The sequence below is a fragment of the Delftia sp. RIT313 genome, assembly GCF_000632165.1.
GTDB classification, from domain to species: domain Bacteria; phylum Pseudomonadota; class Gammaproteobacteria; order Burkholderiales; family Burkholderiaceae_C; genus Comamonas; species Comamonas acidovorans.
Genome location: NZ_JFYT01000029.1, coordinates 1 through 57,671, shown reverse-complemented (window position 1 = coordinate 57,671; position 57,671 = coordinate 1). Strand labels below are relative to the sequence as shown.

Annotated in this window: 41 protein-coding genes and 1 riboswitch (1 of these 42 running past the window's edge); of the genes, 20 read left to right on the top strand and 21 right to left on the bottom strand. The window is 64.7% G+C overall.

The genetic code is table 11. The features are described from left to right. From BW39_RS04810 to BW39_RS04730, 17 genes are all read right to left on the bottom strand, one after another. Positions 1-442, bottom strand: partial view of a TRAP transporter substrate-binding protein gene (locus BW39_RS04810; protein ID WP_016450058.1) — the beginning only. 545 nt of this gene lie to the left of the window's left edge; only the first 442 of its 987 coding nucleotides appear in the window; the start codon lies at positions 440-442; the stop codon falls past the left edge of the window. Between the two features lie 297 nt (positions 443-739). Continuing rightward, entirely contained in the window at positions 740-2,242 is a 1,503-nt protein-coding gene (gene putP, locus BW39_RS04805) for a sodium/proline symporter PutP (protein ID WP_012207739.1), read from the bottom strand. A gap of 78 nt (positions 2,243-2,320) precedes the next feature. Then, entirely contained in the window at positions 2,321-6,361 is a 4,041-nt protein-coding gene (gene putA / locus BW39_RS04800) for a trifunctional transcriptional regulator/proline dehydrogenase/L-glutamate gamma-semialdehyde dehydrogenase (protein ID WP_442854778.1), read from the bottom strand. Positions 6,362-6,558: 197 nt separating this feature from the next. Then, positions 6,559-7,581, bottom strand: a complete 1,023-nt coding sequence (locus BW39_RS04795; protein WP_235264151.1) for a fimbrial protein — start codon at positions 7,579-7,581, stop codon at positions 6,559-6,561. A gap of 645 nt (positions 7,582-8,226) precedes the next feature. Next, the gene (locus tag BW39_RS04785; RefSeq protein WP_043820229.1) at positions 8,227-11,319 is read right to left on the bottom strand and encodes a fimbria/pilus outer membrane usher protein; all 3,093 of its coding nucleotides are present in this window, start codon (positions 11,317-11,319) and stop codon (positions 8,227-8,229) included. Positions 11,320-11,593: 274 nt separating this feature from the next. After that, positions 11,594-12,355: a fimbrial biogenesis chaperone gene (locus BW39_RS04780; RefSeq protein WP_043820226.1), complete on the bottom strand. Its 762-nt coding sequence runs from the start codon at positions 12,353-12,355 to the stop codon at positions 11,594-11,596. 113 nt (positions 12,356-12,468) lie between these two features. Continuing rightward, positions 12,469-13,056 carry a fimbrial protein gene (locus BW39_RS04775; RefSeq protein ID WP_013800427.1) on the bottom strand — a complete coding sequence of 196 codons (588 nt, stop codon included), beginning with the start codon at positions 13,054-13,056 and terminating at the stop codon, positions 12,469-12,471. A 635-nt stretch (positions 13,057-13,691) separates the two neighbouring features. Then, positions 13,692-14,489, bottom strand: a complete 798-nt coding sequence (locus BW39_RS04770) for an HAD-IIB family hydrolase (protein ID WP_043820300.1) — start codon at positions 14,487-14,489, stop codon at positions 13,692-13,694. A gap of 86 nt (positions 14,490-14,575) precedes the next feature. Continuing rightward, positions 14,576-16,414, bottom strand: a complete 1,839-nt coding sequence (locus BW39_RS04765) for a hypothetical protein (protein ID WP_235264150.1) — start codon at positions 16,412-16,414, stop codon at positions 14,576-14,578. 48 nt (positions 16,415-16,462) lie between these two features. Further along, positions 16,463-17,422 (bottom strand): glycosyltransferase family 2 protein, encoded by a 960-nt coding sequence (locus BW39_RS04760; protein ID WP_043820224.1) that lies wholly within the window; start codon positions 17,420-17,422, stop codon positions 16,463-16,465. A gap of 74 nt (positions 17,423-17,496) precedes the next feature. Next, positions 17,497-18,576 (bottom strand): acyltransferase family protein, encoded by a 1,080-nt coding sequence (locus BW39_RS04755; protein ID WP_043820221.1) that lies wholly within the window; start codon positions 18,574-18,576, stop codon positions 17,497-17,499. A gap of 75 nt (positions 18,577-18,651) precedes the next feature. After that, positions 18,652-19,002 carry an undecaprenyl phosphate-alpha-L-ara4N flippase subunit ArnE gene (locus BW39_RS04750; protein WP_043820219.1) on the bottom strand — a complete coding sequence of 117 codons (351 nt, stop codon included), beginning with the start codon at positions 19,000-19,002 and terminating at the stop codon, positions 18,652-18,654. A gap of 22 nt (positions 19,003-19,024) precedes the next feature. Beyond that, positions 19,025-20,797, bottom strand: coding sequence for a glycosyltransferase family 39 protein (locus BW39_RS30080; RefSeq protein ID WP_081816126.1), 1,773 nt, complete (start codon positions 20,795-20,797; stop codon positions 19,025-19,027). An 18-nt stretch (positions 20,798-20,815) separates the two neighbouring features. Beyond that, positions 20,816-22,072 carry an acyltransferase family protein gene (locus tag BW39_RS30075; RefSeq protein ID WP_081816125.1) on the bottom strand — a complete coding sequence of 419 codons (1,257 nt, stop codon included), beginning with the start codon at positions 22,070-22,072 and terminating at the stop codon, positions 20,816-20,818. A gap of 97 nt (positions 22,073-22,169) precedes the next feature. Beyond that, entirely contained in the window at positions 22,170-23,228 is a 1,059-nt protein-coding gene (locus BW39_RS04740) for an acyltransferase family protein (protein ID WP_043820214.1), read from the bottom strand. Positions 23,229-23,241: 13 nt separating this feature from the next. Next, positions 23,242-24,867, bottom strand: a complete 1,626-nt coding sequence (locus tag BW39_RS04735) for a peptide chain release factor 3 (protein ID WP_043820211.1) — start codon at positions 24,865-24,867, stop codon at positions 23,242-23,244. A gap of 71 nt (positions 24,868-24,938) precedes the next feature. Next, positions 24,939-26,456 (bottom strand): hypothetical protein, encoded by a 1,518-nt coding sequence (locus BW39_RS04730; RefSeq protein ID WP_043820209.1) that lies wholly within the window; start codon positions 26,454-26,456, stop codon positions 24,939-24,941. Between the two features lie 189 nt (positions 26,457-26,645). Between BW39_RS04730 and kdpF the strand changes: the two genes are divergently transcribed. The 11 genes from kdpF (at position 26,646) to BW39_RS04675 (ending at position 40,701) form a co-directional block, all read left to right on the top strand. Continuing rightward, the gene (gene kdpF, locus BW39_RS04725) at positions 26,646-26,744 is read left to right on the top strand and encodes a K(+)-transporting ATPase subunit F (protein WP_034397326.1); all 99 of its coding nucleotides are present in this window, start codon (positions 26,646-26,648) and stop codon (positions 26,742-26,744) included. A gap of 114 nt (positions 26,745-26,858) precedes the next feature. After that, a complete protein-coding gene (gene kdpA, locus BW39_RS04720) occupies positions 26,859-28,565 on the top strand; it encodes a potassium-transporting ATPase subunit KdpA (RefSeq protein ID WP_043820208.1) in 1,707 nt (568 codons plus the stop codon). 78 nt (positions 28,566-28,643) lie between these two features. Beyond that, on the top strand, positions 28,644-29,378 hold the full coding sequence (gene kdpC / locus BW39_RS04715) for a K(+)-transporting ATPase subunit C (protein WP_043820205.1): 735 nt from the start codon (positions 28,644-28,646) through the stop codon (positions 29,376-29,378). A 3-nt stretch (positions 29,379-29,381) separates the two neighbouring features. Beyond that, positions 29,382-31,466 carry a potassium-transporting ATPase subunit KdpB gene (gene kdpB, locus BW39_RS04710; RefSeq protein WP_043820203.1) on the top strand — a complete coding sequence of 695 codons (2,085 nt, stop codon included), beginning with the start codon at positions 29,382-29,384 and terminating at the stop codon, positions 31,464-31,466. Positions 31,467-31,549: 83 nt separating this feature from the next. Further along, the gene (locus BW39_RS04705; RefSeq protein WP_043820201.1) at positions 31,550-32,413 is read left to right on the top strand and encodes a TorF family putative porin; all 864 of its coding nucleotides are present in this window, start codon (positions 31,550-31,552) and stop codon (positions 32,411-32,413) included. A gap of 34 nt (positions 32,414-32,447) precedes the next feature. After that, a complete protein-coding gene (locus BW39_RS04700) occupies positions 32,448-35,153 on the top strand; it encodes a sensor histidine kinase (protein ID WP_043820198.1) in 2,706 nt (901 codons plus the stop codon). A gap of 26 nt (positions 35,154-35,179) precedes the next feature. Continuing rightward, positions 35,180-35,923, top strand: a complete 744-nt coding sequence (locus tag BW39_RS04695) for a response regulator (RefSeq protein ID WP_034397322.1) — start codon at positions 35,180-35,182, stop codon at positions 35,921-35,923. 7 nt (positions 35,924-35,930) lie between these two features. Then, positions 35,931-36,015: riboswitch (S-adenosyl-L-homocysteine riboswitch) on the top strand. 70 nt (positions 36,016-36,085) lie between these two features. Beyond that, positions 36,086-37,516 carry an adenosylhomocysteinase gene (gene ahcY, locus BW39_RS04690; protein ID WP_013800445.1) on the top strand — a complete coding sequence of 477 codons (1,431 nt, stop codon included), beginning with the start codon at positions 36,086-36,088 and terminating at the stop codon, positions 37,514-37,516. Between the two features lie 157 nt (positions 37,517-37,673). Beyond that, positions 37,674-38,861 (top strand): TlyA family RNA methyltransferase, encoded by a 1,188-nt coding sequence (locus BW39_RS04685; RefSeq protein WP_043820196.1) that lies wholly within the window; start codon positions 37,674-37,676, stop codon positions 38,859-38,861. Between the two features lie 22 nt (positions 38,862-38,883). Continuing rightward, positions 38,884-39,711 carry a methylenetetrahydrofolate reductase [NAD(P)H] gene (metF, locus tag BW39_RS04680; protein ID WP_034397320.1) on the top strand — a complete coding sequence of 276 codons (828 nt, stop codon included), beginning with the start codon at positions 38,884-38,886 and terminating at the stop codon, positions 39,709-39,711. 78 nt (positions 39,712-39,789) lie between these two features. Then, positions 39,790-40,701: a septal ring lytic transglycosylase RlpA family protein gene (locus BW39_RS04675; protein ID WP_043820194.1), complete on the top strand. Its 912-nt coding sequence runs from the start codon at positions 39,790-39,792 to the stop codon at positions 40,699-40,701. Positions 40,702-40,708: 7 nt separating this feature from the next. Here BW39_RS04675 and BW39_RS04670 read toward each other — a convergent pair whose 3' ends face one another. Continuing rightward, positions 40,709-41,581, bottom strand: a complete 873-nt coding sequence (locus BW39_RS04670) for a 23S rRNA (adenine(2030)-N(6))-methyltransferase RlmJ (RefSeq protein WP_012207712.1) — start codon at positions 41,579-41,581, stop codon at positions 40,709-40,711. 246 nt (positions 41,582-41,827) lie between these two features. Here BW39_RS04670 and rplM point away from each other — a divergent pair, with 246 nt between their 5' ends. The 7 genes from rplM to BW39_RS04635 all read left to right on the top strand — a co-directional run bounded on the left by rplM (position 41,828) and on the right by BW39_RS04635 (position 50,603). After that, the gene (gene rplM / locus BW39_RS04665) at positions 41,828-42,256 is read left to right on the top strand and encodes a 50S ribosomal protein L13 (RefSeq protein WP_012207711.1); all 429 of its coding nucleotides are present in this window, start codon (positions 41,828-41,830) and stop codon (positions 42,254-42,256) included. A gap of 10 nt (positions 42,257-42,266) precedes the next feature. Continuing rightward, on the top strand, positions 42,267-42,659 hold the full coding sequence (gene rpsI, locus BW39_RS04660) for a 30S ribosomal protein S9 (RefSeq protein WP_012207710.1): 393 nt from the start codon (positions 42,267-42,269) through the stop codon (positions 42,657-42,659). A 214-nt stretch (positions 42,660-42,873) separates the two neighbouring features. Continuing rightward, positions 42,874-43,248, top strand: a complete 375-nt coding sequence (gene erpA / locus BW39_RS04655) for an iron-sulfur cluster insertion protein ErpA (protein WP_013800449.1) — start codon at positions 42,874-42,876, stop codon at positions 43,246-43,248. Between the two features lie 116 nt (positions 43,249-43,364). Next, on the top strand, positions 43,365-44,807 hold the full coding sequence (gene mdtD / locus BW39_RS04650; RefSeq protein ID WP_043820192.1) for a multidrug transporter subunit MdtD: 1,443 nt from the start codon (positions 43,365-43,367) through the stop codon (positions 44,805-44,807). A 279-nt stretch (positions 44,808-45,086) separates the two neighbouring features. Then, on the top strand, positions 45,087-46,700 hold the full coding sequence (xdhA, locus tag BW39_RS04645) for a xanthine dehydrogenase small subunit (protein ID WP_043820189.1): 1,614 nt from the start codon (positions 45,087-45,089) through the stop codon (positions 46,698-46,700). Position 46,701: 1 nt separating this feature from the next. Beyond that, positions 46,702-49,128, top strand: a complete 2,427-nt coding sequence (gene xdhB, locus BW39_RS04640; protein ID WP_016448453.1) for a xanthine dehydrogenase molybdopterin binding subunit — start codon at positions 46,702-46,704, stop codon at positions 49,126-49,128. A 176-nt stretch (positions 49,129-49,304) separates the two neighbouring features. After that, on the top strand, positions 49,305-50,603 hold the full coding sequence (locus tag BW39_RS04635; RefSeq protein ID WP_013800453.1) for an NCS2 family permease: 1,299 nt from the start codon (positions 49,305-49,307) through the stop codon (positions 50,601-50,603). A 197-nt stretch (positions 50,604-50,800) separates the two neighbouring features. Here the strand turns inward: BW39_RS04635 and BW39_RS04630 are convergent, their stop codons facing one another. Together BW39_RS04630 and BW39_RS04625 are read right to left on the bottom strand one after the other, a co-directional pair. Continuing rightward, positions 50,801-51,949, bottom strand: coding sequence for an anhydro-N-acetylmuramic acid kinase (locus tag BW39_RS04630; RefSeq protein ID WP_043820187.1), 1,149 nt, complete (start codon positions 51,947-51,949; stop codon positions 50,801-50,803). Positions 51,950-52,054: 105 nt separating this feature from the next. Continuing rightward, positions 52,055-53,449: a peptidoglycan DD-metalloendopeptidase family protein gene (locus BW39_RS04625; protein ID WP_012207703.1), complete on the bottom strand. Its 1,395-nt coding sequence runs from the start codon at positions 53,447-53,449 to the stop codon at positions 52,055-52,057. A 167-nt stretch (positions 53,450-53,616) separates the two neighbouring features. On the opposite strand from BW39_RS04625, the gene tyrS reads away from it, so the two are divergent. Continuing rightward, entirely contained in the window at positions 53,617-54,849 is a 1,233-nt protein-coding gene (tyrS, locus tag BW39_RS04620; RefSeq protein ID WP_012207702.1) for a tyrosine--tRNA ligase, read from the top strand. A gap of 154 nt (positions 54,850-55,003) precedes the next feature. Here tyrS and BW39_RS04615 read toward each other — a convergent pair whose 3' ends face one another. After that, on the bottom strand, positions 55,004-55,978 hold the full coding sequence (locus tag BW39_RS04615) for a LysR substrate-binding domain-containing protein (protein WP_043820185.1): 975 nt from the start codon (positions 55,976-55,978) through the stop codon (positions 55,004-55,006). 104 nt (positions 55,979-56,082) lie between these two features. Here BW39_RS04615 and glmU point away from each other — a divergent pair, with 104 nt between their 5' ends. Continuing rightward, positions 56,083-57,513, top strand: a complete 1,431-nt coding sequence (gene glmU / locus BW39_RS04610) for a bifunctional UDP-N-acetylglucosamine diphosphorylase/glucosamine-1-phosphate N-acetyltransferase GlmU (RefSeq protein WP_034397314.1) — start codon at positions 56,083-56,085, stop codon at positions 57,511-57,513. Positions 57,514-57,671 lie beyond the last annotated feature (158 nt).

Here is a 57,671-nt window from a genome sequence, read left to right as displayed (position 1 = left end):
GCTCGCCCCAGGCCAGCGCGACCAGGCCGCGCTTGCTGAACTTGGCCAGCAGCTCCTGGCCGAAGGCGCCGTCCAGCACGGCGCGCGCATGCTGCGTGTCGCGGAACAGGAAGGGAATGTCCACCACGCCCACATCGGGCACGAAGTTGCTGATGGCGCCCGTGGAGACGATGGCCGCCTCCACCGTGCCCAGCTGCAGGCCCTCGATCAGCTCGCGTTCGCCGCCCAGGGCGGACGCGGGGAACTGCTTGAACTTGTAGGCGCCGTTCGTGCCCTTTTCCACCGCATCGGCCCAGGCCTGGGCGGCCGCGCCGTAGTGCGAATTCACGGCCAGGGCGTAGCCCACCTTGACCTCCTTGGTCTGGGCCAGTACGGCGCCAGCCGAAGCAGCCGCCATGGCGGCCACGCAGGTCGAAAGAAGGGTGCGGCGGATCATTTGCATAGCGGCAGTCTCACTTGTTGTGTGTTGAAAAATGGCCCCCACGCCCCCCTTGCAGGGCAAGCACTGCGGTCCCCCGCAGGGGGCCGCCTTTCATCCTGGGGCGGCCCGGCGATGAAAAAAAGAGCCCATGGATTGTAGTGACCACTCCCCTTGTGGCGACCACGTACAAAGCGCTCGTCATGTGCGTTGAGGTGCATCTGATTTGGCGATGCCATAGGTGCTGAAATGACAAACGCCCGATGCGCGCAAGCGTCATCGGGCGTCGGGTTCAGATGGAGCGGGTCAGCTCATTGCCACTCAGCGTGCCCCGATCCGCTCGAACTCGCTCTCCACCGCCGCATGCGCCTTCAGGATGCTTTGCGAAGGCGCAGGGCCCATGCGGCTGACGACCACCGTGGCCAGCCAGGCCAGGATGAAGCCGGGGATGATCTCGTACAGGCCCAGCCAGCCGAACTGCTTCCACACCAGCACGGTCACGGCGCCGGTGATGATGCCGGCCAGCGCGCCGCCGCGCGTCATGCGGCTCCAGAACAGCGACAGGATGATCACCGGGCCGAAGGCGGCGCCGAAGCCGGCCCAGGCGTAGCTGACCATGCCCAGCACCTTGGAGTCGGGGTTGCTGGCGATGGCGATGGCGATCAAGGCCACCAGCAGCACCATGGCGCGGCCTATCCAGACCAGTTCGATCTGGCTGGCGTTCTTTCGCAGGAAGGTGCGGTAGATGTCTTCGGTCAGCGCGCTGGAGCACACCAGCAGCTGGCACGACAGCGTGCTCATCACGGCCGCCAGGATGGCTGCCAGCAGCGCGCCCGAGATCCAGGGGTTGAACAGCTGCTTGGTGATCTCCATGAACACCGTCTCGGCATTGGCGTTCACGGCGGCGGCGCCACCGGGGTTGGCCGCGAAGTAGGGGATGCCGATGAAGCCCACGGCCACGGCGCCGGCCAGGCACAGGATCATCCAGGTCATGCTGATGCGGCGGGCCGAAGGAATGGTCTGCACCGACGAGGCCGCCATGAAGCGCACCAGGATGTGCGGCTGGCCGAAGTAGCCCAGGCCCCAGGCCAGCAGCGAGACCACGCCCACGAAGCTGGCGCCACGGAACAGGTCGAACTTCTCTGCCGCCACGATGGCGTGCAGGTCCTGGCCCGGCTGCAGATGGCCCTGCACGGCCAGCCAGGCGATCACGGGCGCCAGGATCAGCGCCGTGATCATCATCGAGGCCTGGATGGTGTCCGTCCAGCTCACGGCCAGGAAGCCGCCGATGAACACATAGGCGATGGTGCACAGCGCGCCCACCCACAGGGCCGTGCTGTAGGGCATGCCGAACATGTTCTCGAACAGGCGCGCTCCCGCCACCACGCCCGAGGCGCAGTACAGCGTGAAGAACACCAGAATCACCACGGCCGTCACGATGCGCAGCACGTTGGAGTGATCCTCGAAGCGGTTGGCCAGGTAGTCGGGCAGCGTCAGCGCATTGCCGGCGCGCTCGGTGTACAGGCGCAGCCGCGCCGCCACCAGGCGCCAGTTCAGGTAGGCGCCCAGGATCAGGCCGATGGCGATCCAGGCTTCCGACAGGCCGGACAGGTAGATGGCGCCGGGCAGGCCCATCAGCAGCCAGCCGCTCATGTCCGAGGCGCCGGCCGACAGCGCCGTCACGAAGCTGCCCAGGCTGCGACCGCCCAGGATGTAGTCGGAAAGATTCTTGGTGCTGAAGTAGCCGATGGCGCCGATGCCGAGCATGGCGACCAGGTAGATGGCGAACATGATCGCCGTCGGGTCGTTCCAGTTGAATTGCATTGAAGTGTCCTGCGTTGGTCGTGTTTTTCGGGTTGTGCGGGGCGCTTGCCAGGGGCCGGTTGTGCCGGCCCCGGCGGTTCAAGCCATGGTCATGAGTTGGGCGTTTCCGCCTGCGGCGGCGGTATTGGTGCTGATGGATTGCTCGTGGAACAGCGCGGCCAGGTCATAGCCGCGGCCCGCATGCAGCTCGTCGCTGTTGCGGCTTTCCACGCGCACCAGGGCACCGTCGCGCGCGGCGACCTGGGCGCAGACCTGCAGCAGGGCGTCGCCGTCGCCCTCGAACAGCAAGGCCGCCATGGGCGCTTGTGCATCAGCCAGCGATTCGGCGCTGGCGCTGTGCAGCCACGACACGCCGGCATCGCCCGCAGCGGCGCGCAGCGCCTGCCAGGTGGCGGCGCAGCCGCTGTCGGCGCCTGTCCCGTTGTCGGGCAGCACCGCATGGCAGGCGTTGCCGCTGGCCAGGGCTGCTGCCACCTGGGCCACCAGGCCCAGCGGCGTGCGCGGCAATGCCCAGACGGGGCCGCGCGGCAGCAGGCGGTAGCGGTTGGATTCGCCCGTGGGGCCGGGCAGCAGCATGGCGGCGTCCAGGCGCGAGGCGGCCAGGGCATCGTCGCAGGCGGCAAGGGCCTGCACCTGCTCATCGGCGGACATGTCCTGGGGCGGGGCCTTGGACAGCGTCTCGCGCAGCAGGCCCAGCAATTGCAGCGGTGCCTGGGCGGACGACTCGGCCCGCGCAAAGACGGACAGCGCCGCGCTGGCCGGCCCCTGCGCCAGCCGGTGCAGGTACAGCGGGCCGCCGGCCTTGGGGCCGGTGCCGGACAGGCCCATGCCGCCAAAGGGCTGCACGCCCACCATGGCGCCGATCACATTGCGGTTCACATAGATGTTGCCCGCATGCACGCGCTGGGTGAGGTGGGCAATGGTCTCGTCGATGCGGCTGTGCACGCCGAAGGTCAGGCCGTAGCCGGTGGCGTTGATGCCATCGACCAGCGAGTCCAGCTGCTCGCGCTTGAAGCGGATCACATGCAGCACGGGGCCGAAGACCTCGCGCTGCAGGCGCGTGGTGCTGTCGATCTCGATGAGGGCCGGGGCCACGTAGTGGCCATTGAGCACGCCGTCCTTGCGTTCCACGCGGGTGACCTTCTGGCCCGCCGCGGCCATCTGCTCTATGTGCTGCTCGATCTGGCGGCGCGCCGCGTCGTCGATCACGGGGCCCACATCGGTGCTCAGGCGGTCGGGGTTGCCCAGGTTCCACTCCTGCAGCGCATCGCGCAGCATGGTCAGCGTGCGGTCGGCCACCTCGTCCTGCAGGCACAGCAGGCGCAGGGCAGAGCAGCGCTGGCCGGCCGAATCGAAGGCCGAGGCCAGCACATCGGCCACCACCTGCTCGGCCAGGGCCGAGGAGTCCACCACCATGGCGTTCTGGCCGCCGGTCTCGGCAATCAGTGGAATGGTGCGGCCTGCAGGCGACAGACGGCGGGACAGCTGGCGTGCAATCAGGCGCGCCACCTCGGTGGAACCCGTGAACATCACGCCCGCCACCTGGGCATGGGCCACCAGGGCCGCGCCCACGGTCTCGCCCGTGCCCGGCACCAGCTGCAGCGCGTCGCGCGGCACGCCAGCCTCGTGCAGCAGGGCCACCATGGCGGCTGCCGTCAGCGGTGTCTGCTCGGCAGGCTTGGCCAGCACCGTGTTGCCGGCGGCCAGGGCCGCAGCCACCTGTCCGCAGAAGATGGCCAGCGGGAAATTCCAGGGACTGATGGCCAGCACCACGCCCAGAGGGCGCTGCGCGGCGTTGTCGAAATGCGCGGCCGCCTGGGCGCCGTAGTAGCGCAGGAAGTCCACGGCCTCGCGGACCTCGGCCACGGCGTTGGAAAGGGTCTTGCCCGCCTCCCGCATGATCAGGCCCATCAGCGGCTGGCTGCGTTGCTCCAGCAGGTCGGCGGCGCGGGCCAGCGCGTCGGCACGGGCGGCGGGTGGTGTGCCGGCCCAGATGGGCGCGGCCTGCGCGGCGCGCGCGGCGGCGGCTTCGGCCTCGGCCGCCGTGGCCTCGCGCACCCAGCCCACGATGTCGGACAGCTCGGCCGGGTTGCGCATGGGCTGCCAGCCTTCGGTACGCGCCGGGTCGGCAGGCAGGTCGGCATCCGCGGGGGCGGCCAGATAGGTCTGGCGCGTGCTGTGCAGCAGCGCGGCGGCCAGCGAGGCCAGTTGCTGCTCGTGCGCCAGGTTCAGGCCCTGGGAATTGGCGCGGGCCTGCCCTGGCTTGTCTCCCTGCTGCGCGAACAGATCGGCCGGCAGCGCAATGCGCGGGTGGGGGGCGCCCAGCCGGCCTTCGTTGCGCGCGATCTTCATCACCTCGTCCACCGGATCGGCCACCAGGTCGGAGACCGGCACGGAGGCATCGCCGATGCGGTTCACGAACGAGGTATTGGCACCGTTCTCCAGCAGGCGGCGCACCAGATAGGCCAGCAGCGTCTCATGGCTGCCCACGGGCGCATAGATGCGGCAGGGACGGGCCAGCTTGCCTTCGGAGGCCGGGCCCGTCACCTGTGCGTACAGCGGCTCGCCCATGCCGTGCAGGCACTGGAACTCGTACTGGCCGCTGTAGTAGCTGCCGCCCACGGCCTGGGCCAGGTGGTAGATGCTGGCCAGGGTCTGCGCGTTGTGCGTGGCGAACTGGGGGTAGATGGCATCGGGCGCATCCAGCAGCTTGCGCGCGCAGGCCAGGTAGCTCACATCGGTATAGACCTTGCGCGTATAGACCGGGTAGCCGGCCTGGCCGCCTTCCTGGGCGCGCTTGATCTCGCTGTCCCAGTAGGCGCCCTTGACCAGGCGTACCATCAGGCGGCGGCGGCTGCGGCGGGCCAGGTCCACCAGGTAGTCCAGCACCTGCGGGCAGCGCTTCTGGTAGGCCTGGACCACAAAGCCTATGCCGTTCCAGCCCTTGAGCGAGGGCGCGGCACACAAGGCCTCCAGCAGGTCCAGCGACAGCTCCAGCCGGTCGGCCTCTTCGGCGTCGATGTTCATGCCGATGTCGTATTGCTTGGCCAGCTCGGCCAGCTGCAGCACGCGCGGCAGCAGTTCGGCCATCACACGCTCGTACTGCGCGCGGCTGTAGCGCGGGTGCAGGGCCGACAGCTTGATGGAGATGCCCGGCCCCTCGAAGATGCCGCGTCCGTTGGAGGCCGCACCGATCGCGTGGATGGCCTGCTCGTAGGCCTGCAGGTAGCGCTGTGCGTCGGAATCGGTGGCGGCCGCCTCGCCCAGCATGTCGTAGCTGTAGCGAAAGCCCTGTTTTTCATAGGCGCGGCTGTTGGCCAGCGCCTCGGCAATGTCCTGGCCCGTCACGAACTGCTCGCCCATCAGCTTCATGGCGCGGTGCACGCCCTGGCGGATCAGCGGCTCGCCGCCCTTGCCGATCACGCGCGTCAGCGCCGACGACAGGTTCTTCTCGCTGCTCGTGGACGTGAGCTTGCCCGTCAGCACCAGGCCCCAGGCCGCCGCGTTCACGAACAGCGAGGGCGAGCGGCCCACATGGGCGCGCCAGTCGCCCTTGCTGATCTTGTCGCGGATCAGCGCATCGCGCGTGGCACGGTCGGGAATGCGCAGCAGCGCCTCGGCCAGGCACATCAGCGCCACGCCTTCCTGGCTGGACAGCGAGAACTCCTGCACCAGCGCCGCCACGCCGCTGCCGGCCGGCGCATCGCGCAGCCCCTGCACCAGCCGGGTCGCCAGCTCGCGGACCTTGTCGGCCTGCTGGGCATCCTGGGCACGTGCCAGCGGCAGCAGCACCGGCAGGCACTCGGGCTCCGGCCGGTGCCAGGCGGCCGTGATGGCAGCGCGCAACGGCGTCTGCGGGAGGATGGACTGGGCGAATTCCAGAAAAGGTTGTACCTCTTGGCCAGCGTTGGGTTGCGCCTCTTCGATCGCGACATCGCCAGGGCTGTCGCCTGCGCCTGCAAGCCGGATGGTGGTTGCGCCGCGCTCCAGCGCATCGACGTACTGAACGACGGCCTGTTTGATCAGCCAGTGCGGTGTGCGACCCATCTGCTGGGCTGCGACGCGGATGCGCTCGCGCAAGGCGTCGTCGACTTTGATGCCTACGGTGGTGGACATAATGGATTGGAAAGGGAAAGTGCTTTTTCGATGACTGGGGTGCAACCGGATTCGGCGTGATTTCACATGGGTTGCACCTTTTTTGATAGGGGGTAAACCCTTTATATTTACTCAGGCAAGCTGGGTCCCATGGAGCCCGTCCAGGCGGGCCGCTCTCACGGCTTCCCGGGTCGTCCTGCGGATGGCTCCAGCGCCTGCGCTTACTGGTAATGGATGGTGAACTCTGCGGAAGCGTTGGCGCTGCCGGGTACAACCCGGTCTTCCGTCTGCACGTAGCGTCCCTGCAGCGGAATCGAGAACGCCGTCTGCCCTTGGGGAACGTCGCCCGCCAACCATCGGCTGGTGTCGTCCGCTTCTGCGCCGAACCGCACCGGCTTGCCGTTGCTGAGGATTTGCGCGGCAATGCCTCGTGCCGTGGAGGTCCTGTTCAGCGTGAGGTTGGAGGACGTGTTGTTGCGGTCGGTCACATCGGTCAGTGTCACGTACACCTGCGTTGCGGTCCCTGTATCGCCGCCCGAGCAGTCCAGCTGAATGTTCTGTTCCTCGCTGCTGGCGCTGGTGGCTCCCACGCCACCGGACGACCTCATGAGCACGGCGCCCATGTCGAACCTTATTTCTTTCATCCTGACCTTGCAGGTAGGAACGCGGGGACGAATGACGACCGGGGCCGCGAAACGAAAATCGACCAGCAATTGTCCGGCCGCATCATTGGCACGGGATTGAGCGAATGAGCCAGATAATGTGCCCCCACTGGAGATGGGGCCCGTTTTGATTAATTCGATATCATAATAAAAGCTCGCTTCATTCCAATTGCCACTTGTCTTTGGAACTGTTGAGTAGACCAAAAAAGGGAACGGAATTGTGAAGGCGCTTAATTTTAACTTGATATTCTTGATGGTTCCAGGGGCTGAATAAAGACCATTTTCATGAGGGCCGATGCCTGTGAGGTAGTCTTCTATTCCAGGAACACATTCAAACTGTGGATTCTTGGATTCTGGGATTTTATTGGTAAGTTTCAACGGGCCGCTGTATTTGTAGATGGTGCTTCCAATGTCGTAGTCACCAGGTGCGAATTCGGGAACTGTCATGCCGGAGAGTTCGGCCGTAAAGTACGGCAAGCCGTCGCTGGTGTTCAATTTGCACAAGGCCCATGTTGAAGGGGTAGTCAAGGCCCAAGTCAATGGAATAAATGAACTTTTGAGGATGCGAAGTGCATTTTTCACGGAGTTTCCTTTCGAGCATCGGGTAAGGTCTGCCCAATGCACGCATGAACGTTGGTTCCCCAAAGGCTCAGAAGTATCAGACCGTGCTACTGATAGCTCATCGTGAATGTGGCCGCACCATTGGCCTTGCCCGGCGTCACCTGGGGAGCGGTGTTCAGATGGCGGGCCTTCAAGGGAATATCCAGTTTGCCTTGCCAGAATACGGCGCTGCCTGCAAACCACTGGTTGGTATTGCCTACGGCTCTGCTAAGTGGTGCCCACGGGCGTGGAAGACGAAAAATGCACATTTCCCAAAAGAAGATGGATAGGGGGCGGATACCTTAGGGGTAATTCTTAATGGTGTGCTTATTTGAAAATAGACCAAGAGTTGGCCAGAATTGCTGCCGGCACGGTATTGCATATTGAACCGCTCATTTTTTCAATCTGCTGCGCAGCCGAGCCGCCGGTTGCAGCCGTCAAACGGCAAGCATGCGTGGCAGCACGAGCCAATGACTGCAAGAGTGCGTTGTGTACGGTACGGCCGCGCAGTGCTGCGTGCCGCTGGCGCGTAAAAGGGCACTATCGAAATGCTTGTCGGTTGCCGCACCATGTGGCGTTTCCTGGGCTAGCGCGAACCCTCTTTTGGGAAGAGGGTTCGCCTCAGATTCAGGTCTTGTCAGTCGCCTTCAAGGCGCTGATCTTCAGGCTGGGCTGCAGGATGGCCAGCGGACGGTCAGCCCGCAGGGTTTGCTGCGGCGGCTTGTGCTTGCCGGTGCCTGCGTCGTGCCCTGCCGCCACGGGAGTTCTGCCCGTGTTGCTGGTGACTGGCACCGTGGTGGGCAAGGCGCTGATCTTGACGCTCATGCGCAGGCCGTCCAGGTTGCGCTCCAGCTTCAGTGCCTGCTGGCTGTCGCTCGGCTGTGTGGCACGAGCGGGCAGCACTGCCGCCGCAGTGACTGCCGGGGCGCTGGCGACTACCGTGGCCGGTGCCGTTACTGCCGTACGTTCCTGGGTCATGCCGGCCAGAGCCACGGCCGACGCAGCGTTGGAGGCCGGGGCGTCTGCCACGGCTGTCTTGGCATCGGTGGTTGCGGTTGAGGTTGCCGCGGTCTTGCCGGGCTTGGCCGATGCCACGTCGGTGGCCGCAGGCAGCAGCTTGTTGCTGGCCACGCAGGGCAGTTCCAGGCTTTGCGGCGGCTGGTAGGTGGTGCTGCGCTTTCTTTCAGGCAGGGTATAGGAGAGGTTGCAACCCACCATGCCGGTGTCCGTCTTCCACTGCACCTGCAGCTCGCCCTGGTCAGACAGTCCGCGCGCCAGCAGCTTGCCGGCCTGGCCGATCACGCCCAATTCCTTGCCGTCCATGTCCAGCACGCTGGCGCCAAAGGGCACAGGCATGTTGCCTGCCTGCCGCGCGCGGATCACGGCCGAGCGGCCATAGGCTGTCTTGAACACCAGCAGTGGCACGGCGCCGGCCAGCGGCGCGACGTGCTGGCTGGTTTCCTTGAGTTCCACGTCCGTCGACAGGCCCTTGGGATCGATGGAGACCTCGTTCATCGAGAACGGCGTCAGATACGGGACGACGGCATAGCCCCGGCTGTCCACCTTCACGCCGGGCGCGTTGTTGATGCGCGCGCCTTCCGCGTTCTTGGCCTCCACGATGGCAAAGGTGTCAGACACCGATTGCGACAGCGTCACGCCGCCCGGGTGGGCCACGATGGCGCCACGTGCGCCTACCGAGAACTGCTGGTAGCCGCTGCTGGCGCTGACGCTGCCGCTGAGTTCGGTCTGCGATGCGCGGTAGGTGGCGTTGGCGCTGGCACTGGTGCTGCTGCCATTCATGCCACCGGTGTTGTGGTTGGCGCTGAGGCCGTAGGAGATGGCGTTGTCGTCGCCCAGCAGCCCGGACAGGTTGGCCTGGGCCTGCACGCGGCCGCGCGAGTCGCGGTTGGTATTGGTGGAGAGCATCATGCCGCGCTCCATGCTGAGCGGAATCGACAGGCCCACGTGCAGGAACGTGTTGGACTGTCCCCAGGCATCGCGCTGGCGCGCCGCAGAGAGGTTGTAGGAGATGTTGCGGAACGAGTTGCTGTAGCCAATGGCGTAGTCGACGTTGGAGCCCTGGCGGTTCCAGTACTTGGCAGTGGACGCCGTGAGGCTGAGGCTGCCTCCCCCGGGGCCAAACTGCTGGCCCATGACCAGGGAGGCGCGGTTGCGAGGCCGGTACAGGTCCGTGGAGGGCCGTAGCAGATTGGCCTGATCCCGTGCGCGCATGGCGTCGTTGAGGCCGAAGAATCCGTTGGTGGAGTAGCGATAGGCGGCAATGGCCACGTGGGTGCCGGTCTGCGCAAAGGACTTGGCGTAGCTGGCACGCAAGCTCTGTCCGGAAAAGGAGCCGTCATTGGGAATGCTGGTGGAGGCGTGCGTGATGTCTGCACCAAAGGCACCCCAGGGCGTGGTGAGCGCCGCGCCAATCATGGGCGAGATATGGCCCTTGGCCACGGACACACCGCCGTAGCCGGTCAGCATGTTGGTGAAGCCGTGCTGCCAGGTCGCCTGCGAGAACAGCGGCGAGGTATTGGGCAGGTGGCGCACCACGCCCGCCGTGAGGCTGTAGCGGTCCTGCCCCTCGCGCAGCGACAGCGGCACGGCCGCGTAGGGCACGGCAAAGCTGCGCACGGCGCCATTGGCCTCGGTAATGCTGACTTGCAGGTCGCCACCGTAGCCCGTGGGATAGAGGTCGTTGATGACGAAGGCGCCGGGCGCCACCGTGGTTTCGTAGAGCTTGATGCCGTTCTGCGTGATGGTGACTCGGGCATTGGTGTTGGCCACGCCGCGCACCACGGGCGCGTAGCCGCGTTGGGAGTCGGGCAGCATGCGGTCATCACTGTTCAAGCGTATGCCGCGAAACGAGGTGGAGTCCATCAGGTCGCCACCCGTGTAGGTGTCGCCCAGTATGAGCTGGGAAGACCAGTCGGCAATGTCGCGCTGTGCGTAGGTGGAGATGTTCTGGTAGTTGCCCCGTCCAGTGTCCGCCCAGCTGAAGGAGCCGTTGTGCCGGAAATGCCAGCGGTCGATGTTGACGCCGCCGTTCAGGCCCAGGTAGCTCTGCGTGGTGTTTTCTGCGTTGCTGGAGCGCCCGTGGTAGGTGTTGAACTGGTAACCGAGCAGACCGACAGGCACGCCGGCGCTCCATTGGTCGGGGCTGACATAGCCGCGCACCGAGCGGCGCAGCGAGGCCTGGGGCACGCTCAGGTCCAGTCGCTGCTTGCCGAAATCGAAACTGGTGAAGGCGCCCGCGATGATCTGGTCCAGACGGTTGCAGCCACCGTCGGCCACCAGCTTCAAGGCGGCCTCGGGCGGCAGGCGCGAGAGGTCGATGCCCCCCTTCTCCAGCAGGGCCTTGTCCAGGCAGGGCAGCGCGTCCTGCGAACCGGCCAGTGCCTTGAACTGCACTTCGCTGCGGCCAACCCAGTTGCCGTTGATGTAGATGTCTGGGTTGTAGCTGCCTGCCGTGACCACGTTGGCGCGCGAGTAGCGCGAGACGTCAATGGTCTGCTTGCCGGTGTTCAGAAAGCTGGGGTCGAAGTCGACGGCAGCCGGCGTGGGCTGCCACTGGCCGGTGGACGTGGAGGTCGTGACTTCCTTGACCTGCTGGCCCTGCTGGGCCTCGGACTGCCAGCACACCAGCACGGAGAGCAGCAGCGCATGGCCGGGCTTCAGTTGGAAATATCCGGCAGGGCCTTGGCCTGGCCCCGGCATTGTTCCTTTTCCTTGCCTTGTATGCCGGCTTTTGATTCCCTTTTCTGAATCTGGAAAGACTGGCCTGATCATTTGCTTATCTCCTAATGCTGTGCGCCCGATGCAAAGCGAACGGCCAAGGCCGATGTGCCAGTCCCGTTAAAGAGACCGATGCAGTTTTGCTGGGTATTAACGCTGTGTATCGGTGTGCTGGCCGGGCTGAAAATGCAGTGGCATTAGATAATCAGACCGGAGAGGACGGGGGATTCGCGTGGCTGTGCTCGCATTGCCCTGTTTATTGGGCGGAATTGCCAATTCTGGCTTCGTGGTTGAGACTGGCTCCCCAATCATTGATGCTGCTGAACATCACCGTGGCACCTGTCGCACCAGCCATATTGGCACCCGCAGGTTCCTTGATTGGGAAGGTGGCCACCTGGCCGGGAAGAACGGGCCCGACACCTGCCTCGAAGGATTTTCCGCCGAGTTGCACTTCAACGCCAGCCACATTGACCACAAAGGCGCTGGGATTGCGTGCGTTCAACACAGGCTGGTTTTTGGCGTCAACGCCTGCTGACCATTGAAGCTGGGCAGGAGCCTCCTGGGCATTGCCGGGCAGATTGCCGGGCCGGTACATGAGCTTGACACGAGTGCGAAAGGCGAACTGGAGATTGTTGGAGTCGCCTTCCATTTTCGCCTTGGGCGGGACGTCCAGCACGTTGAGCCAGAACAGGGATTCCTTGTCAGCAGGCAGTGCTTCGCCCGAATAGATGATGCGCAACGTCTGGGTCTTGCCCGCCTCGATGCGCATGATGGTGGGCGTGATGACGAAGGGAACGTCGATGTTCTCAGGCGATTCCTGGTTGTTGCCCTTGTCCAGCCAGGCCTGCACCAGGGCAGGTTTGCTGCCTTCGTTGGTGAGCTGGATGGTGGCTTCCTTCTCGCCACTGGGGAAGATGATGCGCGTGCCCGTCAATGTCACGCTGGCCTGTGCCGCCGTTCCAAGAAGAAGGGACAACAGGATGGCAGCAAGCCCATATGAACGTTTGATCGTCAGCATCGGAGAACTCTCTGGGTTTTGAGCGAAAGAATGGGGCCGGGCCCATGTCAGAAAAGCAGAAGACACGGCATATCGACCACCGCAAGGCGGCCGATATGCCTGAAAGTCAGTGATTACTGATAGACCAGCGAGTAGGTCACCGAGGTGTCGGTACGGCCGGCCGTCACGGGGCCGGTGGCCACGTATTCGGAGGCGAAACGCATGATGGCCCGGCCATTGCCACCGACCTTGTTGTCGATGTCCACAAAGCGCGATTGGGCGGAACCGATCTTCAGGCGCTCGTTGTTGCTGGGATCCACGATGGCGATCTGGACACCGGAGGCCACGGTGGGCGCACCAGTACCGCTGGCCGCTGCGGGCTTGAGCATGCCGGTGACCAGGTCCACGTTGGGGCCGGCTTCGAAGAACACGGCGACCTTGGAGACGGGCGCTGTGGAGGTGGCGGTGGCCAGCTCACAGCCACTGAGTTCCAGCGAGAACGCCTGGCGGCCGACGGTGGCGCCCACGGTGGCCAGCTGGTTGTTCGCCACGTTGGGCAGCTTCACGCCGTCCTTGGCGGCGCCGGCGACCGTGGTGTCCACCTTGCAGGTGGTGGTGACCACCTCGCCCGTGAAGTTGATGGTGCCGTCTGCTGCTTGAGCGGTGTTCATGGCCATCATGACCAGGCCGGCAACCGATGTCAGCAATGCGATCTTTTTCATGGGTATTCCCTCGAGTTGAAGAGATAAATGAAATTCCAGCAGCGATGAATGCGCTGGTGGAATAAGAGAGTGTGTGAATGGTTGAGTGGTTAATAAATCATCAGTGTTCCATGTTCACCTCATCAATCCAATGGTTGGTAACTGTCAGCATGGTCAAGGATTTGCAGGGGTTGCGATCATGCTGGAATAGGTGGTGGCGCTGACATGGAGAAATTGTTCGGATGAGGGAGCGTTGGCGAGGGATGGGCGAGGTTTGTTTCTCTGGCATGTTTGAAGTTGAATTTTTCAAATACACCAGTGCCCAATGGCGCGGATGGGATGTAGGAGAGAATCTGTCAAAGAAAAAGGCGAAACAAAAACCTGTTCTTTGGGTATGTGATGGATTCTAGGTGTGCACCGCTACTATATGAAATAGGGCGCATTCTGATAATTGATGCTTGATCTAGGAATAGTCCTAGATTTGCTCTGTCGAATGGGGAAAAGAGGGTGCACAGCCCGCCTGCGCCGGGCGGTTGGCTGTGCTGAGGGTGATGGTGTCTGCGGGGGGAGCGCGGGTCCCGCAGATCAGGAGGGGCCGATGGGGGTGGTCGAGGGCGAAGGCCCGCAAGGGCTGCACCGGCCCTCGGCCCTGTGGATCAGGGGCGCTGGGTCAGCAGGTACTGCGCCATTTCAGCAAAGCCGTCTCCTCGCTCGGCCTGGGTGACATGGCGAGGCAGGTGCTTGAGTTGGGGCACGAAGCGCGCGATGTTGGCCACGCCCAGGCTGTGGGGCATGTGCTCGAACATGAGCTGGTCGTTGGTGGAGTCTCCGATGTAGATCCAGCGGTCCAGCGTGGCGTCGAGGTCGATGTCGAACAGCGTGCGCAGGATCCAGCGCGCGCCTTCGAGCTTGTTGTGCGCGCCAAACCAGCCGTTGATGTGGATGGAGCTGACGGTGGCGTTCATGCCCGCCGCCTTCATGATGGCCACGCAGCGGTCAATGTCCTGCTGGGGCATCTGGGTGAATTCGCTGTGGTCCACGGCAATGTCGCATTCGCGGCCCGCCGAGTCGGTGGCGCGCAGCGCCCCGGGCACGGTGGCCTCGATCTCGGCCAGCACCTGCTGCATGCGCGCGTAGTTGGCGGTGCGCGTGGCCTCGTCCTGCTGGTAGAGCTTGTCCAGCCCGCCCTGCGCATTGCGCCGCAGTGCCACGGCGCCGTTCTCGGCCACGATGGCATCCACAGGCCAGGCCTGGGCAAAAGGCTCGCTCCAGCCCACGGGCCTGCCCGTGATCGGCACCACGCGCAGGCCGGACTGCTTGAGCCGGGCGATGGCATCGACGACATGGTCCGGCACCACGCCCTCGGTGGTCAGGGTGTCGTCGATGTCGGTAAGGATGCCGAGCGGCGATGCGGGAGGTGTCCAGAGGGACAGCGGCTGGAGGGTTGTAGGCACGATCGTCAAAATGCAAAAAGCCGCCCGGGGCGGCTTGTAAAAGGGCAGCGTTTGCGCGCACGGTCCGTGCGCGCAAGGGCTCCATCCTACTGCCTGGCGAATTCGACGATGGCCTTGTAGAACTTGTCGGAGCCGTCCTTGGGGTTGTCTGGGGACAGCTCCATGCGGTTGACGCCGTGTTCGGCTGCGCCGCTCAGGCGGGCAGGAATCAGGGAGAAGTAGTAAGGGCTGATGAAGGTTGCACCTCCGTCATAGTGCGACTGCAGGGCTTTCAGGTGCCCTCCTTCGCGCTTCCACTGCTGCGGGTTGAACTCTGGGACGCCGTAACTGGTGATGCCAATTTGCCTCATGTAGTTGCGCATCCACTCGCTGTTGGTGGTGCCGCCATACATGTTCACGCCGGTTCGCCAGGGTGTATCGCCACCGATCGTCTTGTCGGAGGCAAGCAATTGCGGGTTCCAGGACGAGTTCACATTCGCCACGATCTGATGCGAGTAAATCTTTTCGGCCGGCAGCCCTGCATCTACGGCCCTTTGATGGAAGGCTTTCAGAAGACCGTACACCTGCGATTCGCGGTAGGTGTTCCAATCGTGCGCCAACGGGTTGTAGTAGAGATCCTGTGGCCCCGCTGGCATGTCCAGCCAGGTGCGTACTCCTCGCAGCGTTGAGATCCTCGGCATCCATCCCAGTCGCTTGGGCGGCTGTGCCGATACCTTGCTCTGATCGCGCGGAACGACCATGAACTCCACATTGGCCAGCAGGTACCGTCGTTCATGGGTTGCGGCAACGACCTGCGCGATGTGTTTGCCTGGTGGCAGGTCTCGATAGTCCAAATCATGCCGAAAGCCAGAGTTGGGATCGGTGATCGCATCCACGGCACGGTAGACATCCAGCCTGCCCAGCCCGCGGGCAACAGGCGCGACGAATATGCCATCCACGTACAGATCCAGCTTTTTCACGGCCTGCTCTGGGTCCCACAGCCAGCCTGCAATCGGCAGCGTGCCACCTGCGTAGGCGTCATAGTGCTCGCCAAAGGAGCTCAGGCGCTCCTTGCGAATGTCCTTGGAAGGTGCAGGAACGGCATCAAACGATGGGTAATCCAGTCCGGTCTGCTTTTTCAGCTGCCCCACATCCTTGTACTTGGACTGCAGCCAGCGCCGAAAGCCTGCAACGGAATCCGGACTGTAGTCTGTGACCTGGATGGATTGGTAGGCGCCCATGCCGTTCTGGAAGTCAGGGAACATGTGGTGCAGTTCGCCCGGCAGCGTGTAGGCGACGATGCGCTTTTGCACCGCCTCGGGAAGCGCTCGGATTCTCTTTGCAACGTACTCCAGTGCCTTGAAACGGTACTGGTTGACGGCAATGGCGGGGTCATCCGACAGTGTGTACGGCATGATCCGATAGCCGAAATAGCCAAGCTCCAATCGTTTGCCATCACGCAACTGCATCAGGTTGCGGGGATCTTGGGCAAGGTCGACGACGATGGGGCCTGTGGAGTCGAAGTGATCTGCCATGAGGTAGACCACAACCGGGCGCTCCACCTTGCGGATGACATTCAAAAAGCTTTCCACACGGGTTGCGTCGATCTCCCAGCCTTGAGCGGTATGCCGATACAGCGTCAGCAGGGGCAGGGTGATGGTGTAGCCCACTTGGACGGAGCCTTGAGGTCCACCCGGCTCCAGCTTGTCCAGCAATTGCTCGATGGCTGGAGCGCCATCAAGGCCTCTCGTGCGGCAGAAATTGAACAATTCCTCGAGCGTTCTCAACTTCGCATTGCCAGCAGCCTCATCGCAGATGAACCATCCTTCGATGCTGGGGGCCAGGATGAGCGGTGGACGGGAAACAGGAGCCGCATCTGACCCGGTGGCAAGGGTCAGGTATCCAAATGACAGCGCCGCAGCGGAAAGGCGGAGAAGTTGATGCATATGGATATCCGACGAGTAGGTTTGCCAGATGCGTTCACCAGGCGCTGATCAATCGCCGGCCAGGTCTTCCAGAGACAGGCTGACTGGCTCGGTGGGAACACTGCTGACGTCGTAATGCAGAAATGCGATCAGGCACTGGATGCCAATGATGACGGGCAAGGCGGCAAGCATGACCGTGCCGCTGGTGGCGGGGTGGTTGCTGCCGCCAATCCAATGCCACAGGCCAAAGAGAGTGCCCAGCACAACCAGCAGAGTGCCGCTCAGGCTGTACAGCGTGCCTATATTGAAGTCACGTACCAGATAGTTGTAGACATAGCGTCGCCAGAGGCGAGAGCCATGTTTGCGCAGGAATTCAGGTAGCACCTTGCCGATCTTGAGATTGGACTCCTCATCCGCGTAGACGGAATCCATGGGCACATCCTTGACCACAGCGCGCACGGTGTTCAGCCGGAACAGCATGTCGGTTTCGAAGAAATAGCGGTTTTCCAGCTTGTCCAGAGGCAGCTCGGCCAGCACGCAGGTGCGCACGGCGGTATAGCCGTTGGTGGGGTCCATTACGTTCCAGTAGCCGCAACTGAGCTTGGTCATGAAGGACAGCACCGCATTGCCGAACAGGCGTACCGGCGGCATGTCCTGTACCGATTCCGGCCGGTAGAAGCGGTTGCCCTTGGTGTAGTCGGCCTGGCGGCGCAGCAGGGGTCGCACGAACAGCGGCAGCAGCGAGGGGTCCATCTGGCCGTCACCGTCTATCTTGACAACGATGTCCATGCCGTCGGCAATGGCTGCCTTGTAGGCCGTGACTATGGCTCCTCCGACTCCTCGGTTCTCGGGGTTGTAGAGAACACGCACACGCGTATCCGTGTTGTTTTCCTCAATGAACCGCCCGCTGCCAGCCGGGCAGGCATCGTCCACTGCATAGATTTTCTCGACTTCAGGCCCGATATCGCGAATGACACCGAGTACATGCTGGGTGACCTTGTAGCAGGGGATGGCGACGGCGATTTTCATGCTCGTTGTTGCTGTATGGCGGGGAGGCTGTTGATAAGTTCGAGCAGAAGCTTGCTGTGCCTCAATCAGGGGATTCACGCCTGGATTTTCCTTGGCAAGGCCAGGGATCCCCCTCTGAATGAAGCTTCCATGATGGGCCTTTCAACCCGGCGGTACCATACCATGCTGATGAGCACAATCGTGACTGGTAATGCCAGCATGAAAAACAGCAAGACCGTGGGGCTGTCGATTTGCAGCTGTACACGCGCCCTGCCACTTGCGTCCAGCAAGAACGTGTGAAGCAGGTACAGGCTGTATGAGGCATCGCCGACCTTTACAAGCCATGCTGGAGGTGTCAGCGGAGTTTGCTCAAGCGTGAGTGCCAGAACAAGAGCTGCTGCTCCCATCACGCCGAAGCTTGCGGCCCGCAGGATTTCGATTCGATCAAAGTATGGCGAGGTCATTCCCAGGGACACACCTGCCGCCATCAGCACGATACAAATTGGTACGGTCAGGATGGGAGTCTTAAATATCCGAGAACCCGATGTATGCGCGTGAGCAACCAACGCGCCTGCCAGGAACTCCAGACCCAGCCCTGTCAGAAGATAGCGCAGTGGCTGCTGGCCGTTGAACACACCGGCAGGGTCAACAACCAGGCACCCAACACCCCAAGCGATCAGCAGCAGCATGGCACAAACGATGGCCTTGATCTGGTGGCGCTGCGGTAACAACGCTATCAGTGCGATCCAAAGGTAGAAATAGATCTCCATGGTCAAGGACCAGGCCGGAGGAAGCCAGTTGTCCCATATGTTGGGATACAGCAGCAGCGTGCTGAATACCATTTTCTTGAGTGAGGGAAGGTCGGAGCCGTAGACAAATATCGTTGTCAGGGCTATCAATAGAAGGATAGGCCAATAGCCGAAGTAAATTCTCTGTAGTCGCCTTTTGACAAAAGGCCACAAGCCGGTTGCCGACACTGTATTGCGCGCCGAGCGGTAGACAACAAAACCGCTGAGTGCGAAAAATATGTCCACGCCGGAGAACCACCATTTCATCGGGCTGGTCAAGCTTGCCAGCATGGGAACGAGGTCCCAGTGAGGGGACATATGAAAAAATAGCACCAATAGTGCTGCGAGACCGCGCAAGGCCTGTATCCAATGCAGGTTGGCTTTCATTTTTTCACGGAAAGGGCGATATATGGCGAATGGTGGGTTCGCCCTGATTTCTGGAACGCACACATGGTCATGATTTCAGGATGCATGCGCAGTTATCGCTATTCCCGCAAGAATCAGTGCTCCACCCACAAGCGTTGGAATGCGGATTGGCTCTCCCAAAAACATCCATCCGAGGCACGGAACGATCAGGAACGCTAGACCCATGAAGGGGTAGGCGAGATGCAGCGGGGCATGGCGCAGGACCCAGATCCATACCAAGGTCGTGATTCCATAGAGAGCAAGGGCGGTGATCAACCAGCCATTGAACATCCAGTGTTGCCAGGAAGCAGCGGCGGGAATGGCCAAGGCGGCCTTTTTGAAAAGCATCTGCCCCAGGGAGATGCCGAAGACGCAGGCGATGGTGATAACTATGAGATGTAGTGGCATGGGTCTGCTTCAGATATGGATGTCAGGGGTGGTTTTCTAGCTTCTGCAAGACTTGTGCACGATAATAAATTCCTAGGCTTGCTTCATAAAGGCCTATTTCAGAGAGTTGCATCTGAGTATTCGCTTTGCATTCGAAGGCTAGTTGGATGGATTTTCCGGCGCCTTCAGACATGACGAAAAGCATGCCTCGTGCGAAATCCTGCCCTGGACCGAAGCCCCTGATGTTGATTATTTCTTCCCGTAGTTTTCCAGCCTGATTCGTATATTTCACCCACACCTTGGAGCACTCGCCTCGCATATCAGGGATACGCAGTCGCAGTATTGTCAAATTGTTGACAGGATGGATATTTCCTTCCCAAGTGATTGAGAATCTGCCCGATGGTGAATTTGAAAGGCCGTGAAATGGATCTCCTTCGAAGCCCTCAACGCTCAGTTCGGACGGATCGGCTATTTGAAGTGCCTTATGCGGGACCGCCTCAAGATCAGGCAACACAGGAGCGCTATAACGCATATGCCAAGATCCGCCGAGAATGCTCAGCAAGACGGCCGTTGCGGCCAACAACATGACGCGGAGATTTTTCCTTCTTTGCCACAAAAGACTCAAGCCGATGGCTGCCAATAGCATCAACTGCAGTTCCAGTGCGGTGACGCTGTATCGAGGATTGTAGAGAACAGGAATGTGTACACTCAATTGATAAAGAGCGGTTCCTGCGAGCAGCCAGACTATCGGGTGCCTGCGACCGAGAAAAAACCCTATAGCGGCGAGCGTCAATAGTGCTGAACGCCATATACGAGGGCCGTAGTACTTGAGATCGCTTTTGCTGAAGAAAAGTAACGCACCTGCCTTTTCTATATATAGTTTGGTGAGTTCTGGCAATGGCATGTCTGCGATGATATTTCGCGCCACTGCTATCAGGCGTTTATCGCCAGTGATGGAAAGGTGCGAAAGATTGTCTACGACGGTGAATTCGTCATGGGACAATCCGAAGAATGGAGGTTCCTGTCCTTTCAGCATCGGGTTGCTGCCGAAATAAAGGGCCGCACCTGCACCAGCTGCGACGGATGGTTTATCGAATACCACCGCATTTCGGGCTATGTAACTGAAAACCAGAACAAAAGCTGTGAGATGGATGAGGGCGAGACGAAGCCATGCACTTCGAGATCCAAAAAATGGAAATCTTGCCAGCAAACCAAAGAATATGATCGCAGCGGGTAGCCAGTACATGAAAGTGGCTCTTGTCAGAGTCGCTGCCGCGAGCGTGACTCCTGCAAGGAAAACTCCCGCAAAGCTGCGCCAACCATGCTGTTCGAGTGCCCATATGGACGACCAAAACCATAGCGTGACAAGAAAAAGAAAAGGGGCCTCCACCATGACATAGGTACTGAGGTGGGGTAAATAGGGTGAAAGTGCAAAAAGCCACGCAGCTGTGGCTGCTGCTGCTGCGCCGGCAATGCGACGGCCTCCGTCGAAAAACATGACCACCATTGCCAGTCCCAAGGCAAGATTGATCGCCTTGAGTTGGTTGGTGTCGGCATTTCCAAGCGCCATATAGACAAATGGTCCTGGCGCAGTTTTTAGTATGTCGACACTATTCCAAAGCTCTGCCGGATCGCTTAGCAGCCTTCTGGCAAGTGGTAGATAGGTAAAGGCGGTGTCGAATGAGACGTCGGGGCTGGCGATGAATGGGGCGGCTCTGGTTGCATAAATGATCAAAGGTGCAATCAAGCCAAAGATCCACCAGGCATTGCTGGCATTGGTTTTCCCGGTGAACAAAGGACTTGCTGTTTGGGTCATTGAGCTGGCGCAGACTGCTTAATGGTTTATTTGGTATATCGCTTGTGATGCATAAGTCAGGGCGACCAGTGCAATGGCTGAGAGGCTGAGGAAAATAATTGGGCGCCTTGAGATGAAAGACGCCGAATTATTCTCGGGCTCATGGCGCACCTTTAGAAAAGGACGCTCTATGAATAAATATGACAAGAAGGATGCGATCAATATTGGCGGCCAAGTGTAGAGTATCGTGGCAACGAGCTTGTTGTCGGATGTCAAGCCATGTGGCAGGTTTGTCATCACAAAGATGTCAAGAATAATGGTGTGCCAGAGATATATGCTGTAGCTGATGGTTCCGACAAATATCATGACCCGATTGCCGAATAAAAGCCTGGCAATTTTACTATGGGATGCAGCACCGTATATCATAGCTGCGGATATTATGCCGACAATGGTTTGGAAGAAGTAGTAGAAATGGTCTCTGTTCTCGAATAGATTTCCACGTCGGCCAATAAACGAGATGAAAATAAGCATGCCTATGATGCTGGCCATAAGAATGATGCTGCCCTTGCGGGGAGAGGCAGGATGCTTTATGCAGAAATATGCAGCAATGGCGCCGAGAGAGAATTGATCCATTCGGCCAAAGAATGAAAAGAGAAAGATCCCTTTGGATTGGATGGTCGGTGTATTTATGACAATGAATCTCAGCGCAATCGTTAGAAATATGAGGAAAATAAAGACTGTATGAAATGATTTGCAGCGGGATGCTGCAAATATCAGGAATGGCAGGAATACATAAAACAGGGCTTCAACCGGGAGAGACCAAAAAGCACCGCGCAAGGGAGGGGTCTCAAACCATGTATTCGCCAGCAGCACATGCTGAAGCATTTCTGCGGGAGTCGGCAATTTTCCGAGTCCGTATAGTAGGAAGTATATGAGTGCCAGTATTGCGAAGTAATAGGCTGGAAGCAGTCTCAGCGCTCGGCGACGGTAGAAATCAAGTGTCCCTTCAATAAATGGAACATTTTTTCTTGCTCTCAGGAAAGGTGTGGTTAGGAGAAATCCTGACAGGACAAAAAATATGTCCACACCCCATTCTCCCATGCGGATGACTCGCGCAACTCCAATTTCATAAGCTGTGAATGGAATATTGAAATTTACGCTTCCGCTGCCAGTGATTGCCCAGGTGTGGAGAATAAGAACCCATAGAACTGCCAGTGCTCGGATGCCAGTGAGATTATCCAGATATAATCCGGATGAAGTCTTCTTTTCGAGTTCCAGAAAATTTTTAAATGTCATGAAACAACTGGCCTAGTGCTTGAGAAGCGAAATGCTGGATGGCGCGTATTATTTGATTGCAATCTGTTGTTGGTATATTGATTGCAGGCGCGGTATATCAGGTGGTAAATCTGGTTTTTATGTTTTCTGCACTGTGTCGGATGCGCAGTTTGCGAGGCTTTAGCTTGAGTGCCTGTTTTTCTATCAAGTGCCAGCTGGCATAGGCCAGTGTTATTGTCAATAGGGCGGCAAGGCAAAGCGTCCCCGTGAATCCGAGATTTGGCCAAGTATAGAAAATCACAACCTGCTGGATGGGGAAGGCGAACAGATAGATCCCGTAGGATGGGTCACCCCATCGTCCTGCGCGGCGAATGATTGGCGTCGCGAGAGTCCCAGCGTAAATGATCAGAAAGGGCAGGCCGATCAACATGGCTGTGTGCCGCCAGCCCGCGAGCCATGCAACCACGAACGAGAGCAAGACCCCGGTACCCCACAGCAAGGGGTTGCGGCGCCAGTAGATTTCCAAGGCGCACACGGAGACTCCCACTAAAAAGAAGGCGCTGAGCTCTCGGCCGTAGTTCGTGACCCCTGTGATGTCTGCATTGCTGCGCGAAAGAAACCATGCCATGAAAGCAGCCACGCAAAGCAGAAGTACAGGCCGAAATTTAAGCAAGCCTAAGGTGCCAGCAATACCCAGCACGATGTAACAACGTACTTCGTAGGGTATGGTCCACAGTGATCCATTGACGCCACCGGGGTAGGGGTTGTGCGTAAAAACACCAGGCAGAACATAGTGAATTTCCATCCATAGCGTGCGCAGATAGTTGGATGTTGCTCCGTGCTCAAGATACTGCCGAGCTGGCAATTCGGTCATCCATGTGCCGAGCCCATAGGCAGTGAGTACCACGACAAAAGTCAATGCCGGCCATATGCGTAAAAAACGCCGCAAACTGAATCGCAGCACGTTGGGATCTTTCCACCAGCTGTTCATGACCAGATAGCCGCTGATAATAAAGAAAATAACGACCGCAAGTCCGCCAATACTGTACAAACCGAAAAAGGATGGCTCCATCTGACCGGTCAGCGCATAGTGATGGCTATACAGGACCATAGAGGCCGCAACGATACGGATAAAATCGAAGTTATTGCCTTGATGGGTGGCTGAGCTAATTGCCATGATTCAGACTTGACTACTGGCCTTGCAAAGCCAACCCCGCATGCTCGCGCAGCGGATGAAAGTGAATCTTCGGAAACCGCTCCTGCGCCAATCGCACGTCATACGGCGAGGTGCACAGATAGGCCAGCGTATCGGCAGCATCGCGCGCCATGCGCAGCGGGTAGGCGTTCTCGAATTCACGCAGCTCGGCCGGGGTGTCGGCCGTGATCCAGCGGGCGCCGGTGTACTCGCAGCCTTCCAGGCGGATGTCGCAGTCGTATTCGGCGTTCAGGCGGTGCTGGACGACTTCGAACTGCAGTTGGCCCACGGCGCCCAGCAGCATGTTGCCGCCGGCCTCGGGCTTGAAGACCTGGATGGCGCCTTCTTCGCCCAGCTGCATCAGGCCCTGCTGCAGCTGCTTGGTGCGCAGCGGGTTCTTGAGCACCACGGTCATGAACATTTCCGGGGCGAAGAAGGGCAGGCCCGTGAATTGCAGGTTGGTGCCGTCAGTGATGGTGTCGCCCAGCTGGACACCGCCGTGCGTGGTGAAGCCGATGATGTCGCCCGCATAGGCTTCTTCCACGGCTTCGCGGCGCTGGCTCATGAAGGTCACGACCGATGTGGGGCGCAGCTCCTTGGCAGTGCGCTGGACCTTCATCTTCATGCCGGGCGTGTACTTGCCCGAGGCTACGCGCACGAAGGCGATGCGGTCACGGTGGTTGGCGTCCATGTTGGCCTGAACCTTGAAGACCACGCCGGAGAAGCCTTCGTCTTCGGGCTGGATGATCTTTTCCACAGGCTGCTTGTTGACCAGCAGCGAGCTTTTGCGGGGGCCGGGCGGGGGCGACATGTCGACCACGGCATCCAGCACTTCCATGACACCGAAGTTGTTAACACCGGAGCCGAAGAAGACCGGCGTGAGCTTGCCTGCCAGGAAAGCCTCGTGGTCCCAGGGTGCCGAGGCGCCCTGGGCCAGTTCCATGCTTTCCAGCGCATCGTCGAAGGACTGGCCGAAGCGCGCGCGCAGCTTGTCGGCCTCGGCCAGGGGGATGGCTTCGAAGTCCTGTGGGCGGCGTTCGCTGCCGGGCTGGAACACCGTCATGGTCTGGGTGAGCAGGTTGATGATGCCGCCGAACTGCCGGCCCTGGCCCACAGGCCAGGTGACGGGGCAGCAGGGCATGCCCAGCTCGCGCTCGACTTCGTCGAGGATGTCCAGCGGATCGCGCACTTCGCGGTCCATCTTGTTGACGAAGGTGATGATGGGCGTGTCGCGCTGGCGGCAGACCTCGATCAGGCGGCGAGTCTGCGATTCCACGCCGTTGGCGGCGTCGATGACCATCAGCGCCGAGTCCACGGCCGTGAGCACGCGGTAGGTGTCTTCCGAGAAGTCCTTGTGGCCGGGCGTGTCGAGCAGGTTGACCACGTGATCGCGGTAGCTCATCTGCATGACCGAGCTGGCCACCGAGATGCCGCGCTGTTTTTCGATTTCCATCCAGTCGGAGGTGGCATGGCGGCTGGCCTTGCGGCCCTTGACGGCGCCCGCAATCTGGATCGCGCCCGAGAACAGCAGCAGCTTTTCGGTCAGCGTGGTCTTGCCCGCGTCGGGGTGGGAAATGATGGCAAAAGTCCGGCGGCGCCGGGTTTCCAGGGCGTAAGTCAAGGGGGAGTCCAGGAGATGGGTAAATAGCAGGGCGCGCGTACCGGCTGGCGGCCGCGGCGAACCGGCGCATTTTACAGAGCGTGTGTCGCAAGCGGGTTGTCGGAGGAATCCGCCAATGCCTTCGGCGAAACGGTTGTTACAGCATTTGCTCCGGAGATGCTGGGACGAGATATGAGTACAGCCAAAAGAGCTGGCGTGAGAGCGAAGAATGGCAGCAAGTATCGATATTCGCCTGCAGTAGCGAAGACCGCAATGGCGATCAGGTGAATGGCTGCTGGCACGCTGATCAGCAGGGCTGGCACGTTCTTTTGGCGCACGCCATGCCACAGGACCATGGCCAGCAGCGCAAAGCCCAGCCAGGGCGTCCACAGCAGCCAGCGCCAGGCATGACTTTGGCGAAGCAGGCCACGCAGCGCGGTTTCTGCGGAATCCAGCCTGAAAATCCGCATTTGCGATTGCGCCTGGGTGCGCTTGATCACATAGCGGGCATAGTCGAGCGCCGGAAACCCGCCCTGGGCCAGCGCGGCCGACAGAAGCACATTGACGCGGCTGGCCGTCACATCGGGCAGGTTGTGCCAGAGGTTGTAGCGCAGGAATTCATGCGCCAGCTCCTTGCGCTGTTCTTCGGTCAGGCTGAAGAGCTGAGGGCCCTGCGGATGGAACACCAACATATCCCAGTAGGCCGGGTCCGAGTAGGCGAGCATGAGCTGGCGCGGAGCATGGCCTTCCAGGATTTCCAAAGTGCGTGCCGACAGCTTGGGCGACTGCAGTACCCAGGGGTCGTTCATGAGGGGTTGCTTTTGCCAGAGGTCGTTCATGGCCCTGGGCTGCAGCAGCTTGACCGTTTCGAAGAGCACAAGTGAATCCGTGGCGCTTTGCGCAGCGGGCTTGTGCATCTGCGTGCCCGCATAGGCCAGGGCACACCACAGGCCGATGATGGCGCACAGCGGCAAGCGGCTTTTGCGGTGGACCAGAAAGATCGCAACCACGGCTGGTGCCAGAAAGAGGATGCCGTTGGCGCGCACAAAAACCGCAAACGGCAGTGCCAGCGCGATGAGGGCCAGGCTGGCATGGCTATGTCGCTTCTGGCTGCAAATCCACCAAAGCTCGAACAGCAAGGCGCAGGAGGCCACGGCGAAGACGGCGTCTGGATACAGCGTGGCCATGAAATAGACCATGTGAGGCGCCGCGCAGACGAAGACCAGCAGCACGGCGTACAGCAGGCGGTGCCCGCGCGCCCAGTACCAGGCCAACATGCGCGCAAAGAAGAGGGCGCACAGCAACAGCAGGATGGCAACGGGCACCTCTACCCTGTGGGTGACGCCATATGTCCAGCGCACGAAGTAGTACCAGAACACGCTCTTGCCCGAGCGAAAGTGCTCGGGCCTGTCCACTTCCTGGAGGATGGCCGAACTGTCCTCGCCCAGTACGCCGGGCCAGAAGACCAGCAGCCATCCCAGATAGACCAGCACGAGCAGGCCGGCGCTGGCCAGGAAGGCGCGGCGCTCGTTGGAGCCTTCAAGACGGGCCTGCGCGGGCACGGCCGCGGAAGTCGGTGGGCCGGTGGCGGAGAGGTATCTGCTGTTCATGGGCCGTCGACGATGCGTTCAGGTCCTTGGGTAGTGGCAGTGCGGTCAGCGGGGAGCCGCTCACCTTCTTGATGCCGTCTTGATACGGCTCCTGCCAATCTCAACCCATCCTTGACAGCCCCGGCCCTAGAGTTTTCCCCATCGCAACAACAGGTGCCGCCAAGCGGTGCCGATGCGGGAGAAATTCCTATGACCCTGACCGAAATCACCGGATGGCTGGGCGCCTTGGGCGCTCTGGCTCTGTTTGTCTACCTCGGATACGCCTTGCTGCGGCCCGAGCAGTTCTGAGGTGGCGCAGATGCAAGACCTGATCTTTATCGCCCTGAGCCTGGGCTGCTTCGGGGGCCTGCTGGCCTTCGTGGCGGCGCTGGGCCGGATTTGACTGCCTGAAAGGAGACCGCCATGTGGTTGACCTGGATGGAATATGCACTGGTGCTGCTGTTGATGACGGCGCTGGCCGTGCCCATGGGGCAGTGGCTGGCACGCTGCTTCACGAGTGAGCACCATGCCTGGATCGAGCGGCTGAGCTTTCGCGCCCTGGGCGTGAACCCGGCCGAGCGCATGGGCTGGCAGCGCTACGGGCTGGCGCTGCTGCTGTCCAACGGCGCCATGCTGCTGCTGGGCTATGCGCTGCTGCGCGCGCAGGGCTGGCTGCCGCTCAATGCGCTGGGCAATGCGGCGCAGACGCCGGATCTGGCCTTCAACACGGCCGCGTCCTTTGTGACCAATACCAACTGGCAGGCGTATTCGGGCGAGAGCAGCCTGTCCAACGCCACGCAGATGGTGGCCATTACCTTCATGATGTTTGCGGGTGCTATCACGGGCGTGGTCGCGGCTGCGGGCTTCATCCGCGGCCTGGCGCGCTCCAGTGCATCGGACCTGGGCAACTACTGGGTGGACTATGTGCGCGTGCTGTGGCGCGTGATGCTGCCGCTGAGCTTTGTGGTGGCCCTGGTCTATGTGTGGCAGGGCGTGCCGCAGGCGCTGGATGGCCAGGTCTGGGCGACGACGCTGGAGGGCGCGCGCCAGCAGATTCTGCTGGGCCCCGTGGCCAGCCTGGAGAGCATCAAGCACATCGGCACCAACGGCGGCGGCTTCTTCGGCATGAACGCGGCCCATCCGTTCGAGAACCCCACGCCGCTGACCAATGCCATCCACATCCTGGGCATGCTGCTGATTCCCTCGGCGATGACCTATGCCTTTGGCTCCATGCTGCTGCGCCGCCGCCAGGGCTGGGTGCTGTTCGGCGCCTGCCTGGTGATGTTCGTGGGCTTTCTGGCGCTGGTGTTCACGGCCGAGCAGGCCGGCAATCCGCTGCTCACGGCCGCAGGTGCCGACCAGCAGATCAGCGCCACCCAGCCGGGCGGCAACATGGAGGGCAAGGAGCTGCGCTTCGGCATCGCCGATACGGCGCTGTTCGTGGCCACGACCACGGCCGCTACCACGGGCTCGGTCAATGCCATGCATGACTCGCTGACGCCGCTGGGCGGGCTGGTGCCGCTGGCGCAGATGATGCTCAACTGCGTGTTCGGCGGTGATGGCGTGGGCCTGATCAACCTGCTGCAGTACGCCATCCTCACGGTCTTCCTGGCCGGCATGATGATTGGCCGCACGCCCGAGTTCCTGGGCAAGAAGATCGAGGCGCGCGAGATCAAGCTGGTGATGCTGGCTGTGATGGCGCATCCCATCTCCGTCCTGGGCTTCACGGCGCTGGCGGCGGTCTGGCCCGACACGCTGGCCAGCCTGGCCAACCGGGGGCCGCATGGCTTCTCGGAAGTGCTCTATGCCTATGCCTCGGGCACGGCCAACAACGGCTCGGCCTTTGCGGGCCTGAATGCGAACACGCCGTTCTTCAACACCACCATCGGCCTGGCCATGCTGGCGGGCCGCTATCTGACGCTGCTGCCCATGCTGGCCCTGGCGGGCAGCCTGGCGGCCAAGCCCACCGTGCCTGCGGGGCCGGGCACCTTCCCGACGGCCACGCCGCTGTTCATGGGGCTGCTGGTCTTCGTGGTGGTCGTGGTCGGCGGGCTGACTTTCCTGCCTTCGCTGGCCCTGGGTCCCGTGGTCGAGCAGCTGCAGATGCTGTCAGGACAGGTCTACCCCTGAATCCCTGAGCCAGCTGAGCCCGTTTTTTTCTTGGCCGCCGGTTCTGCCTTGGCAGGGCCGTGCGGCGGAGGTTTCGAGATGCAAGTTCAAACACATACTTCCGGCCCCTTGCCGGTGCTGCGCGCTGATGCGCAGGCCCAAGCGCAGGCCGTTCCTGGCGGGCTGCGCTCGCTGTTCGGCCCCAGCCTGCGGTCGGCGCTGTTCGTCGCCGTGGTCACGGGCCTGGCCTATCCGCTGGTCACCACGCTCGTGGCCCAGGCTGCGTTTCCCAAGACCGCCAATGGCAGCCTGGTCATGCGCCAGGGCTCGGTCGTGGGCTCGGCCCTGATCGGGCAGGAGTTCGCCTCGCCGCGCTATTTCCAGGGCCGGCCCAGCGCCACCACGGCGCCTGATCCCGACAAGGCCGATGCCACGGTGGCCGCGCCTTACAACGCTGCGCTGTCGGCTGCCACCAACCAGGGGCCGACCCATGCGGCGCTCAAGGAGTCCGTGGCGGCGCGCGTGGCGGCCTACCGCGAACTCAATGGCCTGGCTGCAGATGCTGCGGTGCCTGTGGATGCCGTGACGGCCTCGGCCTCCGGCCTGGACCCGCACATCTCGGTGGCCAATGCCGAGCTGCAACTGCCGCGCGTGGCCCGCGAGCGCCAACTGCCTGTGGCCAAGGTCCAGGAACTGCTGCGCCAGCAGGTGGAGCCGCGCGTGCTGGGCCTGCTGGGCGAGCCGCGCGTGAACGTGCTGCAGCTGAATCTGGCGCTGGACGATCTTTCGGCCGCGACGCTGCAGCCTGCGGCAGTCCATGCCGCCAAGGAGTAAGCCATGTCGCGCAAAACTGCTTTGTCCCTGTTCGATCCTTCGCTGGTGCGCCAGGCGCTGGGTGACTCCATCCGCAAGCTGGCACCCAGCGCGCAATGGCGCAACCCGGTGATGTTCGTGGTCTACCTGGGCGCCATCTTCACCAGCCTGCTCTGGGCCCAGGCCCTGGCGGGCGAAGGCGAAGCGCCTGCGGGCTTCATCCTGGCGATTGCGCTGTGGCTGTGGTTCACCGTGCTGTTCGCCAATTTTGCGGAGGCGCTGGCCGAGGGGCGCAGCCGCGCCCAGGCCGCCAGCCTGCGCAGCATGAAGCGCAGCACCGTCGCCAAGAAGCTGGAGCAGGCCAACTACCAGAGCCGCTGGCATCCCGTGGGTGCCGAAGAACTGCGTTCGGGCATGTGGGTGCTGGTGGAAGCCGGCGACACCGTGCCGCTGGACGGCACCGTGATCGAGGGCGTGGCCTCGGTGGACGAGAGCGCCATCACCGGCGAATCGGCCCCCGTGATCCGCGAGGCCGGTGGTGACTTCTCTTCGGTCACGGGCGGCACGCGCGTGCTGTCGGACTGGCTGGTGGTGCAGATCACCGTCAATCCCGGCGAGTCCTTCCTGGACCGCATGATCTCCATGGTGGAGTCGGCCCGTCGCCACAAGACGCCCAACGAGCTGGCGCTGACCATTTTGCTGGTCGGGCTGACGCTGCTGTTCCTGCTGGTCATCGTTACGCTGCGGCCCTATTCGTCCTTTGCGGTGGAGCTGACGGGCAGCGGCCAGGTCGTGGGCCTGACGGTGCTGATCGCCCTGCTGGTGTGCCTGATCCCGACCACCATCGGCGGCCTGCTGTCGGCCATTGGCGTGGCGGGCATGAGCCGCATGATGCAGGCCAACGTGATCGCCACCTCGGGCCGCGCCGTGGAGGCGGCCGGCGATGTGGACGTGCTGCTGCTGGACAAGACCGGCACCATCACGCTGGGCAACCGCCAGGCCAGCGAGTTCCTGCCCGCGCCCGGCGTGACGGCCGCGCAGCTGGTGGATGCGGCGCAGCTGGCCTCGCTGGCCGACGAGACGCCTGAAGGCCGCAGCGTGGTCGTGCTGGCCAAGGAGATGCATGGCCTGCGCGAGCGCGACTTGGCCACGCTGCATGCGGTCTTCGTGCCCTTCACGGCCCAGACGCGCATGAGCGGCGTGGACATGCCCCAGCCGGACGGCGCCACGCGCAGCCTGCGCAAGGGCGCGGCCGACGCCGTGCGCCGCCACGTTGAATCCCTGGGCGGCCAGTTCCCGCCCGCCATGCTCAAGGTGGTGGAGGATGTGTCGCGGCGCGGCAGCACGCCGCTGGTCGTGGCCGACGGTGCCCGCGTGCTGGGCGTGATCGAGCTCAAGGACGTGGTCAAGCACGGCATACGCGAACGCTTTGCCGAGCTGCGCCGCATGGGCATCAAGACCGTGATGATCACGGGCGACAACCCGCTCACGGCGGCGGCCATTGCGGCCGAGGCCGGCGTGGACGACTACCTGGCCGAAGCCACGCCCGAGGACAAGCTGCGCCTGATCCGCGAACACCAGGCCGCAGGCCGCCTGGTGGCCATGACCGGCGACGGCACCAATGACGCGCCCGCGCTGGCCCAGGCCGACGTGGCCGTGGCCATGAACAGCGGCACCCAGGCGGCCAAGGAGGCCGGCAACATGGTGGACCTGGACAGCAACCCGACCAAGCTCATCGAGGTCGTGGAGACCGGCAAGCAGATGCTGATGACGCGCGGCGCGCTGACCACCTTCAGCGTGGCCAACGACGTGGCCAAGTACTTCGCCATCATCCCGGCCGCCTTCGTGGGCACCTATCCGCAGCTGTCGGCGCTCAACGTCATGGGGCTGGCCAGCCCGGGCTCGGCCATCCTGAGTGCCGTGATCTTCAACGCGCTGATCATCATCGTGCTGATCCCGCTGGCCCTGCGTGGCGTGCCCTACCGCGCCATTGGCGCCTCTGCCCTGCTGAGGCGCAACCTGCTGATCTACGGCCTGGGTGGCCTGGTCGTTCCCTTCATCGGCATCAAGCTGATCGACATGCTGCTGGTAGCTCTGAACCTGGCGTGACTCTGTGCGGCCCGCCTGCCCGGCCGGGCAGGCCCCGCTTTGCTCTTCTCTTCAAGAAAACCAAGATGAAATCCGTTTCTTCCATGACGGCCGCTGGTGCCGTTCCCCGTTTCTCTCTGGCCGCACTGCTGTCGCTGGCGGCCGCATCCTGCCATGCGCAGGCCGAGACCTCCCCCGTCAGCGCTGCCAGTGCCGATGCCCAGCAATCGCCCGCACCCGCCTACGCCCTCACCGGCAGCGTGACGCTGCTCAGCGACTACCGTTTCCGTGGCATCTCGCAAAGCTGGATGGGGCCTGCGCTGCAGGGCGGGCTGGAGCTGTCGCTGCCGCGCGGCGCCTACCTGGGCGTGTCCGGCTCCAGCGTGTCGCGCCACAGCTATCTGGATGGCCGCGCGCTGGAGCTGGACCTGTACGGCGGCTGGCGTACCGAGCTGCTGCCGGGCTGGACGGGCGACATCGGCCTGCTGCACTACAACTACCCCGGCGCGCGCGTGCCCCGCGGGGATGGCAGCGGCGGCGTGCGCTACGACACCACCGAGGCCTATCTGGGCGTCACCAACGGCGGCTTCAGCGCCAAATGGTCGCTGGCGCTCACGCCTTACTTCGGGCTGCGCGACAGCACGGCGGCCACGGCCTTTGCCGAGGCGCTTCCCGGCAGCGGCAGCTCACGCGGCAGCAGCTATCTGGACCTGAACTACCAGCACCCGTTGGGCGACTGGGCCGTGCTGGGCCTGCATGCCGGCCACACGCAGGTGCGCAACTACAGCGAACTGTCGTATGCCGACTGGCGCGTCTCGCTGGCCCGCAGCTGGGGCCCCTGGACGGCCACGCTGGCCTGGGCCGGCACCTCGGCCGACACGCGCTACTACCGCGCGGCCAACGCGGCGGGCCAGATGCAAAGCCTGGGGCGCAGCGGCTGGGTGCTGTCGCTGTCGGCGGCGTTCTAGTGTGGGAGCACGCTCTGGTGCTAGGCTGAGAACCATGCCCATTTCGTCCTCTGCCGAGCCGGCGCCGCCCGGTCTGCCGCGCCCCGATCCCGACGCCCTGGTCGCTCGCCTGCGCCATGAGCGGGCGCAGGAGGGCCGGGGCAAGCTGCGCATCTACTTCGGATCGAATGCAGGCGTGGGCAAGACCTACGCCATGCTGGCCGCCGCTCAGCGCGAACGCCAGGGGGGCCGCGAGGTTCTGGTGGGACTCGTGGAAACCCATGGCCGCAAGGAAACGGCGCAGCAGCTGCATGGCCTGGAGCAGTTGCCGCTGCGCGAGCTGCCGCACCAGGGGCGGACGCTGCGCGAGTTCGACCTGGATGCGGCGCTCGCGCGGCGGCCGCGCGTGCTGCTGCTCGATGAACTGGCGCACAGCAATGCGCCGGGTTCGCGCCATCCCAAGCGCTGGCAGGACGTGCAGGAGCTGCTGGACGCAGGCATCGATGTCTGGACCACGATCAACGTGCAGCACCTGGAAAGCCTGAACGACGTGGTGGGCGGCATCGTCGGCATCACGGTGCGCGAGACCGTGCCCGACCAGATCTTCGACGATGCCGACGAGGTCATCGTCGTCGACATCTCGCCCGACGAACTGCTGCGCCGGTTGAAGGACGGCAAGGTCTACATGCTGGAGCAGGCCGAGCGGGCCTCACGCAACTTCTTCAGGCGCGGCAACCTGCTGGCGCTGCGCGAGCTGGCGCTGCGCCGCACGGCCGACCGCGTGGACGAGGACATGCGCGACTACCGGCGCGAGCGCTCCATAGGCACGGTATGGCCTGCGCGTGAGCGCCTGCTGGTGGCCGTGGCAGGACACGCGGGCGACGACGCCCTGGTGCGCCAGGTTGCGCGCATGGCGCGCCGGCTCGATGCGGACTGGATGGTGGTCTACGTGGACGCGCCCCAGCGCCAGCACCGCCCGCGCAGCGTGCAGGCCGCCGTGCTCAAGACCCTGGCCCTGGCCGCGCGCCTGGGCGCCGAGACGGCCACGCTGCCGGGCGCCGATGTGGCCGAGGCCCTGGTCGCTTTCGCGCGCGAGCGCAACGCCAGCCGCCTGGTGCTGGCCCAGCCGCCGCGCCCGGCATGGTCGCCCTGGCGCTGGTGGGGCCGCAGCCTGCCTGACCGCATCGTCCAGCTGCATCCCGACATCGACGTGCTCGTGCTCTCCGGGGGCTCCAGCGCGGCCCGGACCGAGGCCGCGCCTGCCGCACCGCTGCGGCGCAGGCCGCTGCCCTGGAAGGGCTATGCCGGCGTGACCCTGGCCTGCTTGACCGCCACGGTGCTGGCCGAGCAGCTGCTGCGCATCTTCGACCCGGCCAACGTGGTGATGCTGTTCCTGCTCATCGTCGTGCTGTCTTCGTTGCGCTGGGGGCGTGGCCCGGGCGCCTGGGCGGCGCTGCTGTCGGTACTGTGCTTCGACTTTTTCTTCGTGCCTCCGCGCGGATCCTTCCATGTCAACGACACGCAGTACCTGTTCACCTTCGTGCTGATGCTGGGCGTGGCCCTGGTCTGCGGCCAGCTCATGGCGCGGCTGCGCCACGAGGCGCGCGTGGCGGCCGAGCGCGAGCGGCGCGCGGGCGCCCTGGCGCGGCTGGCGCGCGACCTGTCGGGTGCGCTCACGCAGGAGCAGGTGGTGGAGATTGCGCTGCGCACGGTCTCGGGCGTGTTCGACGCCCAGGCCGGGCTGCTGCTGCCCGATGCCGACGAGCGCCTGCGGCCCGCGGGCGGTGGCCCCTGCCCCATGGACGACAGCATTGCGCGCTGGGCCATGGACCATGGCCAGCAGGCCGGCCAGGGCACGGACACGCTGCCGGCCGCACCGGCCCGCTATGTGCCGCTGGCGGCACCCGTGCGCATGCGCGGCGTGCTGGTGCTGCAGCTGCGTGCGCCGCAGCGCCTGGAGGTGCCCGAGGAGCAGCGCCTGCTGGAGGCCTGTGCCAGCCAGGTGGCGCTGGCGCTGGAGCGCCAGCACTTCGTGGCCGTGGCCCAGCAGACCCAGATCGCCATGGAGGGCGAGCGCATGCGCAACACCCTGCTGTCGGCCGTCTCGCACGACCTGCGCACCCCGCTGACCACCATCCTGGGCGCGGCCGAGGCCGCGCAGCGCCATGTGCCGCCGGGCGGCGCGGCCGACATGCTGGAGCAGGTCCGCATCCAGGCGCAGGCCATGCAGCGCCTGGTGGAGAACCTGCTGGACATGGCGCGCCTGCAGCAAGGCGGCGTGCACCTGCAGCGCGAATGGCTGCCGCTGGACGAAGTGGTGGGCAGCGCGCTGCGCCAGATGCGCGCGCGCCTGGGCCAGCATCCCGTGAGCACCGACGTGCCCGCCAGCCTGCCGCTGCTGCAGCTCGATGCCCTGCTCATGGAGCGCGTGCTGGTCAACCTGCTGGACAACGCCGCCAAGTACACGCCGGCCGGCACACCGCTGGCCATCAGTGCGCGCGTGCAGGATGGCGAACTGCTGCTGTCCGTGCGCGATGGCGGGCCGGGCCTGCCATCCCACCTGCCGGTGGAGACGCTGTTCGAGCCCTTCACGCGCGGCACGGCCGAGTCCACCGTCTCGGGCATCGGCCTGGGCCTGGCGCTGGTGCGCAGCATTGTCGAGGCGCATGGCGGGCGCATCGAGGCTGCCGCCGCACGGCCCGGCCCGGGCACCATCTTCACGCTGCGCTTTCCCGTGCCCGAGCAGCCTGCGCTGGATTAGAGTCCCGCCATGCACGAAAGCACCCCATGAGCACGCCCGCCAACCGCATCCTGATGATCGAGGACGACCCCGGCATCCGCCGCTTCGTGCGCCTGGTGCTGGAAGACGAAGGCTGGCAGGTCTTCGAGGCCGACAGCGCGCGCCGCGGCCTGATCGAGGCCGCCAGCCGCCAGCCCGACCTGGTCATCCTCGACCTGGGCCTGCCGGACGCCGATGGCAAGCAGGTCCTGACCGAGCTGCGCGGGTGGTCCTCCGTGCCCGTGCTCGTGCTCTCCGCGCGCGAGCGTGAGGACGAGAAGGTGGCCGCATTGGATGCCGGCGCCGACGACTACCTGGTCAAGCCCTTCGGCGTGCCCGAGCTGCTGGCCCGGCTGCGCGTGATGCTGCGCCGCCGCCAGCAGCTGGGCGCCGCCGGTGGGGCGGGCGGCACCGCCGCGTCCAGCAAGGTGCACTTCGGCCCGGTGCAGGTGGACCTGGCCACGCATGAGGTGCGGCGCGCGGGGCAGCCGGTGCACCTCACGCCCATCGAATTCCGCCTGCTGGCGGCCCTGATCGCCGCCCAGGGCCGTGTGATGACCCACCGCCAGCTGCTGCTGCAGGTCTGGGGCCCCGAGTACCTGAGCCGCGCCCACTACCTGCGCGTGCACATGGCCAATCTGCGCCAGAAGATCGAGGACGAGCCGGCCCAGCCGCGCCACCTGGTGACCGAGCTGCAGGTGGGCTACCGGCTTGTGGGGCTGGGCGGTGAGGCATCCCCGGGATCGGTATAATCGGCGCCTCTCCGAGGAGCGTTGCAGCGGCCCCCACACATCAGGCGTGGTCGCGAGGCTCGGAGTCATACCTGCAACGACGCTCGCCCACGCTTTCTGTGCGGTGAGCTTTTTTTCGTCTCCCGCAGAACGTGGTTTTTCATTCATCTTTTGGAGAAAACCATGAACGCTGCTGTTCGTCCCGTTTCCGCCGACACGGCCATCGCTGACATTTCCCTCGCTGCCTGGGGCCGCAAGGAAATCCTGATCGCCGAAACCGAAATGCCCGGCCTGATGGCCACGCGCGAGGAATTCGCCGCTGCCCAGCCCCTCAAGGGCGCGCGCATCACCGGCTCGCTGCACATGACCATCCAGACGGCCGTGCTGATCGAGACGCTCAAGGCCCTGGGCGCCGAAGTGCGCTGGGCGTCGTGCAACATCTTCTCGACGCAGGACCACGCTGCTGCCGCCATCGCGGAAACCGGCACGCCTGTGTTCGCCATCAAGGGCGAATCGCTGGCCGACTACTGGGACTACACCCACCGCATCTTTGAATTCGGCGCCGCCGGCACCGAAGGCGAAGGCCCCAACATGATCCTGGACGACGGCGGCGACGCCACCATGCTGCTGCACCTGGGCATGCGCGCCGAAAAGGACCTGTCCGTGCTGGACAACCCCGCCTCCGAAGAAGAGAAGATCGCCTTCGCCGCCATCCGCGCCAAGCTGGCCCAGGACCCCACCTGGTACACGCGCAAGAGCGCCCACATCATCGGCGTGACCGAAGAGACCACGACCGGCGTGCACCGCCTCAACGAGATGTCGGCCAAGGGCACGCTGAAGTTCCGTGCCATCAACGTCAACGACTCCGTCACCAAGAGCAAGTTCGACAACCTCTACGGCTGCCGTGAATCGCTGGTGGACGGCATCAAGCGCGCCACCGACGTGATGATCGCCGGCAAGGTTGCCGTGGTGGCCGGCTACGGCGACGTGGGCAAGGGCTGCGCCCAGGCGCTGCGCGCGCTGTCGGCCCAGGTCTGGGTCACCGAGATCGATCCCATCAACGCCCTGCAGGCGGCCATGGAAGGCTACAAGGTCGTGACCATGGAGTGGGCAGCCGACAAGGCCGACATCTTCGTGACCACCACCGGCAACCGCGACATCATCCGCCACGAGCACATGGTGGCCATGAAGAACGAAGCCATCGTCTGCAACATCGGCCACTTCGACAACGAGATCGACGTCGCCTCCATCGAGCAGTACCAGTGGGAAGAGATCAAGCCCCAGGTGGACCACATCACCTTCCCTGACGGCAAGAAGATCATCCTGCTGGCCAAGGGCCGCCTGGTGAACCTGGGTTGCGCCACCGGCCACCCCAGCTTCGTGATGAGCGCCTCGTTCGCCAACCAGACCATCGCCCAGATCGAGCTGTTCACCAAGCCCGACGCCTACGAGGTCGGCAAGGTCTACGTGCTGCCCAAGATCCTGGACGAGAAGGTTGCCCGCCTGCACCTGAAGAAGGTCGGCGCCATGCTGACCGAACTGACGGACGGCCAGGCCGCCTACATCGGCGTGAGCAAGCAGGGTCCCTACAAGCCCGAAACTTATCGCTACTAAGCACCCCCTGAGGCGCTGACGCGCCTTCCCCCTCTCTATCCGCTTCGCGGAGGAGGGGGACGACGCCCTCGCTGCGGGGCGGCCCTTGCTTGGCGTCCCTGAGTTGGGTCGCGCCGGTTTCGGGCATTAGTCAACTGAGATTTCCTGGAGCGACGCTATGCGCGCAGATGTATTTTTGGTGGAAGCCGGCCATGCGGCCACGCGCTCGCAGGCGCAGCGGCTGATTGCGGGTGGCGTGCAATGGCGCATGACGCCGCTGACGCCTTGGAAGAAGGTTGCCAAGAACGGCGACGAGATTCCTGCGGGTGCCGAGCTGCAGTTGCTGGACGGGGCCGAGGCCCGGTTCATCTCGCGCGGCGGGCTGAAGCTGGAAGGCGCGCTGGCGGCCACCAAGCTGTCGGTGCAGGGCCTGCGCTGCCTGGACGTGGGCCAGAGCACGGGCGGTTTCACTGACTGCCTGCTGCAGGAGGGCGCCGCCCAGGTCATCGGCGTGGACGTGGGCCATGGCCAGTTGCATGACCGGCTGCGCTCGGATGTGCGTGTGATCTGCGTCGAGGGTGTCAATGCCCGCGCGGTGACGGCCGAGGGCCTGCAGGAGTCCTGCGAGGAAGTGCTGTCCGAACGCTGGGAAGAAGATCCCGACGACAACGACACCCAGCCCGTGGCGCCCTATGCCTGGATGCGCAACGGCGGTCTGGTCGATGAAGACTACGACGACAGCGACGACGCCAAGGAAAAAGAGATCGAGGCCTTCAAGGCCGAGCGCGCGGCCAAGGGCAAGGCCCGGGAAGAAGGCACGGTGGCCACGCAGCGCCGCCGCCGCGCCGAGTTTGCCGACGTGGACATCACGCCGCAGTTCGACTTCGTCACGGGCGATCTGTCCTTCATCTCGCTGACCCTGGTGCTGCCGGCCGTCACGCGCCTGCTCAAGCCGCATGGCCAGCTGCTGATGCTGGTCAAGCCGCAGTTCGAACTGCAGCCGGGCCAGGTCGGCAAGGGTGGCATCGTGCGCGACGCAGCCCTGTTCACCGAGGTGGAGCAGCGCATCCGCACCTGCCTGGGCGAGCTGGGCCTGGAGGTCAAGGGCTGGATGGAGTCGGCCATCGAAGGCGGTGACGGCAACCGCGAATTCTTCGTGCATGCCCAGCAGGCGGCCGTGGTGAAGGAGCCTGCACAGCCTGAAACGCAGGACGAGGATGAACCCCGTTCGGCCGTGAAAGCCGCGCCCAAGCGCGTGTCCCGCACCGTGCTGCGCGAGCAGCGCAACGAGCGTGTGATCGACACCAGCACCGAGTTCGGCGTGCCCGGACCGGGCCGCGCCAAGCTGCGCAAACGCAACGAATGAAACACTGAGCAGTGAGTCTTACATGAGCTTTCCGATCAGCTTCGAATTCTTCCCGACCAAGACGCCCGAAGGCGCGGCCAAGCATGTGCAGGTGCGCAAGAACCTCTATGCGCGCAAACCCCAGTTCTGCTCCGTCACCTATGGCGCGGGCGGCTCCACGCAGGCCGGCACCTTCAACATGGTGCGTGACATCCAGAGCGAAGGCGTCAGCGCGGCATCGCATTTCTCCTGCGTGGGCGCCACGCACGACAAGGTGCGTGCCGAGCTGCAGGAGCTCAAGGCCATGGGCGTGCGCCGCATCGTTGCGCTGCGCGGCGACCTGCCCAGCGGCTACGGCCTGGGCGGTGAATTCCAGTACGCCAGCGACCTCGTGGAATTCATCCGCCGCGAGTTCGGTGACTGGTTCCACATCGAGGTGGCAGCCTATCCCGAGGTCCATCCGCAGGCGAAATCCCCACATTCCGATCTGGAAGCGTTTGCGGCTAAAGTGCGCGCTGGCGCGGATTCCGCGATCACCCAATATTTCTACAATGCCGACGCCTACTGCCGTTTCGTTGATGCGGCGCGCGGCATGGGGCTTGATGCACCGGTTGTTCCCGGCATCATGCCCATCACCAGCTCTACGCAGCTGATGCGCTTCTCGGACGCCTGCGGCGCCGAGATCCCGCGCTGGATCCGCCTGCGTCTGCAGGCTTACGGAGATGACACGGCGTCCATTCGCGCCTTCGGCCTCGATGTCGTGTCCCGTCTATGCGAGCAGTTGCGCAGCCAGGGCGCTCCCGGGCTGCACTTCTATACGATGAACCAGAGCGTCGCCACGCTGGAAATCTGCGATCGATTGGGCCTTTGAGCGCGCAGCCACTGCGCCGGCCCCGGGCGGCCCTCTAGAACTTGGGAACGGTCAGGCGTTCCCTGGAGGTTTTTGCCCATGGATCGTAATTTTCGACGCCTGCACTGGCGCTGGCTGGCCATGTGTGCCATCACCGCCACCCTGGCTGGCTGCGCACCGGCTCCCGTGGCCGAAACCGATGCCGAGTCCGGCGCCCTGATGGCAGGTTCTGCTGGTTCGGCAGGTGCCGAGGCCATGGCTGAAGGCCAGACGCCTGCGGCCGTTCCCTCCGCAGGCAAGCGCAGCAGCCGCGCCTCGCGGGCCACGCCGCCTGCCAGCAGGTCCGCGGATGCCAGGCCCTCCGAACCGGCTTCGTCCGAAGAGCGTGCTGACACTCCCTCCAATCCCGATTTCGCCCTCGTTCCCTCGCGCGACAGCGACCAGCAAGGCCTGGCTTCCTGGTATGGCCCGGGCCTGCATGGCCGGCTGACGGCCAGCGGCGAGCGTTTCGACAAGGAAGAGCTGACGGCTGCGCACCGCAGCTTCGCCTTCGGCAGCCGTGTCTGCGTGCGCAGCGCCGCGACAGGCAGGACGGTGGTGGTGCGCATCAATGACCGGGGGCCGTTTGCGCCCGGCCGCGTGATCGACCTGAGCCAGGCCGCTGCGCAGGAGCTGGGCATGGTCGGCCTGGGCATCAAGCCCGTGGAGCTGTGGCAGCTCGATGAAGGCGAGGAAGAATGCCCCGAAACCCTGGTCACGGCCAGGAAGGCCGAGTCGCTCAAGAAGACGCAGCAGGCCAAGGGACAGACACAAACACAGGCGCGGACCCAGGTTCAGGCAAAGGCCCCGGTCCGGCCGCGTGTGCAGGCCAAGGCGCCCGCATCCAGGCCCAATGCACGCACGGCCGTGGCCAGCCGTGCCGCCCCTGCCGCCAGGCCGGTGGCGAAGGCCGCAGCGCCCGCCGCAGCCTCGGCCACGGCAGTGGCCTCTGCGGCGTCGAGCTCGCGCTGAACCGTGTTCAGCCGCCGGATTCGAGCGTGAAGGCCGCGTTCTCGTCCTGACCGAGCAGCTTGACCAGCTGCGGCATGGCCGGCTTGAGCTGTTCCTTGAGATTGAACGGCGGATTGATCAGGAACATGCCGCTGGCCGGCAGGCCGCCGCGCTCCGACGTCTTGTTGCTCTTGACCGTGAGCTCCACGTGCAGCCAGCTCTTGCCGGCCTTGGTGGTCATGGTCTTCAGGCGGCGCGGCAGATCGTGCGCCTCGGGGCGCGGGATGATCGGATACCAGACCGCATACGTGCCTGTGGCAAAGCGCTTGAGGCTGTCGGCCGCCATGTCCAGCACCTTGGCGTAGTCGCTCTTGAGCTCGTAGCTGGGGTCGCACAGCACCAGGGCGCGGCGCGACGGTGGCGGCAGGAACTTCTTGATGCCCTCGAAGCCGTCCTCGTGCAGCACGGCCACCTGGCGGCCCGCTTCGAGCTGGGCAATGTTGCCCACCAGCGATCGCATGTCGGTGGGATGCAGCTCGAAGACCTTGAGCTTGTCGCGCTCCTGCACGCGCAGCAGGGACTGGATGATGAAGGGCGAGCCCGGGTAGTTGCGCAACTGCGCGCCCTGGTTGAAGGAGCGCACCGTGGCCAGGTAGGCCTGCAGCACCGGGGCCAGCTCGGCCTCCTTGGCCTGGGCCAGGCGCATGATGCCGTCGGCGGACTCGCCGCTCTTGTTGGCGTAGTCGCCGTCCAGTCGGTACAGGCCGGCGCCGGCGTGCGTGTCCAGCACCGTGAGGGCGGCATCCTTCTGGAGGAGGTATTGCAGGGTGGCGATCAGCACGGTGTGCTTGAGCACATCGGCATGGTTGCCTGCATGGAAGGCGTGGCGGTAACTGAACATAGGCGTATGGTAACCAGCCGCGCTGCCGGGTGGTTGCCCGTGGCGGCTGAAGGATGGGGGCCGGCGCTGAAGACAGGGCGGCGCAAGGGGGATGGCGAAGACCTGCCGTTTTTGTATAATGGAGGGCTTCGCAGCGATTTTAGGGTCCCGCGGCGAAGTTTACATCCCCGCCTAAGAGGCTTCCTTTTTGAAGAAGCGCCGACCGCGGAAAAGGACCCGCCAAACCTTTCTTGAAAGAGAAAACTCATGTCTACATTCAGCGCAAAGCCCGCTGAGGTGCAACACGAGTGGTTTGTGATTGACGCCACCGATAAGGTGCTCGGACGTGTCGCCAGCGAAGTGGCACTCCGTCTGCGCGGCAAGCACAAAGCCATTTACACACCTCACGTTGACACCGGCGACTTCATCGTCATCATCAACGCCTCCAAGCTCAAGGTCACCGGCACCAAGAACCTGGACAAGGTGTACTACCGCCACTCTGGTTTCCCCGGCGGCATCACTGCCACCAACTTCCGCGACATGCAGGCCAAGTTCCCCGGCCGTGCTCTGGAAAAGGCCGTCAAGGGCATGCTGCCCAAGGGTCCCCTGGGCTACGCAATGATCAAGAAGCTCAAGGTGTACGGCGGTGCTGAGCATCCCCACACCGCCCAGCAGCCCAAGGCTCTGGAAATCTAAGGAGACCTAGATGATTGGTGATTGGAACAATGGCACCGGCCGTCGCAAATCCAGCGTCGCGCGCGTGTTCCTGAAGAAGGGCTCCGGCAAGATTACCGTGAATGGCAAGGACATTCAGGAATACTTCGGCCGCGAAACCTCGATCATGATCGCAAAGCAGCCCCTGGCTCTGACGAGCAACCTGGAAGCTTTCGACATTCAAGTGAACGTCCACGGTGGTGGTGAATCCGGCCAGGCCGGCGCTACCCGCCACGGCATCACCCGCGCCCTGATCGACTATGACGCAGCGCTCAAGCCCGTCCTGAGCCAAGCCGGCTTCGTGACGCGCGACGCTCGTGAAGTCGAACGTAAGAAGGTCGGCCTGCGCTCCGCACGCCGCGCCAAGCAGTTCTCCAAGCGTTAATCCGCTGGCACTGCAGGAAAGTCCTCCGGGGCTTTCCCCAGAAAAAAACCGCCTTTGCCGGCGGTTTTTTTCTGGGCGATGCAAACCCTTCGCATTCACCTTCGCCGTTGGTGGCCAATGCCCCCACTTGCACTGTCGTCAAGCCGGCGGCCCCGGGAATTCCCGAGCCCTTTGCTGTACCATTCGGGCCAATTGAGAACTTCGGAGTATCCCCATGAGCGCCGTCGCAGAAATCACCGAAACCACCACCGCCGAAATGCCCACCCCGATCGTCTTCACCGACAGCGCAGCTGCCAAGGTGGCCGATCTGATCGCCGAGGAAGGCAACCCTGACCTGAAGCTGCGCGTGTTCGTGCAGGGCGGCGGCTGCTCGGGCTTCCAGTACGGCTTCACCTTCGACGAGATCACCAACGACGACGACACGACCATGACCAAGAATGGCGTGTCGCTGCTGATCGACGCCATGAGCTACCAGTACCTGGTGGGTGCCGAGATCGACTACAAGGAAGACCTGCAGGGCGCGCAGTTCGTGATCAAGAACCCCAACGCATCCACCACCTGCGGCTGCGGATCGAGCTTCTCGGTGTAAGCCTTGTCGGCCGCGCTGCAGTGAAGCCCGCAGCAGCCCGCCGCACAACACGCCACCAACCGCCGCGCAGCAATGCGCAGGCGGTTTTTTAACGCCTGCGCCCTTCCTGCCTTGCCATGATTCCTGAAGACAAAAGCGCTTCCGCCTCCTCCACATCCTCCTCGCGTTCGGTGCTGCTATGGCTTGTGGCCATCGGCTTTTTCATGCAGACGCTGGACGGCACCATCGTCAACACCGCGCTGCCCACCATGGCCGAGGCCCTGGGCGAGAGCCCGCTGCGCATGCAGTCGGTCATCGTCGCCTACTCGCTGACCATGGCCATGCTGATCCCGGCCTCGGGCTGGATGGCCGACCGCTTCGGCACGCGGCGCGTCTACCTGTGGGCGATTGCGCTGTTCGTGCTGGGCTCGGTGATGTGCGCGATTGCGCCCAACCTGCAGCTGATGGTGGCCGCGCGCGTGCTGCAGGGCATGGGCGGGGCACTGCTCATGCCGGTGGGGCGGCTGGCCGTGCTGCGCGCCTTTCCGCGCGAGCAGTTCCTCAAGGCCATGAGCTTCGTGGCCATCCCCGGCCTGGTCGGTCCGCTGATCGGCCCTACGCTGGGCGGCTGGATGGTGGAGTACGTGAGCTGGCACTGGATCTTCCTGGTCAACGTGCCCGTGGGCCTGATCGGCCTGGCCGCCACGCTGCGCTTCATGCCGGTGGGCGACCGCTTTGCCGTCAAGCGCTTCGACGGCGTGGGCTATGCGCTGCTGGCCTTTGGCATGGTGGCCGTGTCGCTGGCGCTGGACAGCATGTCGGGCAAGGGCATCCATGGCGCCATGGTCTTCGTGCTGCTGATCTTCGGCCTGGCCAGCCTGGCCGCCTACTGGCTGCATGCGCTGCGCCGGCCCGACCCGCTGTTCGCCCCCGAGCTGTTCGCCGTGCGCAGCCTGCGCGTGGGCCTGCTGGGCAACCTGTTCTCGCGCCTGGGCAGCTCCTGCATGCCCTTCCTGATCCCGCTGGTGCTGCAGGTCTGCCTGGGCTTTTCGCCGCTGCAGGCCGGCATGATGATGCTGCCCACGGTGCTGGCCAGCATGGCCATGAAGCGCCAGACCACCACGCTGATCCAGCGCATCGGCTACCGCCGCGTGCTCATGGGCAACACCCTGGTGCTGTCGCTGATGATCGCCAGCTTCGGTACGGTCTCCACGGCGCTGCCGCTGTGGGTGGTCATCGTCCAGCTGCTGATCTTCGGCGCCACCAACTCCATGCAGTTCACGGCCATGAACACCGTCACGCTCAAGGACCTCGATGCCGGCAACGCCAGCAGCGGCAACAGCCTGCTGTCCATGGTGCAGATGCTGGCCATGGGCATGGGCGTGGCCGCCGCAGGTGCGGTGCTGGCCGGTTTCAGCGAATGGTTCGGCGGCGACACGCCGCAGCACACCCTCAATGCCTTCCGCGCCACCTTTGTCTGCATGGGCGCGGTGACGCTGGCCTCGACCATGATCTTCTCGCAGCTCGGCGACGATGAGGATGTGCGGCCCAAGCCTCTGGAGCCGGCCGAGCACGAGTGAGGGCTGTGCATAGCTTTTGAACCCTGAACCGCTGGAATCCACACTTTTGTTGCGGGTTTACCCTTGTTTTTGGCAAGGATATATGGCAGTCCGCATAGGAAATATCGAGGCCGTCTTATGCGTTTGGGCGGGGCTGGACTTAATCTCGGGTACATCCGCAGGACTTACGCAAGCAAGAACGCAAACACGCCATCGCCACAGGGCCAGCGGCTTTCTTCCTCGGAATTTGCGTAAGTCGTGATCCGAACAGTCCACGCACCAGCAGTTGCCCCCACGAGCATGAGCCAGAGCCCCAGTTCCCAACCCATCCGCTTCTATCACCGCGGCCAGATCGTCGAGGTACAGGGGCCGCATCCCACGCGCTCGGTGCTCGACTGGCTGCGCGGCGACGCGCGCTGCACCGGCACCAAGGAGGGCTGCAACGAAGGTGACTGCGGCGCCTGCACGGTGGTCATCGCCGAGCTGGCCGAAGACGGCGCGCCCGACGCCGTGGGCGGCCTGCAGCTGCAGACGGTCAATGCCTGCATCCAGTTCCTGCCCACGCTGCATGGCAAGGCGCTGTTCACGGTGGAGGACGTCAAGGGCCAGTGCGCCGGCAAGCAGGGCTGTGCCACCGGCAAGCCCGCAGGCGGTGCCGAGCTGCACCCCGTGCAGCAGGCGCTGGTGGACTGTCACGGCTCGCAGTGCGGCTTTTGCACGCCGGGCTTCGTGATGTCGCTGTGGTCGGCCTACGAGCACCACCAGCAGGCCGGCACGCGCCCCTCGCGCCAGCAGCTGGCCGACGAGCTGTCGGGCAATCTGTGCCGCTGCACGGGCTACCGTCCCATCCTGGACGCAGGCCAGCGCATGTTCGACCTGCCCGCCACGCGCATGGCCACCGACCCCGTGGTGCAGGCACTGCAGGGCCTGCGCGCGCAGGATGCCGGCTTGGACTACGCCGCGCCCAACGCCGCCCAGGGTGGCCGTGTGGACAGCTTCCACGCTCCGCGCACGCTGGATGAGCTGGCCGCCGTGTGCGAGGCCAAGCCCCGCGCGCGCCTGCTGGCAGGCTCCACCGATGTGGGGCTGTGGGTGACCAAGCAGTTCCGCGACCTGGGTGACATCGTCTATGTGGGCGACGTGGCCGAGATGAAGCGCGTCGAGGAGCGCCGCGGCGTGGGCAGCCTGGAAGGCGGCGAGCTGTACATAGGCGCCGGTGCCTCGCTGGAATCGGCCTGGTCCGCGCTGTCGCAGCGCTTCGAGGGGCTGACCGATGTGTGGCTGCGCTTTGCCTCCGTGCCCATCCGCCATGCGGGCACCATGGGCGGCAACGTGGCCAATGGCTCGCCCATTGGCGACTCGCCGCCCGTGCTGATGGCGCTGGACGCGCAGATCGAGCTGCGCAAGGGCGCACGCGTGCGCCGCATGCCGCTGCATGACTTCTATCTGGACTACATGAAGAACCAGCTGGAACCGGGCGAGTTCGTGCAGGCATTGGCCGTGCCGCTGGACGCTGCACGGCGCCAGACCCGTGCCTACAAGATCAGCAAGCGCTTTGACTGCGACATCTCGGCGCTGTGCGCGGGGCTGGCCATCGAGCTCGATGGCGAGGTGGTGAAGTCCGCCCGCCTGGCCTTTGGCGGCATGGCCGCCGTGGTCAAGCGTGCGGCCCTGGCGGAGGCGGCCATCGTGGGCCAGCCCTGGGACCAGGCCGCAGTGAAGGCCGCCCAGGCCGCGCTGGCCCAGGACTTCAAGCCCATGTCCGACATGCGCGCCAGCGCCGACTACCGGCTCAAGGTGGCGCAGAACCTGCTGCAGCGCCTGTGGCTGGAGACACGTCCGCAGCAGCCGCTGCCGCTGCAGGCCACCAGCGTCTGGAGCGTGATGCCCCACGCAGTGCACCAAGGAGCCTGAAATGAACCGCCCCATCGATCCCTCCCTGCTGCACTCGTCCGAGGCCTTTGCGCATTACCTGAAGAACACCGCCTTCCGCGTGGACGAGCGTGCCGAGGCCGGCGCCCACACCCAGGGCCAGCGCGTGGGCATCAGCCGCCCGCATGAGTCGGCCCATCTGCATGTGGCCGGCGAGGCCGCCTACATCGACGACCTGCCCGAGCTGGACGGCACGCTGCACTGTGCGCTGGGCCTGTCGCCCGTGGCCAATGGCCGGCTCAATGCGCTCAGGCTGGATGCCATCCGCGCCATGCCCGGCGTGGTGGCCGTGCTCACGGGCGAGGACATTCCCGGCGTCAACGACTGCGGCTCCATCATCCACGACGACCCCATCCTGTGCAGCGGCGAAATCCGCTACCTGGGCCAGCCGCTGTTCGCCGTGATCGCCGAGAGCCGCGAGGCGGCGCGCCTGGCTGCGGCCCAGGCCAAGGCGGCAGCCGACATCACGGCCGAGCCGCCCGTGCTCACGCCCCAGCAGGCGCATGAGCTGGGCCAGTACGTGCTGCCGCCCATGCACCTGGCGCGCAGCACGAATGAAGGCGGCGCGCGCCGCGCCATGGACGAGGCGCCGCACCGCCTGAAGTCATCGTTCTACGTGGGCGGCCAGGAGCAGTTCTACCTGGAAGGCCAGATCAGCTACGCCATTCCCAAGGAGGACGGCGCCGTCCACCTGTACTGCTCCACCCAGCACCCCAGCGAGATGCAGCACCTGGTGGCGCATGCGCTGGGCGTGGCCTCGCACGCCGTGCATGTGGAGTGCCGCCGCATGGGCGGCGGCTTCGGCGGCAAGGAGTCGCAGTCGGCCCTGTTCGCCTGCGTGGCCTCGGTGGCCGCGACGCGGCTGCGCCGCCCCGTCAAGCTGCGCCTGGACCGCGATGACGACTTCATGATCACGGGCCGCCGCCACTGCTTCTGGTACGAGTACGAGGTGGGCTACGACGACGAGGGCCGCATCCTCGGCGCCGAGATCTCCATGGTCTCGCGCGCCGGCCACTCGGCCGACCTGTCCGGCCCCGTGATGACGCGCGCGCTGTGCCACTTCGACAACACGTATTGGCTGCCCGATGTGTCCATGCACGGCTACTCCGGCAAGACCAATACGCAGAGCAACACGGCGTTCCGCGGCTTCGGCGGCCCGCAGGGCGCGATCGCCATCGAGAACATCATGGAGACGGTGGCGCGCGAGCTGGGGCGCGATGCGCTCGATGTGCGCCGCGTCAACTTCTACGGCAAGACCGAGCGCAATGTCACGCCCTATAGCCAGGTCGTGACCGACAACGTGATCCACGAGCTGGTGGCCGAGCTGGAGACCTGCAGCGACTACCGCGCGCGCCGCGATGCCATCGCCGAGTTCAACGCGGCCAGCCCCGTGCTCAAGCGCGGCCTGTCGCTGACGCCGCTCAAGTTCGGCATCTCCTTCAACGTCAAGCACTTCAACCAGGCTGGCGCCCTGGTCCATGTCTACAACGACGGCTCCATCCTCGTGAACCACGGCGGCACCGAGATGGGCCAGGGCCTGAACACCAAGGTGGCCCAGGTCGTGGCGCATGAGCTGGGCGTGGGCTTCGGTCGCGTGCGCGTCACGGCCACCGACACCACCAAGGTGGCCAACACCTCGGCCACGGCGGCATCGACGGGGGCTGACCTCAACGGCAAGGCCGCGCAGGACGCGGCGCGCCAGATCCGCGAACGCCTGGCCGCCTGCGCCGCAGAGCGCCATGGCGGCCGCGCCGAGGACGTGCGCTTTGCCAACGACCAGGTCCACGTCAACGGCAAGGTGCTGGATTTCAAGGCCGTGGTGGGCGAGGCCTACATCGAGCGCGTGCAGCTGTGGTCCGACGGCTTCTATGCCACGCCCGGCCTGTCGTGGAACAAGGACACCATGCAGGGCCGGCCCTTCTTCTACTACGCCTACGGCGCCGCCGTGAGCGAGGTGGTGGTGGACACGCTGACCGGCGAGTTCAAGCTGCTGCGCGCCGACGTGCTGCATGACGTGGGCCGCTCGCTGAACCCCGCCGTGGACGTGGGCCAGGTCGAGGGCGCCTTCATCCAGGGCATGGGCTGGCTGACCACGGAAGAGCTGGTCTGGCACCCGCAAAGCGGCAAGCTCACCACGCACGCGCCCAGCACCTACAAGATCCCGACGGCCAACGACTGCCCGCCCGTGTTCAACGTGCGGCTGTTCGAGGGCGACAACTTCGAGGACTCCATCCACCGCAGCAAGGCCGTGGGCGAGCCGCCGCTGCTGCTGCCGTTCTCGGTGTTCTTCGCCATCCGCGACGCCGTCTCGGCCGCGGGCGGGCACCGCAGCAACCCCCCGCTGCAGTCGCCGGCCACGCCTGAATCCATCCTGCGCGCCATCGAGGCCGTGCAGGCCGCCGGGAGCTGAGCGGACCGGCGCCGCCCCCTCATTCCTTGAATCGGCGCGCAGCGATGCGCGCCACCAGGTCCATGGCCGCCCGGCAGGGTGCCATGCCTTGTGCCGGCCTGGACAGCCGGTGCTCAACCCTGGGCGCTTTCACAACCGTTGCGCCCCGCATGCGAAAACAACACGGAGACAATGCGATGAACTGGATGGAACGGGTGTTCAAGCTCAGTGAGCACGGCACCAATGTAAGAACCGAGCTGGTCGCGGGCCTGACGACCTTTCTGACGATGGCCTACATCATCTTCGTCAATCCTTCGATCCTGGGGGATGCGGGGATGCCCAAGGGGGCCGTCTTCGTGGCCACCTGCCTGATCGCGGCGCTGGGCACGACCATCATGGCGCTGTACGCCAACTATCCCATCGCGCTGGCGCCGGGCATGGGCCTGAACGCCTACTTCGCCTACGTGGTGGTGCTGCACATGGGCTTCACCTGGCAGGCCGCGCTGGGCGCGGTCTTCGTCTCGGGCTGCCTGTTCCTGCTGGTGACGCTGTTCGGCCTGCGGGAGCTGATCATCAAGGGCATACCGCAGTCCATACGCATAGCGATCACCGTGGGCATCGGCCTGTTCCTGGCGCTGATCGCGCTCAAGAGCGCGGGCATCGTCGCCGCATCGCCGGCCACCTTCGTGACCCTGGGCGACCTGCACAAGCCCGAAGTCATCCTGGCCTCGGTGGGCTTTCTGATCATCGTGGTGCTGGACCGCCTGAAGGTGCCGGGCGCCATCCTGATCGGCATCGTCGCCGTCACCGTGGCCTCGTTCTTCTTCGCGGGCAACGAGTTCCACGGCGTGTTCTCGGCGCCGCCCTCCATTGCGCCCACCTTCCTGCAGCTGGACATCAAGTCCGCGCTGACGGGCGGCATCCTCAACGTGGTGCTGGTGTTCTTCCTGGTCGAGCTGTTCGATGCGACGGGCACGCTGATGGGCGTGGCCAAGCGCGCCGGCCTGCTGGTGCCCAGCCGCATGGGCCGCTTCAACCGTTCGCTGCTGGCCGACAGCGGTGCCATCTTCGCGGGCTCGCTGCTGGGCACCTCCAGCACCACGGCGTACGTGGAAAGCGCGGCCGGCGTGCAAGCGGGCGGCCGCACGGGCCTGACGGCGCTGACCGTGGCCGTGCTCTTCCTGTGCTGCCTGTTCCTGTCGCCGCTGGCCGGCGTGGTGCCCGGCTACGCCACGGCGCCCGCGCTGTTCTTCGTGGCCTGCCTGATGCTCAAGGAGCTGACCGAGATCGAATGGGGCGAGACCACCGAGGCCATCCCCGCTGCCGTCACGGCCCTGCTCATGCCTTTCACCTACTCGGTGGCCAATGGCCTGGCCTTCGGCTTCATCACCTATGCCGTGCTCAAGCTGTTCACGGGGCGCGCCAAGGAAGTGCACTGGATGGTGTGGCTGATCGGCGGCGTCTTCCTCTTCAAGTTCGTCTATATAGGCGGATAGCACCCCCTGAGGCGCTTACGCGCCTTCCCCCGTATGCACGGCGCCCTCTCTCGCTTCGCGGGAGGGGGACGACGCCCTCGCCGCGAGGCGGCTCTTGCTCGGCGTCCCTGCTTTTGGGCCGCGCCAGTTTCATAGGCTTTGGGCTCAGGCAAGATGTTTGGTGGGCCCATGCTTGGCGGATGCCTTGCATGGTTTTTTTATGCGGGGTGGATGGCGCCCAGGATGCGCGGGCCGCGTGCGCCCGTCACGGCGGGCAGGTTGCCCGGCAAACCCAGAAGGGCCTGGCGTGCCAGCCAGGCGAAGGCGGCGGCTTCCACCTGCTGAGGCGGCAGGCCGCGCGCGGCCGTGGTGTCCACGGCCACGCCGGGCAGCAAGGCGGCGATGCGCTGCATCAGTTGCGTGTTGAAGGCGCCTCCGCCGCAGACCAGAAGCTCGCCGCCGCCACGCCCGAAGCGCTGCACGGCACCGGCGCAGGCGCGGGCCGTGAATTCGGTGAGCGTGGCCTGCACGTCGGCAGGGCGGGCATCGGCGGCGCTGGTCGCACTGGCGGAAAGATGGCCGGCCAGCCAGTCCGCGTGGAACAGGTCGCGCCCCGTGCTCTTGGGCGGCGGCTGCTGCAGGAAAGGCTCGGCCAGCAGGCGGTCGAGCAGGGCGGGCAGCACCTGGCCCGTGGCCGCCCATTGGCCGCCGTCGTCATAGGGCTGGCCCGTGTGCGCCTGGCACCAGCCGTCCATCAGCGCATTGCCGGGGCCGCAGTCGAAGCCCAGCACCGTGCCATCGCCAGCCAGCACGCTGAGGTTGGCGATGCCGCCGATGTTGAGCACCAGCACCGTCTCGCCGGGCCGGCCGAACACGCCCTGGTGGAAGGCGGGCACCAGCGGCGCGCCCTGGCCGCCAGCGGCCACGTCGCGGCTGCGCAGGTCGGCCACGACGGCAACGCCGCTGAGCTCGGCCAGCAGGGCCGGGCTGTTGAGCTGCAGCGTGTAGCCCGTGCCGTCGAACATCTGCGGCCGGTGGCGCACGGTCTGGCCGTGGGCGCCGATGACGGCGATCTGCGCGGGCGCCAGGCCCGTGGCCTGCAGCAGTTCCCGCACCACCTCGGCATAGCTGCGCGCCAGCGCATTGGCCGCCAGCGCCGCGCGGTGGAGCTCGTCGCGGCCATCGGGGGTGTTGAGGGCCAGCAGCTCGGCGCGCAGCGCGGCGTCGAACCCCCGGCTGGCATGCCACAGCACCTGCGTCCCTTCGGCAAAGTCCACGAGAACGCCGTCCACCCCGTCAAGCGAGGTGCCGGACATCAGGCCTATGCAGTAGCGGTGGGCGATGGGGGAGGGGATGGGCTGGTTCATGCCGGCAATGGTAGCCCTGCGGCCTGGGGCCCGCGATCACAAAAGGATGCGCCTGAAACAACAAAGGCTGCCAGGGCAGCCTTTGCGGGATGGGAGCGCGGTGGCTCAGCGTTCGCTGGCCAGGGCCAGTGCTTCGTTCGATGCCTGCAGCTCGATGCGCATCTGCGCGGCCATCTTGTCGAAGGCGGCGCGGCCGGCCTTGGAGACGGGGCGGGCGGCATCGGTGGCCTGGACGATGGTCATGGGATCGCGGTGCTCGCCGTTGACGCGGAACTCGAAGTGCAGGTGCGGGCCGGTGGCCCAGCCCGTGGAGCCCACGTTGCCGATGATGTCGCCCTGTTCCACGCGCTGGCCGCGCGTGACGCCGATGTGGCTCAGGTGGGCGTAGACCGTGGTGTGGTTGTTGGCGTGGTCCACGAAGATCACGTTGCCATAGCCGTTCTGCACACCCGCGAAGGAGACGGTGCCGTCGCCCACGGTACGCACCTTGGTGCCCGTGGCAGCGGCGAAGTCCGTGCCCAGGTGGGCGCGCCAGGTCTTGTGGATGGGGTGCATGCGCATGGCAAAGCCGCTGCTGATGCGCGAGAACTCCACGGGCGAGGTCAGGTAGGCCTGGCGGCGGCTCTTGCCGTCCATGGTGTAGTAGTCGCCCTTGGCCTTGCCTTCGTCCTGGAACCACAGCGCCTGCACGACCTTGCCGTTGTTGTGGAATTCGGCGCTGAGCACGCGGCCTGCGCGCAGCGGCTCGCCATCGGCTTCCAGCGATTCGTAGACCACGGAGAAGCGGTCGCCCTTGCGCAGGCTGCGGCGGAAGTCCACGTCGCCCTGGAAGATGTCGGCCATCTGCATGGCCACGGCGTCGGGGATGGAGGCCGCGTCGGTGGCGGCGAACAGCGAGCTGCGGATGATGCCGCCGGCCAGGCGGGGCGAGGCCGTCAGCTTGCCCGTCTCGATGCGGGTGCTCAGTTCATTGTTCTTGCGCTCGACCACGAGGCGGCGGAAGCTGCCGTCCTCGTCGGGCGCCCAGCGCACGGTCAGCTGCGACAGCTGGTGGTCAGGCGTGGTCTCGGCCGTCACCAGGCGGCCGGCGCGGCCCAGCACATGCTGGCGAACCTGGTCGTTGCCGCGCATGAAGGCGGCGGCGGCCGGATCGGCCACGCCCAGGCGCTGGAGCAGGGTTTCGGCCGTGTCGCTGCCGCGCGTGTATTCGGACCGGTACAGGGACATGCCCTGCACGCTGTCGGTCAGCTCGGCCAGGGTCTGGCCTTCGGCCAGCGATTCCACGGGCGTGGAGAGCATGCGCACCGGCAGGTCGGCAGGATCGGGTCCCAGGTTGGCCACGGCGAAGGCACCGCCGCCGCCCGTGAGCAAGATGGCTGCCAGTGCTGCGGTGACACGCTTGGGGTGTTGCTGGATCACGGAGGTCAGCCGCGCAACAAGAGCACCGCTGGCATGGTTCAAGCCATATTTCACAACATCAGATCCTTGGGTTGCGCGCATCCGGCCCTGCGGGGGCCGGACAGCATCGCAGCGGCGGGATACGCTCTCCAGACGGGCAACAAGTCCGCGCTCTGCGGTGCGGATAGGCGGGCGTCTAGAATTCGCCGCAGCGGGAAAATCCCCGGAGTATACCGACGCAGTCCTACGCGGCCTGGCGAAAAACCCTTATGAATCAATCTGCTGTTACAACATACCCGGTCACCGACGGTGTAAGCCAAGCGCTTGAAACCACCCTGCGCGGCGTGGATGAGCTGCTGCCCCAGGCGGACTGGGTGCAAAAGCTGGCCCGTTCCGAGGCCACCGGCGTGCCGCTGCGCATTAAGCTGGGCCTGGACCCGACGGCGCCCGACATCCATCTGGGCCACACCGTGGTGCTCAACAAGATGCGCCAGCTGCAGGACCTGGGCCACCAGGTGATCTTCCTGATCGGCGACTTCACCACCCTGATCGGCGATCCTTCGGGCCGCAACAGCACGCGCCCGCCGCTGACGGCCGAGCAGATCAAGGTCAACGCCGAGACCTACTACACCCAGGCCGCCAAGGTGCTGGACCCCGCCCGCACCGAGGTGCGCTACAACAGCGAGTGGTGCGACAAGCTGGGCGCGCGCGGCATGATCGAGCTGTCGGCCAAGTACACGGTGGCCCGCATGATGGAGCGCAACGACTTCCACCAGCGCTTCACCGACGGCAGCTCCATCAGCCTGCACGAGTTCCTCTACCCGCTGCTGCAGGGCTATGACTCGGTGGCGCTGCGCGCCGACCTGGAGATGGGCGGCACGGACCAGAAGTTCAACCTGCTCATGGGCCGCCATCTGCAGCAGGAATATGGGCAGGACACGCAGTGCGTGCTCACCATGCCGCTGCTGGTGGGCCTGGACGGCGAGCACAAGATGTCCAAGTCCAAGAACAACTACATCGGCATCACCGAGGACGCCAACACCATGTTCGCCAAGGTGCTGAGCATCTCGGACACGCTGATGTGGAACTGGTACACCCTGCTGTCGTTCAAGAGCCTGGCCGAGATCGCCGCGCTCAAGGCCGAGGTGGAAGGCGGGCGCAATCCCAAGGACGCCAAGGTGCTGCTGGCCAAGGAGATCACGGCGCGTTTTCACAGCGCGGCGCTGGCCGATGCGGCCGAGCAGGATTTCAACAACCGCAGCAAGGGCGGCATTCCCGACCAGATCGACGAGGTCAGCCTGTCGGGCGCGCCGCTGGGCATCGGTGCCCTGCTCAAGCAGGCCAACCTGGCGCCCTCGACCAGCGAGGCCAACCGCCTGATCGACGGCGGCGGCGTGCGCGTGGACGGCACGGCCATCAGCGACCGGGGCCTCAAGCTCGAAGCCGGCACCTATGTGGTGCAGGTGGGCAAGCGCAAGTTTGCGCGCGTGACGCTGGGCTGATGCCCGCGCCGGGCCATGCGCCCGGCTGCACAGGAATGAAGGACGCCGGCATGCCCGCGTCCTTTTTTCATCGCCGGGCCGCACCAAGATGAAAACGGCCCCCTCGGGGGGCAGCGGACCTTGCGCAGCAAGGGGAGCGTGGGGGGGGCATTTTTCAAGCCGGGGGCGATTCGACGGTTTCGCGCGTGACCTCGGCCTGCTCCTGCAGCCACCGGCAGAAGGCGGCCACCTCGGGACGCGCGGCGCTGCGCGGGCCCACGATCAGCCAGTAGGCCAGCGGCGATTCCAGCCGGTGCGCGGGCAGCACCTCGACCAGATCGCCAGCCGCCAGCGCATCGGCCACCAGCGGCAGCCGCGCAATCGCCAAGCCCTGTCCGGCCAGTGCGGCCTGCACGATCTGGTGGGCGTAGTTGAAGTACAGCCAGCGCGGCGGCTGCAGCTGGTCGCAGCCCTGCACGCCGAACCAGCGCTGCCAGCCCAGCCATTCCAGCTGGGGCATGCGGTGGGCGTCGCCGGTCTCGATCAGCGTATAGCGCGCGGCATCGGCCGGCGTCCTGAGCGGCGGGCCGCCGGCCAGCAGGCGCGGGCTGCCCACCACGGCCAGCTGTTCGCCGAACAGGCGCTGCGCCTGGGGCCAGCCGTCGCCCGCGCGGCCGTAGCGCAGGGCCAGGTCCACGTCGGTGGTGTCCAGGTCCATCACGGTGTCGCTGGTGTCGATGCGGATGTCGATATCGGGCCAGGCGCGCTGGAAGGACTCCAGGCGCGGGATCAGCCACATGGCGGCAAAGCTGGCCCAGGTGGTGATGGCCACGCTCTTGCGGCCCACGGTCTGGCGGATCTGGCGCACCGAGGCGTCGATCTGCTCCAGCGCGGGCGCCACCGAGCGCAGCAGCTGGGCGCCGGCCCCGGTCAGCTCCACGGCGCGCGTGTGGCGCAGGAACAGCGGCACGCCGACTTCATCCTCCAGCGACTGGATCTGGCGGCTCACGGCCGACTGCGTCAGCGACAGCTCGTCGGCTGCCGCGCGGAAATTCAGGTGCCGGGCCACGGCCAGGAAGGCACGCAGATGGCCGGCTCCGATGGCGCGTGTGCGCAGCAGGGGAACGGGTGCAGTGGTGGCATGGGGCATGGCGCCGCCAGCATACGTCAATCGTGTGACCGGCCGCAGCCCTTGGCGGGCAGATAATCGGCGGCGTTGCCGGCACAGGTTCTGGCGTTTTGGATGAATCACCTATGACAGCACCTCTGGATCTCGTCATCATGGCCGCGGGCAAGGGCACGCGCATGAAAAGCCGCCTTCCCAAAGTCCTGCAGCGCCTGGCGGGGCGCCCGTTGCTGGGCCATGTGCTGTCCACGGCGGCGCAGCTGGATGCGCGCTCGGCCGTGGTGGTCACGGGCCACGGCGCGGACCAGGTGGAGCCCGCCATGGCGGCGGCCTGCCAGGGCGGCTCCATGGCGCTGAAGTTCGTGCGCCAGGAGCCGCAGCTGGGCACGGGCCACGCGGTGCAGCAGGCCGTGCCCGCGCTGGCGGGCGACGGCATGGTCATCGTGCTCTCGGGCGATGTGCCGCTGACGCAGGCCGACACGCTGCGCGCCCTGGTCGATGCGGCCGATGGCCAGCGGCTGGCGCTGCTGACCGTGCGCCTGCCCGATCCCACGGGATATGGCCGCATCGTGCGCGGCGAAGACGGCACGGTGCAGCGCATCGTCGAGCAAAAGGATGCCAATGACGCCCAGCGCGCCATCCAGGAAATCTACAGCGGCATCATGGCCGTGCCGGCCCGCCACCTGGCCGGCTGGCTGGCCCGCCTGACCAATGACAACGCCCAGGGCGAGTACTACCTGACCGACGTGGTCGCCATGGCCGTGGCCGACGGCGTGCCCGTGGTCGCGCACTGCATTGCCGACCCGGTGCAGGTGGCGGGCGTCAACAGCCCGCTGCAACTGGCCGAGCTGGAGCGCGCCCACCAGGGCGCCCAGGCCCGTGCGCTGATGGAGCAGGGCGTGCGCCTGGCCGACCCCGCGCGCTTTGACCTGCGCGACGACCCGCGCACGGGCCGCGCTGCACGCCTGGCCTGCGGGCAGGATGTGGAGATCGACGTGGGCTGCATCTTCAGCGGCCATGTGGAGATTGGCGAAGGTGCGCGCATCGGCGCCTATTGCAGCATTGCCAACGCCACGATTGCGGCGGGCGCCGTCCTCCATCCGTACACGCATGTCGATGGCGAGAAGGCCGGCGTCAGCGTGGGCGAGGGCGCCCTGGTCGGCCCGTTTGCGCGCCTGCGCCCCGGAGCGCAACTGGGCCGCGAAGTGCACATCGGCAACTTCGTCGAGGTCAAGAACTCCGTGCTGGCCGATGGCGCCAAGGCCAACCACCTGGCCTACCTGGGCGATGCCACGGTGGGCGAGCGCGTCAACTACGGCGCCGGCTCCATCACGGCGAACTACGACGGCGTGAACAAGCACCGCACGGTGATCGAGGCCGACGTGCACATCGGCAGCAACTGCGTGCTGGTGGCGCCCGTCACCATTGGCGCGGGTGGCACGGTGGGCGGCGGCTCCACGGTCACCAAGAGCACCGAGCCCGGCGTGCTCACGGTATCGCGGGGCAGGCAGGTGAGCATCACCAGCTGGAAGCGCCCAGTCAAACTGCCCAAGTCCTGAGACTTCCGAGACACGTGGGCTCGAGGGCCCGCATCGCCGGCGGGTCCCGTACGGGGTACGCCGATTTGCCGAATCTCCTGACCCTGTCCATGCCATGACGGAACCTTTCGCACCCCATCCGCCCCCCGACCCCGCCGCCGACCTGCAGCGTGCGGGGA

Excerpts from the sequence above, each read along its gene's own strand:
- putP (WP_012207739.1), bottom strand. The coding sequence starts at position 2,242 with ATGCAATTCAACTGGAACGACCCGACGGCGATCATGTTCGCCATCTAC.
- BW39_RS04785 (WP_043820229.1), bottom strand. The coding sequence starts at position 11,319 with ATGCCGGGGCCAGGCCAAGGCCCTGCCGGATATTTCCAACTGAAGCCC.
- BW39_RS04780 (WP_043820226.1), bottom strand. The coding sequence starts at position 12,355 with ATGCTGACGATCAAACGTTCATATGGGCTTGCTGCCATCCTGTTGTCC.
- BW39_RS04775 (WP_013800427.1), bottom strand. The coding sequence starts at position 13,056 with ATGAAAAAGATCGCATTGCTGACATCGGTTGCCGGCCTGGTCATGATG.
- BW39_RS04765 (WP_235264150.1), bottom strand. The coding sequence starts at position 16,414 with ATGCATCAACTTCTCCGCCTTTCCGCTGCGGCGCTGTCATTTGGATAC.
- BW39_RS04760 (WP_043820224.1), bottom strand. The coding sequence starts at position 17,422 with ATGAAAATCGCCGTCGCCATCCCCTGCTACAAGGTCACCCAGCATGTA.
- BW39_RS04755 (WP_043820221.1), bottom strand. The coding sequence starts at position 18,576 with ATGAAAGCCAACCTGCATTGGATACAGGCCTTGCGCGGTCTCGCAGCA.
- BW39_RS04750 (WP_043820219.1), bottom strand. The coding sequence starts at position 19,002 with ATGCCACTACATCTCATAGTTATCACCATCGCCTGCGTCTTCGGCATC.
- BW39_RS30080 (WP_081816126.1), bottom strand. The coding sequence starts at position 20,797 with ATGACCCAAACAGCAAGTCCTTTGTTCACCGGGAAAACCAATGCCAGC.
- BW39_RS30075 (WP_081816125.1), bottom strand. The coding sequence starts at position 22,072 with ATGACATTTAAAAATTTTCTGGAACTCGAAAAGAAGACTTCATCCGGA.
- BW39_RS04740 (WP_043820214.1), bottom strand. The coding sequence starts at position 23,228 with ATGGCAATTAGCTCAGCCACCCATCAAGGCAATAACTTCGATTTTATC.
- BW39_RS04730 (WP_043820209.1), bottom strand. The coding sequence starts at position 26,456 with ATGAACAGCAGATACCTCTCCGCCACCGGCCCACCGACTTCCGCGGCC.
- kdpF (WP_034397326.1), top strand. The coding sequence starts at position 26,646 with ATGACCCTGACCGAAATCACCGGATGGCTGGGCGCCTTGGGCGCTCTG.
- kdpA (WP_043820208.1), top strand. The coding sequence starts at position 26,859 with ATGTGGTTGACCTGGATGGAATATGCACTGGTGCTGCTGTTGATGACG.
- kdpC (WP_043820205.1), top strand. The coding sequence starts at position 28,644 with ATGCAAGTTCAAACACATACTTCCGGCCCCTTGCCGGTGCTGCGCGCT.
- kdpB (WP_043820203.1), top strand. The coding sequence starts at position 29,382 with ATGTCGCGCAAAACTGCTTTGTCCCTGTTCGATCCTTCGCTGGTGCGC.
- BW39_RS04705 (WP_043820201.1), top strand. The coding sequence starts at position 31,550 with ATGACGGCCGCTGGTGCCGTTCCCCGTTTCTCTCTGGCCGCACTGCTG.
- BW39_RS04700 (WP_043820198.1), top strand. The coding sequence starts at position 32,448 with ATGCCCATTTCGTCCTCTGCCGAGCCGGCGCCGCCCGGTCTGCCGCGC.
- BW39_RS04695 (WP_034397322.1), top strand. The coding sequence starts at position 35,180 with ATGAGCACGCCCGCCAACCGCATCCTGATGATCGAGGACGACCCCGGC.
- ahcY (WP_013800445.1), top strand. The coding sequence starts at position 36,086 with ATGAACGCTGCTGTTCGTCCCGTTTCCGCCGACACGGCCATCGCTGAC.
- BW39_RS04685 (WP_043820196.1), top strand. The coding sequence starts at position 37,674 with ATGCGCGCAGATGTATTTTTGGTGGAAGCCGGCCATGCGGCCACGCGC.
- metF (WP_034397320.1), top strand. The coding sequence starts at position 38,884 with ATGAGCTTTCCGATCAGCTTCGAATTCTTCCCGACCAAGACGCCCGAA.
- BW39_RS04675 (WP_043820194.1), top strand. The coding sequence starts at position 39,790 with ATGGATCGTAATTTTCGACGCCTGCACTGGCGCTGGCTGGCCATGTGT.
- BW39_RS04670 (WP_012207712.1), bottom strand. The coding sequence starts at position 41,581 with ATGTTCAGTTACCGCCACGCCTTCCATGCAGGCAACCATGCCGATGTG.
- rplM (WP_012207711.1), top strand. The coding sequence starts at position 41,828 with ATGTCTACATTCAGCGCAAAGCCCGCTGAGGTGCAACACGAGTGGTTT.
- rpsI (WP_012207710.1), top strand. The coding sequence starts at position 42,267 with ATGATTGGTGATTGGAACAATGGCACCGGCCGTCGCAAATCCAGCGTC.
- erpA (WP_013800449.1), top strand. The coding sequence starts at position 42,874 with ATGAGCGCCGTCGCAGAAATCACCGAAACCACCACCGCCGAAATGCCC.
- mdtD (WP_043820192.1), top strand. The coding sequence starts at position 43,365 with ATGATTCCTGAAGACAAAAGCGCTTCCGCCTCCTCCACATCCTCCTCG.
- xdhA (WP_043820189.1), top strand. The coding sequence starts at position 45,087 with ATGAGCCAGAGCCCCAGTTCCCAACCCATCCGCTTCTATCACCGCGGC.
- xdhB (WP_016448453.1), top strand. The coding sequence starts at position 46,702 with ATGAACCGCCCCATCGATCCCTCCCTGCTGCACTCGTCCGAGGCCTTT.
- BW39_RS04635 (WP_013800453.1), top strand. The coding sequence starts at position 49,305 with ATGAACTGGATGGAACGGGTGTTCAAGCTCAGTGAGCACGGCACCAAT.
- BW39_RS04630 (WP_043820187.1), bottom strand. The coding sequence starts at position 51,949 with ATGAACCAGCCCATCCCCTCCCCCATCGCCCACCGCTACTGCATAGGC.
- BW39_RS04625 (WP_012207703.1), bottom strand. The coding sequence starts at position 53,449 with ATGCGCGCAACCCAAGGATCTGATGTTGTGAAATATGGCTTGAACCAT.
- tyrS (WP_012207702.1), top strand. The coding sequence starts at position 53,617 with ATGAATCAATCTGCTGTTACAACATACCCGGTCACCGACGGTGTAAGC.
- BW39_RS04615 (WP_043820185.1), bottom strand. The coding sequence starts at position 55,978 with ATGCCCCATGCCACCACTGCACCCGTTCCCCTGCTGCGCACACGCGCC.
- glmU (WP_034397314.1), top strand. The coding sequence starts at position 56,083 with ATGACAGCACCTCTGGATCTCGTCATCATGGCCGCGGGCAAGGGCACG.